General features: G+C 39.6%; 43 protein-coding genes. 42 read left to right on the forward strand and 1 reads right to left on the reverse strand.

Translation table 11 applies throughout. The features are described from left to right. Positions 1–93: 93 nt before the first annotated feature. Positions 94–741: a thiamine diphosphokinase gene (locus ACIFOT_RS28945; protein ID WP_430071423.1), complete on the forward strand. Its 648-nt coding sequence runs from the start codon at positions 94–96 to the stop codon at positions 739–741. 106 nt (positions 742–847) lie between these two features. After that, complete coding sequence (gene spoVM, locus ACIFOT_RS28950) at positions 848–931, forward strand: stage V sporulation protein SpoVM (RefSeq protein ID WP_007087787.1); 84 nt, start codon at positions 848–850, stop codon at positions 929–931. Positions 932–1,045: 114 nt separating this feature from the next. On the opposite strand, the gene rpmB is transcribed toward spoVM, so the two are convergent. Next, positions 1,046–1,234, reverse strand: coding sequence for a 50S ribosomal protein L28 (gene rpmB / locus ACIFOT_RS28955; protein ID WP_007087786.1), 189 nt, complete (start codon positions 1,232–1,234; stop codon positions 1,046–1,048). 224 nt (positions 1,235–1,458) lie between these two features. On the opposite strand from rpmB, the gene ACIFOT_RS28960 reads away from it, so the two are divergent. The 40 genes from ACIFOT_RS28960 (at position 1,459) to rseP (ending at position 41,989) form a co-directional block, all read left to right on the forward strand. Continuing rightward, complete coding sequence (locus tag ACIFOT_RS28960; protein WP_223588566.1) at positions 1,459–1,821, forward strand: Asp23/Gls24 family envelope stress response protein; 363 nt, start codon at positions 1,459–1,461, stop codon at positions 1,819–1,821. Between the two features lie 15 nt (positions 1,822–1,836). Further along, positions 1,837–3,510 (forward strand): DAK2 domain-containing protein, encoded by a 1,674-nt coding sequence (locus tag ACIFOT_RS28965; protein ID WP_430071426.1) that lies wholly within the window; start codon positions 1,837–1,839, stop codon positions 3,508–3,510. A 115-nt stretch (positions 3,511–3,625) separates the two neighbouring features. Then, positions 3,626–4,288 (forward strand): L-serine ammonia-lyase, iron-sulfur-dependent subunit beta, encoded by a 663-nt coding sequence (sdaAB, locus tag ACIFOT_RS28970; RefSeq protein ID WP_430071429.1) that lies wholly within the window; start codon positions 3,626–3,628, stop codon positions 4,286–4,288. A 13-nt stretch (positions 4,289–4,301) separates the two neighbouring features. Next, positions 4,302–5,198: an L-serine ammonia-lyase, iron-sulfur-dependent, subunit alpha gene (gene sdaAA / locus ACIFOT_RS28975; RefSeq protein WP_430071431.1), complete on the forward strand. Its 897-nt coding sequence runs from the start codon at positions 4,302–4,304 to the stop codon at positions 5,196–5,198. Next, the gene (gene recG / locus ACIFOT_RS28980; protein ID WP_430071434.1) at positions 5,182–7,230 is read left to right on the forward strand and encodes an ATP-dependent DNA helicase RecG; all 2,049 of its coding nucleotides are present in this window, start codon (positions 5,182–5,184) and stop codon (positions 7,228–7,230) included. The genes sdaAA and recG overlap by 17 nt, the downstream gene beginning before the upstream one ends. 141 nt (positions 7,231–7,371) lie before the next feature. Beyond that, positions 7,372–7,938, forward strand: coding sequence for a transcription factor FapR (gene fapR / locus ACIFOT_RS28985; protein WP_430071437.1), 567 nt, complete (start codon positions 7,372–7,374; stop codon positions 7,936–7,938). A 13-nt stretch (positions 7,939–7,951) separates the two neighbouring features. Next, a complete protein-coding gene (plsX, locus tag ACIFOT_RS28990; protein WP_430071440.1) occupies positions 7,952–8,956 on the forward strand; it encodes a phosphate acyltransferase PlsX in 1,005 nt (334 codons plus the stop codon). Between the two features lie 14 nt (positions 8,957–8,970). Beyond that, positions 8,971–9,918, forward strand: coding sequence for an ACP S-malonyltransferase (gene fabD / locus ACIFOT_RS28995; protein WP_430071442.1), 948 nt, complete (start codon positions 8,971–8,973; stop codon positions 9,916–9,918). Beyond that, entirely contained in the window at positions 9,915–10,658 is a 744-nt protein-coding gene (gene fabG / locus ACIFOT_RS29000; RefSeq protein ID WP_430071445.1) for a 3-oxoacyl-[acyl-carrier-protein] reductase, read from the forward strand. The genes fabD and fabG overlap by 4 nt, the downstream gene beginning before the upstream one ends. 214 nt (positions 10,659–10,872) lie before the next feature. Further along, on the forward strand, positions 10,873–11,106 hold the full coding sequence (locus ACIFOT_RS29005) for an acyl carrier protein (protein WP_223588553.1): 234 nt from the start codon (positions 10,873–10,875) through the stop codon (positions 11,104–11,106). 164 nt (positions 11,107–11,270) lie between these two features. After that, complete coding sequence (rnc, locus tag ACIFOT_RS29010; protein WP_430071448.1) at positions 11,271–12,011, forward strand: ribonuclease III; 741 nt, start codon at positions 11,271–11,273, stop codon at positions 12,009–12,011. Between the two features lie 55 nt (positions 12,012–12,066). Next, on the forward strand, positions 12,067–15,633 hold the full coding sequence (gene smc, locus ACIFOT_RS29015) for a chromosome segregation protein SMC (RefSeq protein WP_430071450.1): 3,567 nt from the start codon (positions 12,067–12,069) through the stop codon (positions 15,631–15,633). 212 nt (positions 15,634–15,845) lie between these two features. Further along, positions 15,846–16,835 carry a signal recognition particle-docking protein FtsY gene (gene ftsY, locus ACIFOT_RS29020; RefSeq protein WP_430071509.1) on the forward strand — a complete coding sequence of 330 codons (990 nt, stop codon included), beginning with the start codon at positions 15,846–15,848 and terminating at the stop codon, positions 16,833–16,835. A 91-nt stretch (positions 16,836–16,926) separates the two neighbouring features. Then, complete coding sequence (locus ACIFOT_RS29025) at positions 16,927–17,259, forward strand: putative DNA-binding protein (protein ID WP_430071511.1); 333 nt, start codon at positions 16,927–16,929, stop codon at positions 17,257–17,259. 12 nt (positions 17,260–17,271) lie between these two features. Next, entirely contained in the window at positions 17,272–18,624 is a 1,353-nt protein-coding gene (gene ffh / locus ACIFOT_RS29030) for a signal recognition particle protein (protein ID WP_430071453.1), read from the forward strand. Between the two features lie 110 nt (positions 18,625–18,734). Beyond that, positions 18,735–19,007, forward strand: a complete 273-nt coding sequence (gene rpsP / locus ACIFOT_RS29035; RefSeq protein WP_223588544.1) for a 30S ribosomal protein S16 — start codon at positions 18,735–18,737, stop codon at positions 19,005–19,007. A gap of 12 nt (positions 19,008–19,019) precedes the next feature. After that, complete coding sequence (locus tag ACIFOT_RS29040) at positions 19,020–19,250, forward strand: KH domain-containing protein (RefSeq protein ID WP_223588542.1); 231 nt, start codon at positions 19,020–19,022, stop codon at positions 19,248–19,250. A gap of 76 nt (positions 19,251–19,326) precedes the next feature. Continuing rightward, entirely contained in the window at positions 19,327–19,722 is a 396-nt protein-coding gene (locus tag ACIFOT_RS29045) for a YlqD family protein (protein WP_430071457.1), read from the forward strand. Positions 19,723–19,726: 4 nt separating this feature from the next. Next, positions 19,727–20,245 (forward strand): ribosome maturation factor RimM, encoded by a 519-nt coding sequence (rimM, locus tag ACIFOT_RS29050; RefSeq protein WP_430071460.1) that lies wholly within the window; start codon positions 19,727–19,729, stop codon positions 20,243–20,245. Further along, positions 20,242–20,985 carry a tRNA (guanosine(37)-N1)-methyltransferase TrmD gene (gene trmD, locus ACIFOT_RS29055; RefSeq protein ID WP_430071463.1) on the forward strand — a complete coding sequence of 248 codons (744 nt, stop codon included), beginning with the start codon at positions 20,242–20,244 and terminating at the stop codon, positions 20,983–20,985. Before rimM ends, trmD begins: the two co-directional genes overlap by 4 nt. A 144-nt stretch (positions 20,986–21,129) precedes the next feature. Next, on the forward strand, positions 21,130–21,474 hold the full coding sequence (gene rplS / locus ACIFOT_RS29060) for a 50S ribosomal protein L19 (protein WP_223588716.1): 345 nt from the start codon (positions 21,130–21,132) through the stop codon (positions 21,472–21,474). Between the two features lie 175 nt (positions 21,475–21,649). Next, a complete protein-coding gene (gene lepB, locus ACIFOT_RS29065; protein ID WP_430071466.1) occupies positions 21,650–22,210 on the forward strand; it encodes a signal peptidase I in 561 nt (186 codons plus the stop codon). Positions 22,211–22,355: 145 nt separating this feature from the next. Then, complete coding sequence (ylqF, locus tag ACIFOT_RS29070) at positions 22,356–23,237, forward strand: ribosome biogenesis GTPase YlqF (RefSeq protein WP_430071468.1); 882 nt, start codon at positions 22,356–22,358, stop codon at positions 23,235–23,237. 45 nt (positions 23,238–23,282) lie between these two features. Further along, the gene (locus tag ACIFOT_RS29075; RefSeq protein WP_430071471.1) at positions 23,283–24,086 is read left to right on the forward strand and encodes a ribonuclease HII; all 804 of its coding nucleotides are present in this window, start codon (positions 23,283–23,285) and stop codon (positions 24,084–24,086) included. A gap of 312 nt (positions 24,087–24,398) precedes the next feature. Next, positions 24,399–25,559 carry an ADP-forming succinate--CoA ligase subunit beta gene (sucC, locus tag ACIFOT_RS29080; protein ID WP_430071473.1) on the forward strand — a complete coding sequence of 387 codons (1,161 nt, stop codon included), beginning with the start codon at positions 24,399–24,401 and terminating at the stop codon, positions 25,557–25,559. Between the two features lie 23 nt (positions 25,560–25,582). Then, positions 25,583–26,485: a succinate--CoA ligase subunit alpha gene (sucD, locus tag ACIFOT_RS29085; RefSeq protein WP_223588529.1), complete on the forward strand. Its 903-nt coding sequence runs from the start codon at positions 25,583–25,585 to the stop codon at positions 26,483–26,485. 89 nt (positions 26,486–26,574) lie between these two features. Beyond that, a complete protein-coding gene (gene dprA / locus ACIFOT_RS29090; protein WP_430071476.1) occupies positions 26,575–27,471 on the forward strand; it encodes a DNA-processing protein DprA in 897 nt (298 codons plus the stop codon). Between the two features lie 320 nt (positions 27,472–27,791). Further along, the gene (gene topA / locus ACIFOT_RS29095; protein ID WP_430071479.1) at positions 27,792–29,870 is read left to right on the forward strand and encodes a type I DNA topoisomerase; all 2,079 of its coding nucleotides are present in this window, start codon (positions 27,792–27,794) and stop codon (positions 29,868–29,870) included. A 145-nt stretch (positions 29,871–30,015) separates the two neighbouring features. After that, positions 30,016–31,323 (forward strand): FADH(2)-oxidizing methylenetetrahydrofolate--tRNA-(uracil(54)-C(5))-methyltransferase TrmFO, encoded by a 1,308-nt coding sequence (gene trmFO, locus ACIFOT_RS29100; RefSeq protein ID WP_430071482.1) that lies wholly within the window; start codon positions 30,016–30,018, stop codon positions 31,321–31,323. 269 nt (positions 31,324–31,592) lie between these two features. Continuing rightward, positions 31,593–32,135, forward strand: coding sequence for an ATP-dependent protease subunit HslV (gene hslV, locus ACIFOT_RS29105; protein WP_430071485.1), 543 nt, complete (start codon positions 31,593–31,595; stop codon positions 32,133–32,135). Positions 32,136–32,155: 20 nt separating this feature from the next. Next, the gene (gene hslU, locus ACIFOT_RS29110; RefSeq protein ID WP_430071489.1) at positions 32,156–33,559 is read left to right on the forward strand and encodes an HslU--HslV peptidase ATPase subunit; all 1,404 of its coding nucleotides are present in this window, start codon (positions 32,156–32,158) and stop codon (positions 33,557–33,559) included. 82 nt (positions 33,560–33,641) lie between these two features. Then, a complete protein-coding gene (gene codY / locus ACIFOT_RS29115) occupies positions 33,642–34,421 on the forward strand; it encodes a GTP-sensing pleiotropic transcriptional regulator CodY (protein WP_335715244.1) in 780 nt (259 codons plus the stop codon). 200 nt (positions 34,422–34,621) lie between these two features. After that, a complete protein-coding gene (rpsB, locus tag ACIFOT_RS29120) occupies positions 34,622–35,326 on the forward strand; it encodes a 30S ribosomal protein S2 (protein WP_289982282.1) in 705 nt (234 codons plus the stop codon). A 133-nt stretch (positions 35,327–35,459) separates the two neighbouring features. After that, on the forward strand, positions 35,460–36,344 hold the full coding sequence (tsf, locus tag ACIFOT_RS29125) for a translation elongation factor Ts (RefSeq protein WP_430071493.1): 885 nt from the start codon (positions 35,460–35,462) through the stop codon (positions 36,342–36,344). A gap of 94 nt (positions 36,345–36,438) precedes the next feature. Then, complete coding sequence (gene pyrH, locus ACIFOT_RS29130; RefSeq protein ID WP_430071496.1) at positions 36,439–37,164, forward strand: UMP kinase; 726 nt, start codon at positions 36,439–36,441, stop codon at positions 37,162–37,164. After that, positions 37,164–37,721 carry a ribosome recycling factor gene (gene frr, locus ACIFOT_RS29135; protein ID WP_223588514.1) on the forward strand — a complete coding sequence of 186 codons (558 nt, stop codon included), beginning with the start codon at positions 37,164–37,166 and terminating at the stop codon, positions 37,719–37,721. The genes pyrH and frr overlap by 1 nt, the downstream gene beginning before the upstream one ends. Before the next feature lie 217 nt (positions 37,722–37,938). Continuing rightward, positions 37,939–38,718 (forward strand): isoprenyl transferase, encoded by a 780-nt coding sequence (locus tag ACIFOT_RS29140; RefSeq protein ID WP_430071499.1) that lies wholly within the window; start codon positions 37,939–37,941, stop codon positions 38,716–38,718. Between the two features lie 34 nt (positions 38,719–38,752). Then, positions 38,753–39,544 (forward strand): phosphatidate cytidylyltransferase, encoded by a 792-nt coding sequence (locus ACIFOT_RS29145; RefSeq protein WP_430071501.1) that lies wholly within the window; start codon positions 38,753–38,755, stop codon positions 39,542–39,544. A 22-nt stretch (positions 39,545–39,566) separates the two neighbouring features. Then, a complete protein-coding gene (gene dxr, locus ACIFOT_RS29150) occupies positions 39,567–40,709 on the forward strand; it encodes a 1-deoxy-D-xylulose-5-phosphate reductoisomerase (RefSeq protein ID WP_430071504.1) in 1,143 nt (380 codons plus the stop codon). Between the two features lie 17 nt (positions 40,710–40,726). After that, positions 40,727–41,989: an RIP metalloprotease RseP gene (gene rseP, locus ACIFOT_RS29155; RefSeq protein WP_430071506.1), complete on the forward strand. Its 1,263-nt coding sequence runs from the start codon at positions 40,727–40,729 to the stop codon at positions 41,987–41,989. Positions 41,990–42,104: the final 115 nt, after the last annotated feature.

A 42,104-nucleotide genomic window follows, 5' to 3' on the forward strand; every position in this document is an offset into this window, starting at 1 on the left:
GGAGACCCCGCAGGCGCCAAAGCGCCGAGGAGGCTCCCCGGAAGTGCCTGGAGCGCAAATCAACAACTTAGTTTTACAGAAGGGGTTTAATTTATGATTATCAATATTCTTGCAGGAGGTCCTGAAGACCTTCTACCTGATATGAACGAGTATGACGGGAAAACCACTATATGGGTCGGAGTCGATCGTGGTGTTTTTCACTTATTAAAGAGGAATATAAGCCCAGTCATTGCTTTTGGAGATTTTGACTCTGTATCTCCAGAGGAATTAAGGTTTATTGAAAGCAGGGTGGAAGAATTAAAACGCTTTAAACCTGAAAAGGATGAAACGGATATGGAACTTGCGCTGAATTGGGCATTAGAACAGGATCCAGCGATAATCCGTATTTTTGGTGCTACGGGCGGACGACTTGATCATTTATTTGCAAATGTCCAGCTTTTGTTAAATCCCCTTAGAGAAAAAAAAGCAGCAGATATCTGTTTAATTGATCGAAATAACCAGGTTTTCCTAAAAGAACCAGGGACTTATACAATAAAAAAAAGGAAAGCTGAAAAATATATTTCTTTTGTTCCTCTAACGCTTGAAGTCAGCGGTATCACACTCGAGGGCTTCAAATTCCCTTTGAAAAATCAGCATATTTCTCTCGGCTCTACACTATGTATTAGTAATGAACTTATTAGTGATTATGGTACTTTTTCATTTTCCGAAGGCATATTAATAGTGATAAGAAGCCATGATTAATAGGTCTTACAATTTGGTACTGTTTTCGTCCGTTTGAATAGTATGTAAGGGCGTACGAAAAAAGTTGAGATGAATAAGAAGCGGGAGATTGGTGAGGAGGGACAGTATGAAATTTTATACGATTAAACTGCCGAGATTTTTAGGCGGACTTGTCCGGGCGATGATTGGTGCATTTAAGAAAAACGAATAGAAAATGGTATGTTATGGCACCCGGTAAATTTGGGTGCTTTTTATTTTGTCCTGGGGAAATACTTAAAAAGAAAGAGCATCCGTTTAATGGATGCTCTGGCCTTTATAACTCTTATTAAACGCGTTCAACTTTACCTGATCTTAACGCTCTTGCAGAAACCCAAACACGCTTTGGCTTCCCATCAACAAGAATACGTACTTTTTGTAGGTTAGCACCCCATGTACGCTTATTAGCGTTCATAGCGTGAGAACGTGCGTTACCAGTTGTTGTTTTCTTTCCAGTTACTACACATTTACGTGGCATTATGATTTCCCTCCTTAACTACCAAAAGCTTTATACAGCAATATACTGATTTTCATCTGCTTGAGATACCTTAATAATTTAACATACAACGTTGGTGAATGCAATACTTGTATATAAACCTTTCAAGAAAAAAACCTTGACATGCAAGTATGACTTTCCATATTGGGCCGTCTATAGTAAAATGACTGTAGTCAAGGAGCAATTTTCCAAAGGGGGAACGATTCATGTCCATTGAATTAAAAACAAAGTACGGACAAATTGATATTTCAAATGAAGTAATCGCTACCATTGCCGGAGGAGCGGCAATCGAATGCTATGGAATCGTAGGTATGGCCTCTAAAAATCAAATTAAAGATGGAATTACAGAAATCTTACGTAAAGAAAACTTTACCCGCGGCGTTATTGTTCGCCAGGAAAATGAGGCATTACATATTGATATGTACATTATTGTCAGCTATGGAACGAAAATTTCCGAAATTGCCCACAACGTGCAATCAAAGGTTAAATACACCCTCGATAAGACAGTTGGACTTGCCGTTGACTCGGTCAATATTTACGTTCAAGGAGTTCGTGTGACGAATTCGTAGTGAGGAGGAAGTTTTGTGTCAATAACAGCATTAGATGGAAAACGTTTTGCCGAAATGGTGATTCAGGGTGCCAACCATTTGTCTGCAAATGCCAAAATGGTCGATGCCTTAAACGTTTTTCCAGTGCCCGACGGTGATACCGGAACGAACATGAATTTATCAATGACCTCCGGGGCAAAAGAAGTAAAAAACAATGTTCAAGAACATATAGGTAAGGTTGGCGCTGCTCTTTCCAAAGGCTTGCTAATGGGAGCACGCGGAAATTCAGGTGTTATTCTCTCCCAGCTATTCCGTGGTTTTTCAAAAGCCGTAGAAAGTAAAGCTTCCATCTCCGGGAAAGATTTTGCAACTGCACTTGAGGCAGGTGTAGAAACTGCCTATAAAGCAGTTATGAAGCCGGTAGAAGGGACCATCTTAACGGTTGCTAAGGATTCAGCCAAAAAGGGAGTTCAGGCTTCACAAACATCGAATGATATTATCGTGATTATGGAAGAGGTTTTAAAAGAAGCAAAAGCTTCTCTAAAACGTACTCCAGATTTACTTCCTGTCTTAAAGGAAGTCGGTGTGGTTGACAGCGGCGGACAAGGTCTTGTATTCGTTTATGAAGGATTTCTAGCTGAATTAAAGGGTGAAAAACTCCCAGATTCACCAAGTGCCATGCCAACCATGGATGAAATGGTCAGTGCAGAGCACCATAAAAGCGTTCAAAGCCATATCAATACAGTGGATATTGAATTTGGGTATTGTACGGAATTTATGGTTAGGTTTGAAACTGCTAAGACAGCTAAATATCCATTTAATGAAGGCGAATTCCGTAATGATTTAAGCAAGTATGGAGATTCATTATTAGTTATTGCTGACGAAGATGTTGTCAAAGTGCATATTCACTCTGAACAGCCTGGTGAGGTTTTAACATATGGACAGCGGTACGGCAATTTAATCAATATGAAGATTGAAAACATGCGCCAGCAGCATTCCAATATTGTTGGCGAAACACATACTCCTTTAGTGGCAGATCGTGTGCAAGAACAGAAAGAATATGGAATTGTAACGGTTTCTATGGGATCTGGAATTGCCGATTTGTTTAAAAGCATTGGAGCGCATGCTGTGATTGAAGGCGGACAGACTATGAATCCAAGTACGGAGGATATTGTTAAGGCTGTCAAACAAGTAAATGCCAAAAAGGTATTTATTTTACCGAATAACAAGAATATTATTATGGCGGCCGAGCAAGCTCGTGATGTATCCGAAGAAGAGATTTACGTGATACCTTCTAAAACGGTACCGCAAGGACTTTCTGCTCTTCTAGCGTTCAATCCTTCTGCTGATGCAGGGGCAAATGAAGCAACTATGAAGGAAGCGCTTCAGCATGTCAGGACAGGTCAAATTACCTATGCTGTACGCGATACCCAAATTGATGGCTTAGAAATTGAGAAAGATGATTTCATGGGTATTACCGAAGGGAAAATTGTTGTAAAAAACAAGGACAAAGGAAAAGCGGCTGAAAATCTGCTTTCTAAGATGTTAGATGAAGACTCCGAAATCTTAACTGTTATTTATGGTGAAGACGTCTCGGAAGATGAAGTAAATACCTTAACACAATTTGTAGAAGAAAATTATGGTGATATTGAAATAGAAATCCATAATGGCCAACAACCATTATATTCTTTTATCTTTTCAATTGAATAATGAACAGATAAAATAGAAGAAGGGGTTACCCCTTCTTTTTTTGTGCATATGAAACAAGAAAATATGTTTTGAATATAATTTATTAGAGAAAATTACGCTAAGGGAGAGAATTCTTATGAAATATAGAAGCGTATTCGATATTATTGGGCCAGTCATGATTGGTCCTTCTAGTTCCCATACTGCCGGAGCAGCGAGAATCGGCAGGGTAGCCAGAAGCCTTTTTGGCAGAGAGCCAAAATGGGCCAATATATCTTTATATGGCTCGTTTGCGAAAACGTATAAAGGCCATGGTACAGATGTTGCCATCGTTGGAGGTTTATTGGATTTTGAAACGGATGATGTAAGGATTATCAATGCCATTGATATAGCCGAAGAAAAAGGCATTAAACTCCGGTTTATTGAAGAAGATGCGGTTACCGATCACCCAAACACCGCGAGAATCATTATCGGCGATCATAATGGCGAGCTTGAATTAGTGGGTATTTCTATTGGCGGCGGCAAAATTGAAGTGACAGAACTAAACGGTTTTGAACTTAAACTTTCCGGAAATCATCCAGCCATTTTAGTTGTTCATAATGATCGCTTTGGCGCAATTGCAAGCGTAGCCAACATTTTGGCAAAATACGAAATCAATATTGGCCACATGGAAGTTTCCCGTAAAGAACAAGGAAAACTTGCGCTTATGACTATCGAAGTTGACCAAAATATTAATGATAATATTCTTATCGAACTTGAGGGCCTTCCTAATATATTAAAAGTTACTAAAATTGTCGACTAGAGGGGGAAAAGATGTGTTTCGCAATGTCGCTGAATTAGTAGAAATGGCTAACATTCAAAATAAAAAAATCTCAGAAATCATGATCGAGCAGGAAGTTACCGTTACTGGCCGGTCAAGAGAAGAAGTGCTTGCCCTGATGGATAGAAATCTTACCGTCATGGAAGAGGCTGTAGAAAGAGGGTTAAAAGGAGTAACCTCTCATTCTGGGTTAACGGGCGGAGATGCTGTACTACTGCAGAAATATATTGAAAAAGGCAACTTTTTAACGGGGGAAACAATACTTGATGCCGTTAGTAAAGCGGTTGCAACGAATGAAGTTAATGCCGCGATGGGAACCATTTGTGCCACGCCTACAGCTGGCTCAGCAGGGGTGGTTCCAGGCACATTGTTCGCTGTCAAGAAAAAGCTGAATCCAACAAGAGAGCAAATGATTTCATTTCTGTTTACATCCGGTGCCTTCGGCTTCGTGGTCGCCAATAATGCATCGATATCCGGTGCTGCTGGAGGCTGTCAAGCGGAAGTTGGTTCAGCGGCAGGGATGGCAGCAGCAGCAATTGTTGAAATGGCCGGCGGGACTCCACAGCAATGTGCAGAGGCAATGGCCATTACGTTAAAAAACATGCTGGGCTTAGTATGTGACCCGGTAGCCGGTCTTGTTGAGGTTCCATGTGTGAAGCGAAATGCGATGGGGGCAGCCAATGCTATGGTTGCAGCAGATATGGCGCTGGCAGGAATTACAAGTCGTATCCCGTGTGATGAAGTAATTGACGCCATGTTCAAAATTGGCCAATCGATGCCATCGGCACTAAGAGAAACAGCTCAGGGAGGGTTGGCGGCTACACCTACAGGTCGAGCTCTAGAAGCAAAAATCTTTGGTATTCCGCTAGTTAACAATGAATCCAAATCTTAACCAATCAATTACAGTCTTAAAGGGAATTGGTGAAGAAACGGCTGAAATTTTTTCGGAAATGAAAATCTTTTCTATTAATGACTTATTGGAATATTTTCCATATCGTTATGAAGATTATTCGCTAAAAGAACTGACAGAAGTACATCATGATGAGAAAGTCACAGTGGAAGGGAAGGTTCATAGCGAGCCTTCTCTTAACTATTATGGCAGGAAAAAGTCAAAGCTGACGATTCGGCTCTTCGTGGGTTCCTATCTCATTAAGGTAGTTTTTTTTAACCAGCCCTATTTAAAAAATAAAATTGTCATGAATGAAACGATTACGGTAACGGGAAAATGGGATGCTCACAGGCAAACCATTACAGCAAATGAAATGCAGGCGGGGCCAAATGCCAAACACAATGATTTTGAACCTGTTTATTCATTAAGAGGAAAATTAACAACTAAAGGGATTCGAAAATTTATTAGCCTAGCATTTCAACAATACGGAGGCATGGTGGAGGAAACACTGCCAGTTTCTTTTATCCAAAAATATCGGCTTTTAACGAGAAGGGATGCGATAAAAGCTATGCATTTTCCTTCTAATCCGGAAGAAGTCAAACAAGCCAGGCGCCGTTTTGTTTATGAGGAATTTCTCTTGTTTCAATTAAAAATGCAAGCGTTAAGAAAGTTTGAACGAGAGCATTCACCAGGTATTGTTCAAGACTATAATTTAAAAAAATTGAAGGAATTTATCAATCAGCTCCCTTTTCCGCTGACGAATGCCCAAAAACGAGTGGTAAATGATATCATCAAGGACCTTAAATCTCCTTATCGGATGAACCGTTTACTGCAAGGAGATGTTGGCTCAGGGAAAACGGTCGTTGCAGCCATAGGTCTTTATGCAAGTGTGACAGCGGGTTTCCAAGGGGCGTTAATGGTTCCAACTGAAATCTTGGCGGAGCAGCATGCCGAATCTTTAAAAACTCTGCTTGAGCCCTTTGAAGTTAGGTGCGAGCTTTTGACAAGCTCGGTAAAAGGTAAGCGAAGAAAAGAGATTCTTCAGGAATTAGCGGAAGGAAAAATCGATATTTTAATTGGTACACATGCCTTAATTCAGGACGAAGTAACCTTTCAAAGATTGGGCTTTGTGATAACCGATGAGCAGCATCGTTTCGGTGTTGAGCAGCGCCGTATATTAAGGGAAAAAGGCGAGAATCCCGACGTCTTATTTATGACAGCTACGCCAATTCCCCGAACATTGGCGATCACGGTATTTGGAGAAATGGATGTCAGCATAATCGACGAGATGCCAGCGGGCAGAAAAACAATTGAAACATACTGGGCAAAACCTGAGATGCTGGAACGAGTTCTTGGGTTTGTAGAAAAAGAATTAGTTAGTGGGCACCAGGCTTATGTGATTTGCCCGCTAATTGAAGAGTCGGAAAAGCTTGATGTACAAAATGCGATTGATGTGCATACCACTTTAAGCCACTATTTTCAAAATCGTTATAAAGTGGGTCTTATGCATGGTCGATTGGGTTCGGATGAAAAGGATTCAGTCATGAAAGCGTTCAGTGCCAATGAAGTCCAAATCCTAGTATCGACAACGGTTGTGGAAGTGGGAGTTAATGTACCGAATGCAACCATGATGGTTATTTATGATGCGGAAAGATTTGGCCTTTCACAGCTTCACCAGTTGCGCGGCCGTGTCGGCAGGGGAAGCGATCAATCCTATTGTATCCTGCTTGCAAGTCCTAAATCTGAAGTAGGCCAAGAGAGAATGCGGATCATGACAGAGACGAACGATGGATTTGTTCTAAGTGAGAAGGATTTAGAACTTAGAGGACCAGGAGATTTTTTTGGGAGAAAACAAAGCGGAGTGCCGGAATTCAAGGTGGCAGATATGGTTCATGATTACCGCGCACTTGAAACAGCAAGAAATGATGCGGCGATGCTGATTCAGTCGAAAAACTTTTGGACTTCTGATGATTACGCATACTTACGAAAACATCTTGAATTGTCAGGAGTTTTAGAAGGAGAAAAGTTAGATTAATAAATATTTTCATTTGAAAAATGCAATGTTAATGACAAAAGGCAGATAGCAAGGAAGAAAACTTATCCTTGCAATCTGCTTTTTTAAATTTTATACTACTCTTAGTACCTAGTCATAAGATTTCGGACGGTGTGGAAAATCATGCGAAGAACCAAAAAAGAGCGCCAACAATTGTTAATCTCAACCATTAATGATAATCCTTTTATTACAGACGAGGAACTGGCTGAAAAATTTCAGGTAAGTGTGCAAACAATTCGTCTGGACAGGTTGGAATTATCCATTCCGGAACTTCGTGAACGGATTAAGACAGTAGCTGAGAAAAGATTTGACGATGAAGTCCGCTCCTTGCCTATCGAAGAAGTCATTGGTGAAATTATCGATATTGAATTAGACCAAAGCGCGATTTCCATTTTTGATGTGAAAGAAGAACATGTTTTTCAGCGGAATAAAATTGCTCGAGGACATCATGTTTTTGCTCAGGCAAATTCATTAGCAGTAGCTGTAATAAATGATGAACTAGCCCTGACTGCAAAAGCTAACATTCAATTTAAGCGTTCGGTAAAATTGAATGAACGGGTGATTGCTAAAGCAAGAGTTACGAAAATCGATGAGGATGCTCTCAGAACATTTGTCGAGGTAACAAGTTTTGTGAATAATGAACTGGTATTTACCGGAGACTTTGAAATGTACCGTTCGAATAATCTTTAAAGGATTGAGACAAATGAAACTTTCAATTGATGCTATGGGCGGCGATCACGCTCCAAAAGAAATCGTTTTAGGGGCGATGAAAGCTGTCAGCACATACTCTGATATACATATAACCCTTGTTGGGGACGAAAATAAAATTAAAGAATCTTTAACACCCCATGACAGAATTTCCATTCTACATACAACCGAAGTTATTCTCGGAACTGATGAACCCGTTAGGGCGGTTCGACGCAAAAAAAATGCCTCCATGGTCCTTGCTGCCCAGCTAGTGACTGATGGTGAGGCTGACGCCTGTATCTCAGCAGGAAATACCGGTGCACTTATGGCTGCAGGTTTGTTCGTAGTTGGCAGAATTGAAGGAATTGATCGGCCAGCCTTAGCTCCAACGCTTCCAACTATCGGCGGCGAAGGATTCCTCCTGCTTGATGTTGGTGCAAATGCCGATGCTAAACCGGAACATTTATTGCACAATGCCATCATGGGTTCGATTTATAGTGAAAAGGTAAGGGGCATTTCAAACCCTAGGGTAGGGCTTTTGAATATTGGAACGGAAGAAAAAAAGGGGAATGAATTGACAAGGAATTCATTTGACCTTTTAAAAAATACAAATTTAAATTTTGTCGGCAATGTGGAGGCAAGAGATTTGCTTGATGGTGTTGCCGATGTCGTGGTGACCGACGGTTTTACTGGGAATATGGTGTTAAAAACCATTGAAGGTACAGCCCTATCGATGTTTAAAATGTTAAAAACAGCCTTAATGAGCAGTTTTACTAGTAAATTAGCTGCTGCTGTTTTAAAGCCAAACTTAATGACATTGAAAAATAAACTGGACTATTCGGAGTATGGGGGAGCGGCCCTATTTGGTTTAAAAGCTCCAGTTATTAAAGCACATGGTTCATCTAATGCCCAGTCCATATTCAGCGCCATTCGGCAAACAAGGGAAATGGTTGAAAAAGATGTCATCGCACAAATTCAAAAGATAGTAGAAGAAGCGAATACTTCCAAAATTGAACTCTAGTAAGGAGTGTTAAGATGAGTAAAATTGCATTTGTTTTTCCGGGACAGGGGTCACAAGTCGTTGGAATGGGACAAAAGCTTGCAAATGAGCACCCAGAAGTGATGGATTATTTTAAAAAAGCAGATGAAAGATTACAAAGCAGCCTAAGCAGCCTTATTTTTGAAGGCCCACAAGAGGAGCTGACGAAAACAACAAATGCTCAGCCTGCTTTACTAACAACGAGTATTGCACTGTTAAATTTCTTTCAAAAATCAGGAATTCAGGCAGATTTTGTTGCAGGTCACAGCTTAGGAGAATATACTGCCCTTGTTGCTGCGGGCGCCTTAACTTTTGAGGAAGGTGTTTATGCTGTCCGTAAACGAGGAGAGTATATGGAAAAGGCAGTTCCAAATGGTGAAGGAACAATGGCTGCTGTACTGGGGTTAGACCGAGATAAACTTGCTGAAGTGACAAAAGCAGTGGATGAATCAGGTTTTCCTGTTTCCCTTGCAAATCTTAACTGCCCAGGGCAAATCGTCATTTCCGGCTCGTCAAAAGGCGTAGAGCTTGCAGGTGAAAAAGCGAAAGAAGCTGGAGCAAAACGGGTCATTCCTCTAGAAGTAAGCGGTCCTTTCCATTCTTCGCTCATGAAGTCTGCTTCAAGCGAATTACGAGCTGTCTTGGATAGTCTTAATATGAAAAATGCGTTGATTCCAGTTGTGGCCAATGTTTCAGCAAACGTAATGAGCGACTCTGCTGAAATAAAGGAAAAATTAATTGAGCAGCTTTATTCTCCAGTATTATGGGAGGATTCAGTTGAAAAAATGATTGAGTTAGGTGTGGATACCTTTATAGAAATTGGACCAGGTAAAGTGCTGTCTGGCTTAATCAAAAAGATTAATCGCAGCGTTAAAACCTATTCTGTTTCTGATGAGGAAACCTGTCAGTCCGTTGTCGAAGCATTAAAGGAGGAAAAGCTATGAATTTAACAGGTAAAGCAGCCCTTGTAACTGGTGCATCAAGAGGAATTGGCAGGGAAATTGCGCTTGAACTAGCAAGGCAGGGAGCCAATGTCGCTGTTAATTTTGCTGGCAGTGAAGCAAAAGCAAATGAAGTAGTCGATGAGATTAAAGCACTAGGCAGAGATGCTTTTGCGATTAAATGCGATGTTTCTAATACAGAAGAAGTCGCTGAAATGGTGAAAGCAACAATTGATCAATTTGGCAAGCTTGATATTCTTGTTAATAATGCTGGAATTACAAAAGATAATTTATTAATGAGAATGAAAGAAGAAGAATGGGATGATGTCATTAATATCAACCTTAAAGGCGTCTTCTTAGTAACGAAAGCCGTAACTAGACAAATGATGAAACAAAGAGTGGGCCGGATTATCAATATTGCTTCCATTGTTGGTGTAAGCGGAAATCCAGGTCAGGCAAATTATGTAGCTGCCAAAGCTGGTGTAATCGGCTTAACAAAAACAACTGCAAAAGAGCTTGCGACACGAAATATTACGGTTAATGCTATTGCCCCAGGCTTTATTACCACCGATATGACAGACAAATTAACAGAAGAAGTAAAATCAGAAATGTTAAAACAGATTCCGTTAGCAAGATTAGGTGAGCCGAAAGATATCGCAAAAATCACGGCATTCCTTGCTTCTGATGATTCATCCTATATCACAGGACAGACATTCCACGTTGATGGCGGAATGGTAATGTAAACAGAAAAGCGGAAGCGCCTTGTCAAGGGGCGACAAGCATAAGACGAGCCGGCGGAAAGGTTGCTTTTTAACCTTTTCGACGGATTGGCTTATGACCTCGAGCCCCTAGGCGCTGGAGCTGGACATTTCTCAAAGTAAATGTGCATTTTTATTATTTCTTCATTTATTATTTGAAAGAAATACTCTATAATAGCTTGAGGGGAGGTGAGCAAGCATGGCAGAGGTATTAGAACGTGTAACAAAAATCATCGTTGACCGTTTAGGTGTTGATGAGTCTCAAGTTACCCTTGAAGCTTCATTTAAAGATGATCTTGGCGCTGATTCCCTTGACGTAGTTGAACTAGTAATGGAATTAGAGGATGAGTTCGATATGGAAATTTCTGACGATGATGCTGAAAAAATCAGCACTGTTGGTGATGCTGTTAATTACATAAATAGCACGAAGTAATCGTTGGAATTATTCACAAAGCTCCGTTTTCAAACGGGGCTTTATTCTGTAGAATAGAACTTGGCAGTTCCATCAGTGCTGCCAAGTTTCTTTGCGTTTTTATTGAAATTTTTTTAAACTCATTATTATAGTCATGTGTAAATTAGATGCAAGGTGGAGAACTTATGCGCAGAAATGGGAAAGAAAAAGAAATGAACAATCGCGCAAAAGAAAGTCAATTTAAAGAGTTTCAAGAGATAATTGAAATTCAATTTGAAAATGAAAAATTATTAAAGCAAGCTTTTACTCATTCATCCTATGTGAATGAGCATCGCAGAAAGCCCTTTGAAGATAATGAAAGGCTCGAATTTTTGGGAGATGCTGTTCTTGAACTGACAATATCACAATTCCTTTTTAAGAAATATTCCATGATGACAGAAGGAGAATTAACCAAACTAAGAGCGGCAATTGTTTGTGAGCCGTCACTCGTATCATTTGCGAATGAATTAGGATTTGGAAAATTAATTTTGCTTGGCAAGGGGGAAGAAATGACGGGTGGAAGAGAACGCCCGGCACTTCTCGCTGATGTTTTTGAAGCGTTCATTGGCGCACTTTATTTAGACCAAGGAATTGAAAAAGTCATTGATTTTCTAGAAAAAGTTGTTTTCCCAAAAATAAATGCTGGTGCTTTTTCTCATGTGATGGATTTTAAAAGTCAATTACAGGAACTCATTCAGAGAGATGCCTCAGGTGTAATTGAATATCGTGTTCTTCAAGAAAAAGGACCTGCACACAATAAAGAGTTTGTGTCAAAGGTTTCCTTAAATGGTGAAGAATTAGGGGTAGGGACGGGAAGGTCCAAGAAAGAGGCGGAACAACATGCCGCTCAAATGGCACTTGAAGTACTGAAAACGAAAACCACCTAGAAATGACGAAATGTTTTAGAGGAGTAATCCCGGGCATTTTAGGGAGGAAAAAGGAATGTTTTTAAAACGGTTGGACATTATTGGCTTTAAATCTTTTGCTGACCGCATTAGTGTGGATTTTGTCCCTGGGGTTACGGCCGTAGTAGGTCCTAATGGCAGCGGAAAAAGCAATATTACAGATGCAATCCGCTGGGTATTAGGGGAACAATCAGCAAAATCACTTCGTGGAAGTAAAATGGAAGATATTATATTTGCTGGAAGTGATACTAGAAAGGCTGTTAATTTTGCTGAAGTGACGCTGACCTTGGACAACCAAGATCAGGGATTAGCAGTTGATTATAATGAAGTAAGTGTTACAAGACGAGTCTCCCGTTCAGGAGATAGTGATTTTTACATTAATAAACAAGCGTGCCGTTTGAAAGATATAATTGATTTGTTTATGGATTCCGGGTTAGGACGGGAAGCCTTTTCCATTATAAGCCAAGGGAAAGTAGAAGAAATCTTAAATAGTAAAGCAGAGGACCGCCGAACCATTTTTGAAGAAGCAGCAGGTGTTTTAAAATACAAAAACCGAAAGAAAAAAGCCGAGGTTAAGCTTGCCGAAACACAAGACAATATTAACCGAGTTAATGATATTTTACATGAGCTCGAAAGCCAAGTAGAGCCATTAAAAATTCAAGCGTCGATGGCAAAGGATTTTTTAGAGAAAAAAGAGGAGCTTGAAAAGTTTGAAGTAGCTCTAACCGTTTATGAAATTGAAGACATGCATCAAAAATGGGGGAATCTTTCCAAACAGCTAGAAGAGCACCAACATGAGGAATTGAAGCTTTCTTCTGAATTGCAGATCAAAGAAGCAAAAATCGTTGAGACTAGAGACCAGATTACTGCCTTAGATGAATCGATTTCAGACTTGCAGAATGTCCTGCTTCATGCGAGTGAGGAGCTTGAAAAGCTCGAGGGACGAAAAGAAGTCCTAAAAGAGCGGAAAAAGAATGCTGCGCAAAATAAAGAGCAGTTAGAAATGAACATTCGTGAATTAACGGACCGAATCAGCCAGCTTCAAAAAAATAGGGACTCTATGGACGAATCGGTTAGGCTGCTTGGTGAACAGGTAAAAACCTTACAATCTCAGCTAAAAGAGAAACAAGAAAAGCTGCAATTATTTGCTGAAAATATTGATGAAAAAATCGAAAGCTTAAAAAGTGAATATATTGAGCTGCTAAATGACCAAGCTGGTGCAAAAAACGAATTAAAATACATTGACCAGCAGCTTGAGCAGCAAGATCGAAAAAATTTACGTCTTGATGCGGAAAATGAAAAGTATCTTCAAGAAAGAGAAATTGCCCAAAACAAAAAAAGGGAAATTCAAGCTTCATTAGATGAACTTCAAAAGAAGCTCGCTGAACAAGTTGTTTCCTTTCGTGAGCAGCAACGTAAGCAGGAGACGGTAAAAAACAATTATCAAAAACAGGAGAAAACCTTGTATCAAGCCTATCAGCTCCTGCAGCAGGCAAAGTCAAAAAAAGATATGCTTGAAGAAATGGAAGAGGATTTTTCCGGCTTTTTTCAAGGAGTAAAGGAAGTTCTCAAGGCCCGCGGAAAAAAACTCCATGGTATTGAAGGAGCCGTTGCCGAATTAATCTCTGTTCCAAAAGAATATGAAATTGCGATGGAAACCGCACTTGGTGGTGCCTTGCAGCATATCGTAGTTGATACTGAACAAAATGCCCGTGCTGCTATTCAATACTTAAAGCAGCATTCCTTTGGACGGGCAACCTTTTTACCACAAAGTGTTGTAAAGGGACGTCCCTTATCATCTGGTCAAATGGCTTCGATTCAAAATCATCCTTCTTTGGTGGGAACAGCCGTCAGCCTGGTTCAGTTTGACCAAAAGTATGCCGAGATTTTTCAAAATCTTTTAGGTAACGTGGTCATCACAAGGGATCTAAAGGGTGCCAATGAATTGGCGAAAATTCTCCAATATCGAGTTCGATTAGTTACCCTCGATGGGGATATCGTCAATCCCGGCGGTTCGATGACAGGTGGAGCCGTTAAACAAAAAACATCCTCGCTGTTAACAAGAAAAGGTGAGCTTGATGAATTAAAGGGTAAGCTTGTTATTATGGAAGAGAAAACAACGGATTTGGAGAAGCTGGTTAAATCATTAAAAGAAGAAGTCCAAACGGCGGAGTCAGATCTTGAGGCAATGCGTAAAAATGGTGAAGAACTTAGACTATCGGAACAGTCTGTAAAGGGTGACTTACGAGAAGCCGAGTTTGAAGAAAAGAATATCAATGACCGATTAGCCATTTACGATCTTGAAAAGGGGCAGTTTTCTACAGAACAATCCACATTGCTAACTAGAAAAACAGAGTTACAAACAGCAATGGAAAATTATAAGGTGTCAATTGTTGAACTTGACGGTAAAATCATAAGACTGACTGAGCAAAAGACCAATGATCTTACATCTAAGGAAGCCTTGATAACTGAAATAAATGAGTTAAAGGTTGAGTTTGCGGCTAAAAACGAGCAGTTCTTAAACACTAAGGAACGATTCGCTATTCTTGATGAAGATTTAGCGAAAAGCAGACAAAAGCATACGGTCTTCACTGAGGACCTCAACCTGTTAACATCAGAAATGACAAATAGCTCTTCGGGTGAAGAACAATTAGAGACTGCTGCAAAAAGAAAACAAGAGGACAAGGCCGCAACACTAAACCTAATTAGCACAAGAAGACAGGAAAGGGTCCAGCTTCAGGTTTCACTGGAAGATTTGGAGCTTGAAGCAAAGGAATTAAAGAGAATTCATAAAGGATTAATAACTGTACTAAAGGATGAAGAGGTAAAAATTAACCGATTGGACGTGGAGCTTGAAAACAGACTAGCCCATCTAAGAGAAGAATACCTATTATCCTTTGAAGGCGCTAAAGAACAATATCCCCTAACTGTTCCCGTTGAAGAAGCTCGCAAAAAGGTCAAGCTGATTAAACTGGCCATCGAAGAGCTTGGTAATATCAACATTGGAGCCATTGAAGAATACGAGCGTGTTTCCGAACGGTATGAATTTTTAAATGAACAAAAGACAGATCTTCAAGAAGCCAAGGATACACTTTTCCAAGTGATTGAAGAGATGGATACGGAAATGAAAAAACGCTTTGAGCAAACCTTCCAAGGAATTCGTGAACATTTCGAGCCCGTTTTCAGGGCACTATTCGGAGGAGGAAGAGCGGATCTTGTTTTAACGGCGCCGGAAGATTTATTAAATACGGGAGTGGAAATCGTTGCTCAGCCTCCAGGTAAAAAACTTCAGAATCTAGGGCTGCTATCGGGGGGAGAACGAGCATTAACGGCCATTGCCTTGCTTTTTTCGATTTTGAAAGTACGTCCTGTTCCTTTCTGTATTCTTGATGAAGTGGAAGCGGCACTTGATGAAGCAAACGTCCACCGTTTTAGTCAGTATTTAAAGAGATATAGCTCAGAGACTCAATTCATTGTTATTACACACCGTAAAGGGACAATGGAGGAAGCAGACGTCTTATACGGAGTCACCATGCAGGAATCGGGTGTATCAAAACTTGTATCTGTCCGTTTAGACGATACAAAAGAGCTTGTTAAATCTTAATTTAAGACTGTGTAAATGTCAGTAGTTTATTTTTGAAACCTTGTTGATTGGAGCGGAAGGCGCGAGACTCCTGCGGGAGGACGGGACAGGTGAGACCCCGCAGGCGCTTTAGCGCCGAGGAGGCTCACCGAACCGCCCGCGGAAAGCGAAGCGCCTGGAGCGGAAATCAACAAACACGTTTAACAAAGCTAAAATCAAAGGGAAGTGAAAGAATGAGCTTTTTTAAAAAATTAAAAGAAAAGATTACAAAATCAACTGATTCAGTGACAGAGAAGTTTAAGGAAGGTCTTACGAAAACTAGGGACAGTTTTTCCGGAAAAGTAAACGATCTTGTTGCACGGTACCGAAAAGTCGATGAAGACTTCTTTGAAGAATTAGAAGAAATACTAATTCAGGCCGATGTTGGTTTTGACACCGTTATGCAGTTAATTGATGAGCTGAAGATGGAAGTGAAACGCCGGAACATCCAAGACCCGCAAGAGGTTCAAAGTGTTATTTCTGAAAAGCTTGTCGATATTTATAATGCCGGAGAAGGACAATCTTCAAAATTAAACATCCAGGAGGATGGGTTAACCGTTATCCTCTTTGTCGGTGTTAATGGTGTCGGAAAAACAACAACAATAGGAAAACTAGGACATAAGTTTAAGAGTGAAGGTAAGAAGGTTTTGATGGCGGCAGGCGATACCTTCCGTGCTGGTGCCATTGAACAGCTTGAAGTGTGGGGGGACAGAGTCGGGGTCGAGGTCATTAAGCAGGCCGAGGGATCTGATCCTGCTGCCGTAATGTATGATGCGATTCAAGCAGCAAAATCCCGCAAAGCTGATATTTTATTGTGTGATACAGCAGGTCGTTTGCAAAATAAAGTGAACCTGATGAAAGAGCTGGAAAAGGTAAAGCGTGTCATTGAAAGAGAAATTCCCGGAGCACCTCACGAAGTCATCCTTGTCCTGGATGCGACAACAGGACAGAATGCGCTGATTCAGGCTAAGAATTTTAAAGAAGTAACTAACGTGAGTGGGATTGTTCTTTCAAAATTAGATGGGACTGCAAAGGGAGGCATCGTTCTCGCGATTCGCAACGAATTAAAGATTCCTGTTAAATTTGTTGGTTTAGGAGAAAAAATGGATGACCTGCAGGAATTCGATGCCGAGAAGTATGTGTATGGATTATTTGCGGATCAAGTAGAAAAGACCGAAGATTAGATGTAAAGGTATTATCTTGACAGATAATGTCTGACTGTGTAAACTTACTTTTGTAAAGGCATTTCACTTAACAAGGGGGCATTTAAGCATGATGCTTGAAAAGACAACACGAATGAACTATCTTTATGATTTTTACTATTCGTTGTTAACACCGAAGCAGCAAAGCTATATGTCTCTCTATTATTTAGATGATTACTCATTAGGTGAAATTGCTGAAGAGTATGATGTCAGCCGCCAAGCCGTATATGATAATATTAAGCGGACGGAAGCAATGCTTGAGGAATATGAGGAAAAGCTGTTATTATTTCATAAATTTCAAGAGCGTGCGAGGCTATTAAAGCAAGTAAAAGAGTTGCTTAAAGAGGAGACCCCTTCAAAACAGGCAATGCATGAGACAATTGCCGAGCTTGAAAAATTAGATTAGGAGGCGGCATGAATGGCATTTGAAGGATTGGCCGACCGACTGCAGAATACGATTCAAAAAATCCGTGGAAAAGGAAAGGTTAATGAAGCGGATGTAAAAGAAATGATGCGCGAAGTGCGTCTTGCACTACTCGAAGCAGACGTTAACTTTAAAGTTGTCAAAGATTTTGTGAAAAAAGTCAGCGAGCGTGCTGTCGGGCAAGAAGTCCTTAAAAGCTTAACACCCGGACAACAAATTATTAAAATTGTTAACGAGGAATTAACGGAGCTGATGGGTGGCGAGCAAAGCAAGATTGCGGCCTCAAACCGCCCGCCAACTGTCATCATGATGGTCGGTCTCCAGGGTGCTGGTAAAACCACTACCACTGGAAAGCTCTCGCTTTTGCTTCGCAAGAAGTATAATCGTAAACCGTTGCTCGTTGCCGCTGATATTTATCGTCCTGCCGCAATTAAACAGCTTCAAACGCTTGGCAAACAATTGGATATGCCTGTTTTTTCACTTGGCGATCAAGTCAGCCCGGTGGAAATCGCCCGGCAGGCAATTGCCAAAGCAAAGGAAGAACATCATGATTATGTCCTCATCGATACCGCTGGCCGGCTCCATGTCGATGAAGCGTTAATGAATGAGTTAAAGGACATTAAAGAACTAACAAAGCCTGATGAAATATTCCTTGTCGTCGATGCTATGACTGGTCAGGATGCCGTAAATGTTGCCCAAAGCTTTAATGAACAGCTTGGTTTAACGGGCGTTGTTCTGACGAAGCTGGATGGTGACACACGGGGTGGAGCAGCACTTTCCATACGTGCCGTTACCCAGACCCCAATTAAATTTGTTGGTCTTGGCGAGAAAATGGACGCTCTTGAGCCATTCCATCCAGAAAGAATGGCGTCCAGAATTTTAGGCATGGGCGATGTTTTGACGCTGATTGAAAAAGCTCAAGCCAATGTTGACGAGCAAAAGGCAAAAGAATTAGAACAAAAAATGCGGACAGCTTCGTTTACGCTGGAGGATTTTTTGGAACAGCTTGGTCAAGTTCGTAACTTAGGTCCGCTTGATGAGTTGTTAAAAATGATGCCTGGCGCAAACAAAATCAAAGGCTTGAATAATATTCAAATTGATGAAAAGCAAATTGCTCATGTAGAAGCGATTATCAGATCGATGACTAAGGAAGAAAAAAATAATCCTGAAATCCTGAATTCCAAACGGAAAAACCGAATTGCGAAGGGTAGTGGCCGTACTGTCACTGAAGTAAACCGTTTGCTGAAGCAGTTTGAAGACATGAAAAAGATGATGAAACAAATGTCAGGCATGCAAATGAAATCAAAGAAAAAAGGCGGATTTAAATTCCCATTTAAACCGTTTTAAGTTGTTAAGTTTTGGTAATACTACCTGTAAAGAAAAAACACTTTACAAATGATATATTAATTGATAATATACTATCTTGTGTGAAACAATTTCGGAGGTGCTTATTTAAAATGGCAGTTAAAATTCGTTTAAAGCGTATGGGAGCAAAGAAAACTCCTTTCTATCGTATCGTAGTAGCAGATTCTCGTTCACCACGTGATGGACGTTTCATCGAAACAGTTGGAACTTACAATCCAGTTGCAGAGCCAGCTATTGTTGAAATCAACGAAGAATTAGCTCTTAAGTGGTTACAAGACGGTGCAAAACCATCTGATACAGTTCGTAACCTTTTCTCAAACCAAGGCATCATGGAAAAATTCCATAATGCAAAATTAAGCAAGTAATCGTAGGCAACTATGAAAGAATTGATCGAAACGATTGTTAAGCCTCTAGTTGATTTTCCTGAAGACGTCCGCGTTGACGTCTCAGAGGACAACAACCGCGTTACTTATCAGCTCTCTGTTAACAAAACAGATATGGGAAAAGTAATCGGCAAGCAGGGGCGTGTTGCAAAGGCCATTAGAACTGTTGTTTATGCAGCAGGATCATCACAACAAAAGAAAATTTTTCTCGAAATTGGTGAATAGCTTTTTGCATCTAGATGAAAGGGGGGAATCAACATTCCTCCCTTTTTTGCTATAAGAAAAGAAAGGAGCCATCTTTATGCAAATTATCCAAACAGTTGTGGTAAAGCAAATTCTAACGGAAAAAAGCAAAGAAAAATTATTTGAACAATACAATCACCAAAAGCTTCAGCTCCAAAAAGAGTGCAGCCAGCTTCATTTTGAGCTAAAGCGATTGGAGAAAACCAAAACTTTTTCACCTGGAGAATTAAAAAGTCATTTTAAAAAAGAAATCAATAAACGATTAGAAAAAGAAAAGCTCCTAGAGTTTCAAATTGAACAATTACATATGCTACCTTTAGGCAGTGAATTAAAGGAAAAGGAAGTTCAAGCCCTAATTGAAATAAAAGTGGGCGATTCCTGGAATCAACCACTTGGACAACCTGTTGTTATTATTAAAGATGGGATCATTGAGGAAATAAGAGAAGGTGAATAATCGTATGGAAAAATGGTTTAATGTCGGAAAAATTGTTAATACACAAGGCATAAAAGGGGAAGTGCGTGTCATTTCAAAAACGGATTTCCCTGAAAAGCGTTATAAGGCAGGAAATGTATTGTATTTGTTTATGCCAAATTCAAAAACACCGATCGAGTTAACGGTAAAAAGCCATCGAACCCATAAAAACTTTGAATTACTGACATTTGAAGGTTTTCATAATATTAATGAAGTGGAAAAGTTTAAAGAAGGAATTCTCAAGGTGCCTGAATCACAATTGGATACCTTGGAAGATGATGAATTTTATTATCATGAAATTATTGGCTGCCTCGTGGCCACTACAAAAGGGGAAGAACTTGGAAAAGTAACTGAAATATTATCACCAGGTGCCAATGATGTTTGGGTGGTAAAGGGAAAGGGTAAAAAGGAAATCCTAATCCCTTATATCCACGATGTGGTGAAGAAAGTGGATGTAAAAGAAAAGGTCATCTTAATTGAGCCGATGGAAGGGCTGCTTTCATGATGCAGATTGACATCCTTACCCTTTTCCCCGAAATGTTTTCCGGGGTACTTAACCAGTCTATTTTACAAAAAGCGGCAGAGAAAAAGGCCGTCCAATATAATGTTGTCAATTTTCGTGAATTTGCTGATAACAAGCATTCCTCTGTTGATGATTACCCATACGGAGGAGGAGCTGGAATGGTTTTAATGCCACAGCCCATCTTTGATGGGGTAACTGCCCTAAAGGAAAAAGCCAATAGTAAGAATCCTAGGGTAATCCTCCTCTGTCCTCAAGGCCAGCGCTACGATCAGCGAAAAGCCGAGGAATTAGCTCAAGAAGAACATTTGATATTTATTTGCGGTCATTACGAAGGGTATGACGAACGAATCCGGCAGCATGTGGTTACGGATGAAATCTCGATTGGAGATTATGTCTTGACCGGTGGTGAGCTCGGAGCCATGGTCGTTGTTGACAGTGTCGTTCGTCTTTTGCCGGAGGTATTAGGAAATCAGGAATCACATATGAAAGATTCCTTCAGCACAGGTCTCTTAGAACATCCGCATTATACTAGACCCGCTGATTTCCGCGGTCATAAGGTGCCTGAAGTATTACTGTCAGGCAATCATAAGTTAATTGATGAATGGCGAAATAAAGAAGCACTAAGAAGAACGCTAGCGAGGCGTCCTGATTTACTAGACAAAATCGAACTTACTTCTGAGCAGGAAAAATGGTTAGAAGAAGTAAAAAAAGAATACAAGTAGTATTGCGATAGTCACCCAATTATGGTATGATACTTCTTGTGACTTGAGCTGAACTCATTCAGAATCCAGTCTTATAACGATGTTCCGCTGCAATGCAATTGTAAGTAGATGTGCATGAGCATCTGTTGGAAGGAGTTGAAAACGATGCATAAATTAATCGAAGAAATCACAAAAGAACAACTTCGTTCTGATCTTCCTGCGTTCCGTCCTGGTGACACTGTACGTGTACACGTTAAAGTTGTTGAGGGTACTCGCGAACGTATTCAGTTATTTGAAGGTGTAGTGATTAAGCGTCGTGGTGGTGGAATTAGCGAAACTTTTACAGTACGTAAAGTTTCTTACGGAGTAGGCGTTGAGCGTACTTTCCCAGTACACACACCAAAAATTGCGAAGCTTGAAGTAATTCGCCGCGGTAAAGTCCGCCGTGCTAAGCTTTACTACCTGCGTAACCTTCGCGGTAAAAAAGCAAGAATTAAAGAGATTCGATAACATGAAAAGAAAAGAGCTTGCTCATGAGCAGCTCTTTTTTTATACAGATTTTAATAAAGTATAATCAAATTATTAAAGTTTGATTAAAAAAATTTTCCCATCGTGTTAAAAAGGTTGAAGTTATGTAAAATAGGCTTTATACGATATTTTGTTACTAAGATTGGTGGGGACATAAATGGTAAAAAAGAAAAATGAACTCTGGGAATGGACAAAAGCGCTCTTAATAGCTGTTATATTAGCTGCATTAATTCGCTACTTTCTATTTGCTCCAATTGTCGTGGATGGTTTATCGATGATGCCGACATTAAAGGATCAGGATCGGATGATCGTGAGTAAGTTCAGCTATGATATTGGAAAACCAAAGAGATTCGATATTATCGTTTTTCATGCACCAGAGCATAAGGATTACATAAAACGTGTTATTGGTCTTCCAGGGGATACCATTGAATATAAAGATGATGTTTTATATGTTAATGGAAAAGCGTATAAAGAACCCTATTTGGATGAATATAAGAAACAAGTAAATGATGGTCCATTAACAAGCTCGTTTAAATTAGAAGAAACAGCGGTGGGACGTAAAACAGTTCCTCCAGGGGAATTATTCGTCATGGGAGATAATCGCCGTTTCAGCAAAGATTCTAGACATATTGGAACGATTCCAATGAGTAAAGTAATTGGCAAGACAAGCATTGTATACTGGCCATTAAACGATGCCCATATAGTATCAGTGAAATAGTACTATTATTTAGCTCCAGCGCCTAGCACCTCTATGGTCTTCAGCCAATCCGGCATGAAGGTTAAAAAGCAACCTTCATGCCGGATTGTCTTATGCTTGTCGGGGCTGATCAAGGCGCTTCCGCTTTTAAAGGAGGTGACTTGCTTTGACGATCCAATGGTTTCCTGGCCATATGGCCAAGGCTCGCAGAGAGGTCACGGAAAAATTAAAGTTAGTTGATATCATTTTTGAGTTGGTAGATGCGAGAATCCCGTTTTCGTCTCGAAATCCAATGATTGATCAAATTATTCAGCATAAGCCACGATTAGTTTTATTAAATAAAGCGGATATGGCCGATAAAGAGGCAACAAAGGAATGGATTGCCTTTTTCGCTGATAAGGGAATTAAAGCACTCGCCATCAATTCTCATGCCGGTGAGGGAATGAGAGACATTGCCCAGGCATCGCAAGAAATCCTGAAAGAAAAATTTGATCGCTTACGGGCAAAAGGAGTTAAGCCAAGAGCGATCCGTGCGATGATAGTTGGTATTCCTAATGCCGGAAAATCAACACTAATTAATCGTCTCGTGAAAAAGAACATCGCAAAAACAGGAAACACCCCAGGTGTGACAAAGTCACAGCAGTGGATTAAGGTTGGAAAAGAAATGGAACTGCTGGATACGCCGGGAATCTTATGGCCCAAGTTTGAGGATCAAGAAGTTGGAATGAAACTGGCGATAACAGGTGCGATTAAAGATGTACTTTTAAACCTGCAGGATCTTACTGTTTATTCGTTACGATTTTTAGAACGTGCTTACCCAGAACGGCTGCAGGAGCGGTATAAACTAACTGAACTTCCAGAAGACGTAGTAGCCCTATTTGACCATATTGGTAAGCTCAGAGGCTGTTTAATGGGCGGCGGCATGGTCGATTATGATAAAGTGGCAGAACTGGTCATCAGGGAAATTCGCTCTGAGAAATTCGGGCCAATTACATTTGAAAGACCAAAGGACTTTCAGCCATCTGAACAAGATGATAAAAATGATTGAGCTCTCCAAACGGGGAGCTTTATTAATGACTTCGGGTGAACATATATGAAAAAGCTATTGATTTCTGAAATAGAAGAAAAATTATCCTCCATTTTAACAGAAACGGACCCCTTATTGTTAGAACTCGAGAAAGATGAACGGAAAGGGGTTCAATCTTGTTTAGCCAAGTGGAAAAAACAGAGAGAACTAGAACGATCCCTGGAAGAAAAGTTTTTTGAAATGACCCAATATGAGCGGAATATGAAGGGACAGGGCTTCCATTTCATTGCCGGTGTGGATGAAGTCGGCAGGGGACCACTCGCAGGTCCTGTTGTGGCAGCAGCAGTAATCTTACCTGATAACTTTTTCTTAGCAGGATTAGATGATTCTAAAAAACTAACTGAGAAAAAACGTCTGGAATATGATGCCATTATAAGGAAAGAGGCTATTTCCTATAGTATTTCGATAATTCCGGCAGAGGAAATTGATGAAATCAATATTTATGAAGCGACCAAAAAGGCAATGTCTTCAAGCATCACCTCTTTAAAACCGGAACCGGATTTTTTACTGATTGATGCAATGAAGCTCGGAACACCCTATCCTTCTGAATCGATCATTAAAGGTGATGCAAAAAGTGTATCCATTGCCGCCGCTTCTATTATTGCTAAAACAGCCCGCGATGAGCTAATGAAAAACCTATCTAAGCAATATCCTGCCTATGGCTTTCAGAATAATATGGGATACGGAACGAAAGAACATATTGATGCGCTGCAACAGTATGGAATAACTCCGTATCATAGAAAAAGCTTTTCCCCTGTTAAGGAAATGCTAGACAAGAATATAAACGAACAATTAAGTATGAAAATATAAATAAACACAATAATAAAAAACAGGTCCTAGATCTGTTTTTTATTATTGTAAAAATTTACTATTTTTAAAATTGGGCTGTGTTAAATGTCATTTTTGATTATTTAACTCTGTTGATTGGAGTGGAAGGGACGAGGCTCCCCGGACCGCCCGCGAACCGCTCGCTCCCGGAGCGCAAATCAACAGCCACATTTAACACAGCCTATTATTTTAAGAGGAATTAATTTTTTTAGCATAATGGTGGACAAGGTATGTGTCATTATATAAAATGAAAACGGAGTCAATTTTTAGAAGAGTTTGATAGGAGGATGGGAAATGAATATCCATGAGTATCAAGGCAAAGAGATCCTCAGAAAGTACGGGGTAGCGGTTCCTAATGGAAAAGTGGCATTTACTGTTGAAGAGGCAGTGGAAGCGGCAAAAGAACTAGGAACACAAGTATGTGTAGTAAAGGCGCAAATCCATGCAGGCGGACGTGGGAAAGCCGGCGGTGTTAAAGTTGCGAAAAACCTTGATGAGGTTCGTACATATGCTAATGAAATCTTAGGAAAAACATTGGTAACACACCAGACAGGCCCTGAAGGTAAAGAAGTAAAACGCCTCCTAATTGAAGAAGGCTGCGACATCAAAAAAGAATACTATGTAGGTTTAGTATTAGACCGCGCCACTTCTCGAGTTACGTTAATGGCTTCTGAAGAAGGCGGAACGGAAATTGAAGAAGTTGCAGAAAAGACACCTGAGAAAATTTTCAAAGAAGAAATCGACCCGGTTATCGGCCTTCAGCCATTCCAAGCACGTCGTATTGCCTTCAATATAAACATTCCGAAGGAACTGGTCAATCAAGCTGTAAAGTTCATGATGGGCTTATACAGTGCTTATATTGAAAAAGATTGCTCAATTGCTGAAATTAACCCGCTTGTAGTGACAGGTGACGGAAAAGTTATGGCACTTGATGCAAAATTAAACTTTGACTCTAATGCTTTATTCCGTCAAAAAGACGTATTAGAGTATCGTGACCTTGAAGAAGAGGATCCAAAAGAGATCGAAGCTTCAAAATATGATTTAAGTTATATTGCTTTAGATGGAAATATCGGCTGTATGGTTAACGGTGCTGGACTTGCTATGGCAACAATGGATATCGTAAAACACTACGGCGGAGACCCGGCAAACTTCCTTGATGTTGGAGGCGGCGCCACAGCAGAAAAGGTTACAGAAGCATTTAAAATTATCCTTTCTGATCCAAACGTAAAAGGTATTTTTGTTAATATCTTCGGCGGAATCATGAAGTGTGATGTTATTGCTGAGGGTGTTGTTGAGGCTGCGAAGCAAGTTGGACTGAATATCCCTCTAGTTGTTCGTTTAGAAGGAACGAATGTTGACTTAGGTAAGAATATTTTGGCTGAGTCAGGACTTAACATCACGGCTGCTGAATCCATGGCTGACGGTGCACAAAAAATCGTTTCATTAGTGAAATAGGATCCGTAGAAAGGGGAATTAACGTGAGCGTTTTTATTAATAAAGATACGAAAGTTATTGTTCAAGGGATTACAGGTGCAACAGCCCTGTTCCATACAAAACAAATGCTTGAATATGGTACACAAATCGTTGGAGGTACAACTCCAGGCAAGGGCGGCATGGAAGTAGAAGGCGTGCCGGTTTTTAATACTGTTAAAGAAGCAGTGGAAGCTACAGGAGCAAATGCTTCAGTTATTTATGTTCCTGCACCTTTTGCGGCTGATGCAATTATCGAAGCGGTTGATGCAGGACTTGATCTTGCGATTTGTATCACTGAGCATATCCCAGTTTTAGATATGGTTAAGGTTAAACGTTATATGGAAGGTAAAAAGACTCGTTTAGTGGGTCCTAACTGCCCAGGTGTTATTACGGCAGATGAGTGTAAAATTGGTATTATGCCTGGTTACATTCATACAAAAGGCCATGTTGGTGTCGTATCACGTTCTGGAACATTGACATACGAAGCAGTTCACCAATTAACACAAGCTGGAATCGGCCAAACAACAGCTGTTGGTATTGGCGGAGACCCTGTTAACGGAACTAACTTCATCGATGTTTTAAAAGCATTCAATGAAGATCCAGAAACATATGCCGTTATCATGATTGGCGAAATCGGCGGAACAGCTGAAGAAGAAGCAGCAGAGTGGGTTAAAGCTAATATGACGAAACCAGTTGTAGGTTTCATTGGCGGACGTACTGCACCTCCAGGAAAACGCATGGGCCATGCTGGTGCGATTATTTCAGGCGGTAAAGGAACTGCAGACGAAAAAATCCGTGTTATGAACGCATGCGGCATTAAAGTAGCAGATACTCCGTCTGTAATGGGTGAAACATTAATTGAAGTTCTTAAAGAACAAGGTTTATACGAAAAGTGTAAAACACACTAATATTCCTACACCCTAGATAAACAGATAGTCCCTCATACAATGAGGGGCTATTTCTTTTTAAAAAAATTAATTGGAGGTTAGTTTCAAAAATGGATGACTTTAAAGAAAGACTAGTTGCATTACTTCATTATCCGGATATTTCATGGAATACTGTTTTTCGATTGTTAAAAAAAGATCCCACACTTCAAACTTTGGAGAATGCCCATTCACAATCATTTGAACAGTCTTTATTCCCACAATCATTCCCTGCTGAACCTTCTGCACATTCATCTGCTCTAGACCTTCATTCTGAAACTATTCACGAACAAATTCGTCAATATAAAATAAACGATATTTCGGTCATCACGATTTTTGAAAAAGAATATCCCCCGAATTTAAAAGAAATTTTTCAGCCACCTTGGGCACTATTTGCAAAAGGGGATTTATCGCTGCTAAAAAAAGAACCAAAGCTTGCAGTAGTAGGTTCTCGACAAGCAACTCAATATGGCAAAAATGCTATTAGACTCTTATTCCCTGAATTAATTGAAAATGATGTCCTAATTGTCAGCGGGCTAGCAAAGGGAATAGATGCACTTGCGCATGAATATGCAATAAAAAACGGAGGGAATACAATTGCCGTCATTGCAGGTGGTTTGTATCATGTATATCCAAAGGATAATATGAATTTGGCATTAGAAATGATGAAGACGCAGCTTGTCATTTCGGAATACCCTCCGGATACAAAGCCGCTAAGATGGCATTTTCCTGCACGGAATCGAATCATTAGTGGACTTTCAAACGGAACATTTATAATAGAAGCAAAGCGAAAAAGCGGGTCCTTAATTACAGCCAATTATGCTGTGAATGAAGGAAGAGAGGTTTTCTCCTTGCCGGGAAGTATTTTTAATCCATACTCAATTGGTGCGAATGAATTAATCCAACATGGGGCAAAACTTGTAACGAAGGCTGAGGATATTTTAGAAGAATTAAGATTAAACTTTAGATAAAATTAGAATAAAATTCTAGATAATTGCAGGTTTTTTATTGCTTAATGGAGAAATTAGCTAAAAAAGGTTGAAATTATTTCTAATATGTTATACATTTTCCATCAGACGTTCGAAAAAAAGAATATTTAAAATAAGTATAAATAAAATTCAAATTATATAGAATTGAAAATCATGGGATAGGGCAGTTTTATTAAGTATTTTATCCGGTTACAATGGTATAACTGGAATTTAGAAAAACTACTCAACTTGTAAGCCTCTTAGAAACTGGCTTTTGCCGTCTTCAAGGCGCTTTCATACTTCCCTCTAAGGAGGATATTTGAATGGCAGATTTTCTTGTAATCGTCGAATCGCCAGCAAAAGCGAAAACGATTGAACGATATTTAGGAAATAAATATAAAGTAAAAGCATCCATGGGCCATGTTCGGGATTTACCACGAAGTCAAATGGGTGTAAATACAGAAAACCATTTTGAACCAAAATATATAACCATACGCGGAAAAGGGCCCGTTTTAAAGGAATTAAAGACGGCAGCTAAAAAAGCGAAAAAAGTCTTTCTGGCAGCCGACCCTGATCGCGAAGGGGAAGCAATTGCCTGGCATTTGGCCCATAGTTTGGATGTCGATATTCACTCTGACTGTCGTGTAGTTTTCAATGAAATCACAAAGGATGCGATTAAGGATTCGTTTAAGCAGCCCCGGCCAATAAACATGGATTTAGTTGATGCCCAGCAGGCGAGAAGAATATTAGACCGTCTAGTCGGATATAATATCAGCCCTCTCTTGTGGAAAAAAGTCAAAAAGGGGCTAAGTGCTGGACGGGTTCAATCTGTTTCAGTCAGACTGATTATTGATCGGGAAAAAGAAATAAAAGCTTTTGTTCCTGAGGAATATTGGACAATTGAAGCAGAATTTCATAAGGGAAAAGATCATTTTAGTGGCGGTTTTCATTCTCTTGTTGGCGGGGAAAGAACGGAGCTTAAATCTGAGCAGGATGTTCAAACAATCCTAAAGGAAATCGATGGAAATAAGTTTAAGGTCATCTCGGTCACTAAGAAGGAGCGAAAACGCAATCCTGCACCTCCTTTTATCACTTCTTCACTGCAGCAGGAGGCCGCTAGAAAACTAAACTTTCGTGCTAAGAAAACGATGATGCTTGCGCAGCAGCTTTACGAAGGAATCGAGCTTGGCAAAGAAGGAACTGTTGGTCTCATAACCTACATGAGAACAGACTCCACTCGAATTTCTGAAGTGGCGCAAACTGAGGCCGCAAATTATATTAAAGCTGAATTTGGTGAGAATTATCTAAAAGATGAGCAAAAGAAAGAAAAAAATTCCGCCAAAGCCCAGGATGCACATGAAGCGATTCGACCAACAAGTACTTTTAGGAACCCAGATAGCTTAAAAGAGTTCCTCTCACGGGATCAATTTCGGTTATATAAGTTAATTTGGGATCGATTTTTAGCAAGTCAAATGGCTCAAGCAGTAATGGATACGATGAGTGTTGACCTGCAAAATGGCAATGTTATATTCCGGTCAACTGGCTCAAAGATAAAGTTTCCGGGCTTTATGAAGGTCTATGTCGAGGGAACCGATGATCAAGTGGATGGTCCGAATAAGATGCTTCCTGACCTAAAAGAAGGGGACGAAATATTCCAAAAGGATCTTGACCCTAAACAGCATTTTACGCAGCCGCCGCCAAGGTACACAGAAGCAAGGCTTGTTAAAACGTTAGAGGAGCTCGGAATTGGACGACCGTCCACCTATGCTCCAACATTAGATACGATTCAAAAACGCGGTTATGTTGCCCTTGATAATAAACGTTTTGTCCCAACTGAGCTTGGAGAAATTGTTGATGAAGTGATGATGGAATTTTTTCCAGAAATCATAGATGTGGAATTTACAGCCAGATTGGAAAAAGGATTAGACTATGTTGAAGATGGAGAAATGCAGTGGGTAAAACTGATTGATGCATTTTACGTTGATTTCGAGAAACATTTAAAAATAGCGGAACAGGAAATGGAAAAAATAGAAATCAAAGACGAACCGGCAGGCGAGGATTGTGAAAACTGTGGCAGTCCGATGGTGTTTAAGATGGGTCGGTACGGAAAGTTTATGGCCTGCAGCAATTTCCCTGATTGCCGCAACACAAAACCAATTGTCAAAGAAATCGGAGTTACTTGTCCTACATGTAAGGAAGGGCAAATTATCGAACGGAAAAGTAAGAAAAAAAGGCTGTTTTACGGATGCACGAAATATCCGGAATGTGAGTTTATTTCATGGGATAAACCACTGCCAAGAACTTGTCCGAAATGCGAAGGACTCCTCGTAGAAAAGAAATTAAAAAAGGGTGTCCAAGTTCAATGTGTAAGTTGTGATTACAAGGAAGAACCGCAAAGCTAAAGAGTGGGCAAAGCCCGCTCTTTTATTTTATTGGTATTTAAAACTTTTTTCTTTTTGATTCGTATAGTACAATGCAAGTTGGACTTAAATGAGGGAAGGTTATTGATATACATATTCCATTAGTAAGATTTCAGGAGGTTTATATATGAAAGATGTAATAGTTAACGTAGTTGGTGCGGGTCTTGCAGGCAGTGAAGCTGCATGGCAGATTGCAAAACGAGGAGTAAAGGTACGTTTATTCGAAATGCGTCCTGTTAGGCAGACCCCTGCACATCATACCGATAAATTCGCTGAATTAGTTTGCAGCAATTCATTAAGAGCGAATACATTAACAAATGCAGTTGGTGTGTTAAAAGAGGAAATGCGGAAGCTGGATTCGGTTATTATTGCGGCTGCTGATGCCTGCTCCGTCCCGGCGGGGGGCGCCTTGGCAGTGGACCGCCATGAATTTGCTGCTAAAGTGACGGAAATGGTGAAAAATCATGAAAACGTAACCGTTATGAATGAAGAAGTAACGGAGATTCCATCTGGCCCAACTGTCATTGCAACCGGGCCGCTAACTAGTCCAGACTTATCAGCTCAGTTAAAAAAGTTAACGGAAGAAGATTATCTTTATTTTTATGATGCAGCAGCACCTATCCTTGAAAAAGACAGCATTGATATGGAGAAAGTTTATTTGAAATCCCGTTATGATAAAGGAGAAGCTGCGTATTTAAATTGCCCGATGACCGAGGAAGAGTTTAATCGTTTTTATGAAGCATTAATCGCTGCAGAAACTGTCCCATTGAAGGAATTTGAAAAGGAAATCTTTTTTGAAGGCTGTATGCCTATTGAAGTAATGGCTTCTCGAGGTAAAAAAACAATGCTTTTTGGCCCGTTAAAACCGGTAGGATTAGAAGATCCAAAGACAGGGAAAAGACCATTTGCTGTCGTTCAGCTGCGGCAGGATGATGCTGCTGGAACCCTTTTCAATATTGTCGGTTTTCAGACACATTTAAAATGGGGAGCCCAAAAGGAAGTTATTAGATTAATACCAGGGCTTGAAAATGCAGAAATTATCCGCTATGGAGTTATGCACCGGAATACGTTTATAAATTCACCAAAGGTATTAAAGGCTACCTATCAATTCCGAAATCGCGAAGATTTATTTTTTGCTGGTCAAATGACGGGAGTAGAAGGTTATGTGGAGTCGGCTGCCAGCGGATTAATTGCTGGAATAAATGCTGCTCGTCTTGTAGAAGGAATGGAAACAATCGAGTTTCCTGTTGAAACCGCTATCGGCAGTATGGCTCGTTATATCACAACGGCAAACCCAAAAAGTTTCCAGCCGATGAATGCGAACTTTGGATTATTTCCGGAGTTACCTGTAAGGATAAAAGGTAAGCAGGAAAGAAATTTACAACATGCAAATCGAGCGTTAGAAACAATTCAGAACTTTGTGAAAGTTTTGTAAAATTTATTGCAAGGGCTATTGAAGTATGTTACTATTTAGTAGCCCTTGTGAAATTAGCCCTAAGGAAAAAAGGTAAGCAATTGTGAATCTTTTATTAAAGTTCTTGAATGAGTATTTACAATTGAAGAGGAATTACGCACAATATAAAATTGAACATTATCATCATGATATCAGTGATTTCCTATAGGTTATTTGCGTATGTATTAACAGTTACATAATTATATTATATTTTATGTATTTCTGAATACTCCTGAAGGAGGATGATTGGTATGAATCAATTTCATGCGACAACTATATTTGCTATCCATCATAATGGGGAATGTTCAATGTCCGGTGATGGTCAAGTGACATTTGGAAATGCTGTTGTGATGAAGCACACAGCAAAGAAAGTGCGAAAGATATTTAAGGGAAAAGTATTAGCTGGTTTTGCTGGTTCAGTTGCAGACGCTTTCACTCTTTTTGAACTATTTGAAGGGAAACTGGAGGAATATAACGGCAATCTTCAAAGGGCAGCTGTTGAGCTTGCTAAAGAGTGGAGAAGCGATAAGATTTTAAGAAAGCTTGAAGCTATGCTAATTGTCATGGACCGAGAAAATTTACTGCTTGTTTCAGGAACTGGAGAAGTAATCGAACCTGATGATGGGATTCTTGCCATAGGCTCGGGTGGAAATTACGCTTTATCTGCAGGACGTTCCTTAAAGAAATATGCTGGAGAGCATCTATCTGCAAAAGAAATTGCCAAAGCTTCTTTAGAAATAGCTGCTGAAATTTGTGTTTACACGAACCACAATATTATCGTGGAAGAGCTATAACGGAAAGGAGACTTGAAATAATGGGACGAACAACTAATTTAACTCCGAGACAAATTGTTGAAAAACTGGATCAATATATTATTGGGCAAAAGGATGCTAAGAAAGCAGTTGCAGTTGCACTAAGGAACCGATACAGAAGAGGCTTATTGAATGAAAAGCTACGCGAAGAGATTATTCCTAAAAACATATTGATGATTGGTCCTACTGGTGTTGGTAAAACCGAAATCGCAAGAAGAATCGCTAAATTGGTAGGTGCACCATTTATCAAAGTGGAAGCCACTAAATTTACTGAAGTAGGTTATGTCGGCCGAGATGTTGAATCAATGGTCCGAGATTTAGCTGAAACCTCTGTTCGTTTGGTAAAAGAAGATCGAATGAATAGTGTAAAAGAACGTGCCGAAGAAAATGCAAATGCAAGGCTTGTCGATTTACTTGTTCCTTCTGCTAAAAAGGCTAGTAACTATAAGAATCCCCTGGAAATGTTATTCGGAGGAGGAAATTCATCTTCAGAGCAGGAAAATCATCAAGAAGATTATTCTATTCAGGAAAAGCGGAAAATTGTGAAAGAAAAGCTGGCACTCGGACAGCTCGAGGATGAAATTGTTACGGTTGAAGTAGAAGAGCAAGCTCCATCAATGTTTGATATGCTTCAAGGCTCTGGGATCGAACAAATGGGGATGAATATGCAGGATGCCCTAAGCAGCTTTATGCCAAAGAAACTCAAAAAAAGAAAATTAACTGTTCGTGAGGCAAGAAAGGTCTTAACAAGTGAAGAGGCATCAAAGCTTATTGATATGGATGAAGTAACCTCTGAAGCTATTTATCGTGCTGAACAAACAGGAATTATTTTCATCGATGAAATCGACAAAATTGCAAGCAAGAATTCAGGGGGTTCTTCCGCTGACGTATCACGAGAAGGAGTTCAAAGGGATATTTTGCCTGTCGTTGAAGGATCCACTGTGGTAACAAAATATGGATCGATTAAAACCGATCATATTTTATTTATTGCTGCGGGCGCCTTCCATATGGCAAAACCTTCAGATTTAATTCCTGAGCTTCAAGGTCGTTTTCCAATCCGTGTTGAGTTGACAAAATTAACGGTTGAGGACTTTTTCCGGATTCTGCACGAGCCAGATAATGCTTTAATTAAGCAATATCAAGCATTATTGGAAACAGAAGGTATACAAATTGAATTTTCTGACGATGCTATACGTAGAATAGCCGAAGTAGCTTACGAAGTGAATCAAAATACAGATAATATTGGGGCAAGAAGACTTCATACGATTTTAGAGAAGCTTTTAGAAGACCTTTCGTTTGAAGCTCCTGAAATTTCGATGGAGAAAATAACCATCACACCGCAATATGTAGAAGAAAAACTTGGAGCTATTTCTAAAAATAAAGATTTAAGTCAATTTATTCTTTAGGGCGAATTGCCTAATATGTTGCAATAATCGTTTAACAAATAAAATTTAATAATGGTTGTAGTTAATTAGGAGGAAGAAACAGATGGATTTACTTACAAAAACAAGAAGGATTAATGTTTTATTGCAAAAAGCAGCAGGGAAGCCTGTAAACTTTAAGGAAATGTCGGAAATTTTAAGTGAAATTATTGAATCAAATGTTTACATCGTTAGTCGTCGCGGAAAGCTTCTGGGTTATTCGATCTATCAGCAAATTGAAAATGAAAGAATGAAAAAGATGTTTGAGGATCGTCAATTTCCTGAAGAATATACAAACAGCTTATTCAATCTTCAAGAAACATCTTCGAACCTTGATATTGAAAGCCAATATACTGCTTTCCCAGTTGAAAATAGAGATTTGTTCCGTGAAGGATTAACCACGATTGTACCGATTATTGGTGGAGGGGAGCGCCTAGGAACATTAATTTTGGCAAGATTACATGAGAAGTTTCATGATGATGATCTTATTCTTGCAGAATATGGTGCAACTGTTGTTGGTACAGAAATTTTACATGAAAAATCACAAGAGATTGAAGAAGAAGCAAGAAGTAAGGCTGTTGTTCAAATGGCGATCAGTTCATTATCATACAGTGAGCTTGAAGCAATTGAACATATTTTTGAAGAACTTAATGGCCATGAGGGCTTATTAGTTGCATCTAAGATAGCTGACCGTGTTGGGATTACTCGTTCAGTGATTGTTAACGCATTAAGAAAGCTTGAAAGTGCCGGAGTAATTGAATCACGTTCTCTTGGAATGAAAGGAACTTACATCAAAGTATTAAATGATAAGTTTCTTGTTGAGCTTGATAAATTAAAATCTAATTAATTTGATAAAAAATCCCCGGCCACTGCCGGGGATTTTTAATTTTTATAAACTTTCCCTTGATTGTAGCAGGAACATATGCTATATTATTTCATGGTGTTAATACACACGCCTGTTGATTTAAGCAGATGGTGCTGTAAATTACAGTTTCTGTTTAAAAGTGAGACAAGCGGAGGAAAACAAACCACTAGGAGGAAAATCAAATGTCAGTAATTTCAATGAAGCAATTGCTTGAAGCTGGTGTACATTTCGGACACCAAACTCGCCGTTGGAACCCAAAGATGAAGAAATATATCTTCACTGAGCGTAACGGTATCTACATCATCGACCTTCAAAAAACAGTTAAGAAAGTTGAAGAAGCTTATAACTGGGTGAAGGATCTTGCTGGTAACGGCGGAACAATTCTTTTCGTTGGTACTAAGAAACAAGCTCAAGATTCTGTTAAAGAAGAAGCTGGCCGTTCTGGTATGTACTATGTAAACCAACGCTGGTTAGGTGGTACATTAACAAACTTCGAAACAATCCAAAAGCGTATTGGCCGCTTAAAAGATATCGAAAGAATGTCTGAAGACGGTACTTTCGAAGTATTACCTAAAAAAGAAGTTGTTCAATTAAAGAAAGAACAAGAACGCCTTGAAAAATTCTTAGGCGGTATCAAAGATATGAAGCAGCTTCCAGATGCATTATTCATCATTGACCCTCGTAAAGAGCGCATCGCAGTTGCTGAAGCTAAGAAATTAAACATTCCTATCGTAGGTATTGTTGATACAAACTGTGATCCAGACGAAATCGACGTAGTTATCCCTGCGAATGACGACGCGATTCGTGCGGTTAAACTTTTAACTGGTAAAATGGCTGATGCCATCCTTGAAGCAAAACAAGGCGAAGAAGTAGCAGTTGAAGCATAATTAAATGAAGTGATTAAATTAAAAGGTGATAAGAGGGAGACCCTTTATCACCTTTTTTTAAAGAATGTTTATCTTTAGTTTGAATGGCTAAGATATGAGTATAGTACATAGTAATTAAAGGAGGAAATAAATTATGGCAGTTACTGCTCAAATGGTAAAAGAACTTCGTGAAAAAACGGGCGCAGGAATGATGGATTGTAAAAATGCGCTAACAGAAACTAATGGAGATATGGATCAAGCAATTGATTGGTTACGTGAAAAAGGGATTTCAAAAGCTGCTAAGAAGGCAGACCGTATTGCTGCTGAAGGATTAGCTGCTATTTCTGTAGAAGGTAACAACGCTGTTATCCTTGAAGTTAACTCTGAAACAGATTTCGTTGCGAAAAACGAAGGGTTCCAAACTCTTGTTCAGGAGCTTTCTGCACACCTTCTAAAAAACAAGCCTGCATCTGTTGAAGAAGCTACTGCTCAAACAATGGAAAACGGAGCAACTGTTGAAGAGCACATCAATACAGCTATTGCAAAAATTGGTGAAAAACTTTCACTTCGTCGTTTCACTGTAGTTTCAAAAACTGATAACGATGCATTTGGTGCATACCTTCACATGGGCGGCCGTATTGCTGTATTAACAGTTCTTGAGGGTACAACTGATGCAAGTGCAGCAAAAGACGTATCCATGCATATTGCTGCATTAAATCCAAAATATGTTTCTCGTGACCAAGTTTCACAGGACGAAATTGAGCGCGAGCGTCAAGTTCTTACACAACAAGCACTTAACGAAGGCAAGCCTGAAAATATTGTTGCTAAAATGGTTGAAGGCCGTCTTGGAAAGTACTTTGAAGATGTTTGTGTACTTGACCAAACTTTCGTTAAGAACCCTGATCAAAAGGTTCGTCAATTTGTTGAATCAAAAGGTGCTACTGTTCGTGAGTTCATTCGTTACGAAGTAGGAGAAGGCATCGAAAAGCGTGAAGATAACTTTGCTGAAGAAGTTATGAATCAAGTTAATAAACAATAGTCAAAGTTACTGAAATAGTTTTTAAATAGGGGACACGTTGTGTTCCCTATTTTTAAAGATTAGAAAGCTAATTTACATAATTACGGAGGTTTATATGAGCGGTCCTAAGTACAAACGCGTTGTTTTAAAATTAAGCGGAGAGGCACTTGCAGGTGAATCAAGCTTCGGGATTAAACCTTCTGTTATCAAATCGATCGCAGTACAAGTGAAAGAAATAGCAGAATTAGGTGTTGAAGTAGCAGTCGTAGTTGGCGGCGGCAATATTTGGCGTGGTAAAATTGGCAGTGAAATGGGGATGGACCGGGCAACTGCTGATTATATGGGAATGCTGGCTACTGTCATGAATTCATTAGCACTTCAAGACAGTTTAGAACACCTTGGTATTGAATCACGTGTGCAAACTTCAATCGAGATGCGCCAGGTTGCTGAGCCATATATTAGACGCCGGGCGATCAGACATTTAGAGAAAAATCGAGTTGTCATTTTTGCAGCAGGTACCGGAAATCCGTATTTCTCAACAGATACAACTGCAGCTCTCCGTGCAGCTGAAATTGATGCTGAAGTTATTTTAATGGCAAAGAATAATGTTGATGGAGTATATTCGGCAGACCCGCGTATTGATGCAAATGCTGTCAAATATGATGATTTATCATTCCTTGATGTTCTAAAGGAAGGTTTAGCAGTTATGGACTCAACCGCTTCTTCTTTATGTATGGATAATGATATTCCGCTTATCGTATTCTCGATTATGGAGCAAGGTAATATTAAAAAAGCCGTTATGGGTGAAAAAATTGGAACAATAGTTAGGGGGAAAAACTAATGCCAAAACAAGTCATCAGCCAGACGAAAGAAAGAATGACAAAAGGTATTCAATCCTATACTCGTGAACTTGCCAGCATCCGTGCGGGAAGAGCAAGTGCATCTCTATTAGACAGAATAACAGTTGACTATTATGGTGCGCCAACCCCTGTGAATCAGTTGGCAGGGATTACAACACCAGAAGCAAGATTACTTGTGATTCAGCCTTACGACAAATCCATTCTTGGTGAGATAGAAAAAGCCATTCTTAAATCTGATTTAGGCTTAAATCCGAGCAATGATGGATCGATTATTCGTATAGCCATCCCGCAATTAACTGAAGAGCGTCGTAAAGAGCTTGTGAAAGTGGTAAAAAAGGCATCTGAGGAAGCTAAAATTGCCATTCGAAACATTCGCCGGGATGCAAATGACGATTTGAAAAAGCTTGAGAAAAACGGAGAAATTACCGAAGATGCCCTCCGTGGATATTCTGATGATATTCAAAAGTTAACCGATGAACATATCAATAAAATTGATCAAATCACAAAAGACAAAGAAAAAGAAATTATGGAAGTGTAAGATTAAACATATATTGAACCCTCTGTATAGGGGGTTTTTTTCACTATTTATTAGGGATAACATTATTCTTATTTCCATTAACTTTACATAAGGTATTAAATAGAGATATATTCCTGCTTTTTTGGTATGATAATAGCAGACTACCTTAAAGCATACATACATATGAAGTTTCACTTTATATCGGAGGAACTGATTAATTAATTGGAGGAGCAATGTTATGTTTAATAAAATAAGGCTTTGGAAGAACCCAAATAACTCTTCCACACTCCGAGATAAAATAGAAGCAATAAAAAAATTACCTGTTCCTGAACATGTAGCGATTATTATGGATGGGAATGGGCGCTGGGCTAAAAAAAGGGCCCTTCCGCGGATTGCCGGTCATCATGAAGGCATGAAGGTTGTCCGAAAAACAACGATGCTGGCAACTGAACTAGGGATTAAAACGTTGACATTATACGCATTTTCAACAGAAAATTGGAAACGGCCAAAAAACGAAGTGGAATATATTATGAAATTACCTGAAGAATTTTTGGGTACCTTTCTTCCTGAATTAGTTGAAAATAATGTTCAAGTAAAAATGATGGGATATAAAGATCAGCTTCCTGTACATACACTTCATGCGATAGAAAAGGCTATGGAAGAAACCAAACATAATAATGGACTAGTTCTAAACTTTGCCTTGAATTATGGAAGCAGAGCTGAAATTATCGATGCAGTAAAACAGGTCTTAAATGATTGCAAAAGTGGTATATTAAAGGAGACAGAGTTGGACGAACAGGTATTTTCATCCTATTTAATGACATCAGATTTCGCCGACCCTGATCTTTTAATTCGAACTAGTGGTGAAATCCGCTTGAGCAATTTTATGCTTTGGCAGTTGGCATACTCTGAGTTTTGGTTTACGGAAGTGTTATGGCCTGATTTTAGTGAAGAACATTTATTAGAAGCCATCGAAGTATTCCAAAAACGCCAGCGCCGCTTTGGCGGAATATTGTAAACCACAGAAGATAATAAAGGTGTTGAACTATTAAATGAAGCAAAGAATTATTACAGGAGTTATAGCTGCGGCCCTTTTTCTGCCAATCGTCTTCTATGGTGGGCTTCCGGTTGTAATATTATCTTATTTTTTAGCTACAATTGGATTATATGAGCTGTTAAAAATGAGAAAGCTTAACATTTTTACCGTTCATGGATTACTATCTCTTTTGTTTCTCTGGGTCATTCTTTTCCCTGAGAAATATAATCACATAATCGATAGCTTCTATTTTTCGAAAACTGAGCTTTGTATTGTGTTTATCATGTTGTTACTAACGTATACTGTGATTACGAAAAATCGATTCACATTTGAAGATGCTGCTTTTTCAATACTTTCTTCCATATATGTGGGCATCGGCTTCTATTTCTTTTTTGAAACCCGCGATGAGGGCGGACTTGTATTCATTTTTTATTCATTATTTATTATCTGGGCAACAGATTCTGGGGCCTATTTTATCGGAAAAGCACTTGGGAAGAACAAGCTTTGGCCAGAAATAAGCCCAAATAAGACTGTTGAGGGTTCAATAGGCGGTGTCGTTTGTGCTGTTATTGTTGCTGTCCTGTTTGTATTCCTTTCAAATATAGATGTCGGCCTGCTTACATTGATAGGAATAACGGTGGTCCTTTCTGTTTTTGGACAAATTGGCGACCTTGTCCAATCGGCATTCAAACGTCATTTTAATGTAAAAGATTCTGGAAATATCTTGCCAGGCCATGGTGGGATTCTTGACCGATTTGACAGCCTGATTTTTGTTTGGCCGCTATTACACTTATTCCACATTTGGTAAAAAGCACGGGAGTGAATGATTTTTGAAAACAATTAGTTTATTGGGGGCTACAGGCTCTATCGGCACCCAAACATTAGAAATAATTAGGGAACATCCAACAGAGTTTAATTTAGCTGCCTTTTCTGTTGGTAAAAATATAGACTTGGCACGAAAAATAATTGTTGAATTCAAGCCTGAGCTAGTTTCTGTAAAAGACATAAATGATTGTAATACATTAAAAACAGAATTTCCGAGAGTGAAATTTACTTTTGGCGAAGAGGGACTAATCGAAGTGGCTATTTTTGAAAAGTCCGAAATTCTCGTCAATGCCGTTTTAGGAAGTGTTGGTTTAAATCCCACTTTACAGGCGATCGAATGTGGTAAAATCATTGCGATTGCCAATAAAGAAACACTTGTTACGGCTGGGCATTTAGTGATTGAGGCCGCTAAACGGAATAATGTTCCGCTTCTTCCAGTGGACAGTGAACATTCTGCTATTTTCCAAGCCTTACAAGGTGAAAGAGAGAAAAATATTGAAAGATTAATTTTAACTGCTTCAGGTGGCAGCTTTCGTGACCGAACAAGAGAGGAATTAGAAAATGTTACCGTTAAGGAAGCATTAAATCATCCAAACTGGTCCATGGGGGCTAAGATTACGATTGACTCGGCCACTATGATGAATAAAGGATTAGAAGTCATTGAAGCCCACTGGCTGTTCCAAATGCCTTATGAAAAAATTGATGTGCTGCTCCATAAAGAGAGTATTATCCATTCCATGGTTGAATTCCATGATAGCAGTGTTATCGCCCAACTAGGAACACCGGATATGAGAGTGCCCATCCAATTTGCTCTCACCTACCCTGACCGGCTGCCGCTTCCTTCCTCAAATCGGCTGAACTTGGCGCAGATTGGAAAATTACATTTTCAAGAAATGGATATAGAAAGATTCCGATGCTTGCATTTTGCCTACATAGCAGGCAAGGCAGGCGGAACGATGCCGACCGTATTAAATGCTGCGAACGAGGTAGCTGTAGCTGCATTTTTGGAAGGTAAAATTCATTTCTTACAAATTGAAGATTTGATCGAGAAAGCACTAAGCGCTCATCAAACGATCGAACATCCAAGCTTAACAACGATTCATCAGGTAGATAAAGAAACGAGAGAATATGTACGTTCACTTCTATAAAAAAGGTGGTTTTATTATTGAGTACTGTTATTGCCTTTATTGTGATTTTTGGCGCACTCGTCTTCTTTCATGAATTAGGTCATTTTATTTTTGCGAAAAGAGCAGGTGTCCTCTGTCGTGAATTTGCGATCGGTATGGGCCCAAAAGTGTTTACTCATAAAAAAGGTGAAACTACTTACACCATTCGTTTACTACCCATCGGCGGTTTTGTCAGGATGGCAGGCGAAGATCCAGAGATGGTAGAAATTAAGCCAGGCTACCGAATTGGGCTTTTATTTGATAAAGTAGATAAAGTAAGCAAAATAATTTTGAATAATAAAGAAAAATATCCAAATTGCCGGATTGTTGAGGTAGAATATGCGGATATTGAAAAAGATTTGATTATTAAAGGTTTTCCGGAAGATGACGATGAAAACATGCGGATCTTTACCATCCATCCACAGGCTGTAATCGTCGAAAACGGTGTGGAATCGCAAATTGCCCCTATTGACCGTCAATTTGGTTCGAAAACGTTAGGACAAAGATTTATGGCGATTTTTGCAGGACCGATGATGAACTTTGTTCTGGCATTTATCGTTTTTTCACTAATCGCATTATTGCAGGGTGTACCAACGAATGAACCGAAATTAGGGGAAATCACTCCTGATGGCGCTGCTAAAGCAGCCGGGCTTAAAAAAGGAGACATTGTTCAAAGTATCAACGGCTCTGAAATTTCAAGCTGGTCTGATGTCGTTGAAATCATTAGAAAAAACCCTAATGAGCAATTGGACTTTTCAATTATCCGTGACGGAAAAGAGAAGGAAATTCAAGTAACTCCTCTTGAAAAAACGGTTGAAGGCAAAAAAATGGGGCTAATTGGTGTTTATAGTCCTTTTGAGAAATCACCAGTAAAAGCTGTTACTGCCGGTGCAAAGGAAACGTATTTCTGGACAAAGCAAATTTTTGTGATGGTTGGAAAATTAGTTACAGGGCAGTTTTCCATTGATGCTCTTTCTGGTCCTGTGGGAATTTATAAGTCTACTGATGAAGTTGCTAAATCGGGGATTTATTATTTGATGAAATGGGCCGGGATTTTAAGTATTAACTTAGGAATTATGAATTTATTGCCTATTCCAGCCCTTGACGGCGGGCGATTAATGTTTTTTGCCGTCGAAGCGGTCAGAGGAAAGCCAATCGACAGACAAAAAGAAGGCATGGTCCATTTTATTGGATTTGCCCTCCTTATGCTCCTCATGCTCGTCGTTACTTGGAATGACATACAAAGATTTTTCTTAAAATAATCAATGGGACCGTAATTACGGTCCCTTATTTAATTTAGTAGCTTTGTTCAAAGAAAATGTTGATTGGAGCGGAAGGCGCGAGACTCCTGCGGGAGTACGGGGCAGGTGAGACCCC

It is taken from the genome of Neobacillus sp. NRS-1170 (genome assembly GCF_050468025.1).

What these genes read in the sequence shown, in the direction of transcription:
- ACIFOT_RS28945 (WP_430071423.1), top strand. Translation starts at nt 94, where the DNA reads ATGATTATCAATATTCTTGCAGGAGGTCCTGAAGACCTTCTACCTGAT.
- spoVM (WP_007087787.1), top strand. Translation starts at nt 848, where the DNA reads ATGAAATTTTATACGATTAAACTGCCGAGATTTTTAGGCGGACTTGTC.
- rpmB (WP_007087786.1), bottom strand. Translation starts at nt 1,234, where the DNA reads ATGCCACGTAAATGTGTAGTAACTGGAAAGAAAACAACAACTGGTAAC.
- ACIFOT_RS28960 (WP_223588566.1), top strand. Translation starts at nt 1,459, where the DNA reads ATGTCCATTGAATTAAAAACAAAGTACGGACAAATTGATATTTCAAAT.
- sdaAB (WP_430071429.1), top strand. Translation starts at nt 3,626, where the DNA reads ATGAAATATAGAAGCGTATTCGATATTATTGGGCCAGTCATGATTGGT.
- recG (WP_430071434.1), top strand. Translation starts at nt 5,182, where the DNA reads ATGAATCCAAATCTTAACCAATCAATTACAGTCTTAAAGGGAATTGGT.
- fapR (WP_430071437.1), top strand. Translation starts at nt 7,372, where the DNA reads ATGCGAAGAACCAAAAAAGAGCGCCAACAATTGTTAATCTCAACCATT.
- plsX (WP_430071440.1), top strand. Translation starts at nt 7,952, where the DNA reads ATGAAACTTTCAATTGATGCTATGGGCGGCGATCACGCTCCAAAAGAA.
- fabD (WP_430071442.1), top strand. Translation starts at nt 8,971, where the DNA reads ATGAGTAAAATTGCATTTGTTTTTCCGGGACAGGGGTCACAAGTCGTT.
- fabG (WP_430071445.1), top strand. Translation starts at nt 9,915, where the DNA reads ATGAATTTAACAGGTAAAGCAGCCCTTGTAACTGGTGCATCAAGAGGA.
- ACIFOT_RS29005 (WP_223588553.1), top strand. Translation starts at nt 10,873, where the DNA reads ATGGCAGAGGTATTAGAACGTGTAACAAAAATCATCGTTGACCGTTTA.
- rnc (WP_430071448.1), top strand. Translation starts at nt 11,271, where the DNA reads ATGCGCAGAAATGGGAAAGAAAAAGAAATGAACAATCGCGCAAAAGAA.
- smc (WP_430071450.1), top strand. Translation starts at nt 12,067, where the DNA reads ATGTTTTTAAAACGGTTGGACATTATTGGCTTTAAATCTTTTGCTGAC.
- ftsY (WP_430071509.1), top strand. Translation starts at nt 15,846, where the DNA reads ATGAGCTTTTTTAAAAAATTAAAAGAAAAGATTACAAAATCAACTGAT.
- ACIFOT_RS29025 (WP_430071511.1), top strand. Translation starts at nt 16,927, where the DNA reads ATGCTTGAAAAGACAACACGAATGAACTATCTTTATGATTTTTACTAT.
- ffh (WP_430071453.1), top strand. Translation starts at nt 17,272, where the DNA reads ATGGCATTTGAAGGATTGGCCGACCGACTGCAGAATACGATTCAAAAA.
- rpsP (WP_223588544.1), top strand. Translation starts at nt 18,735, where the DNA reads ATGGCAGTTAAAATTCGTTTAAAGCGTATGGGAGCAAAGAAAACTCCT.
- ACIFOT_RS29040 (WP_223588542.1), top strand. Translation starts at nt 19,020, where the DNA reads ATGAAAGAATTGATCGAAACGATTGTTAAGCCTCTAGTTGATTTTCCT.
- ACIFOT_RS29045 (WP_430071457.1), top strand. Translation starts at nt 19,327, where the DNA reads ATGCAAATTATCCAAACAGTTGTGGTAAAGCAAATTCTAACGGAAAAA.
- rimM (WP_430071460.1), top strand. Translation starts at nt 19,727, where the DNA reads ATGGAAAAATGGTTTAATGTCGGAAAAATTGTTAATACACAAGGCATA.
- trmD (WP_430071463.1), top strand. Translation starts at nt 20,242, where the DNA reads ATGATGCAGATTGACATCCTTACCCTTTTCCCCGAAATGTTTTCCGGG.
- rplS (WP_223588716.1), top strand. Translation starts at nt 21,130, where the DNA reads ATGCATAAATTAATCGAAGAAATCACAAAAGAACAACTTCGTTCTGAT.
- lepB (WP_430071466.1), top strand. Translation starts at nt 21,650, where the DNA reads ATGGTAAAAAAGAAAAATGAACTCTGGGAATGGACAAAAGCGCTCTTA.
- ACIFOT_RS29075 (WP_430071471.1), top strand. Translation starts at nt 23,283, where the DNA reads ATGAAAAAGCTATTGATTTCTGAAATAGAAGAAAAATTATCCTCCATT.
- sucC (WP_430071473.1), top strand. Translation starts at nt 24,399, where the DNA reads ATGAATATCCATGAGTATCAAGGCAAAGAGATCCTCAGAAAGTACGGG.
- dprA (WP_430071476.1), top strand. Translation starts at nt 26,575, where the DNA reads ATGGATGACTTTAAAGAAAGACTAGTTGCATTACTTCATTATCCGGAT.
- topA (WP_430071479.1), top strand. Translation starts at nt 27,792, where the DNA reads ATGGCAGATTTTCTTGTAATCGTCGAATCGCCAGCAAAAGCGAAAACG.
- trmFO (WP_430071482.1), top strand. Translation starts at nt 30,016, where the DNA reads ATGAAAGATGTAATAGTTAACGTAGTTGGTGCGGGTCTTGCAGGCAGT.
- hslV (WP_430071485.1), top strand. Translation starts at nt 31,593, where the DNA reads ATGAATCAATTTCATGCGACAACTATATTTGCTATCCATCATAATGGG.
- hslU (WP_430071489.1), top strand. Translation starts at nt 32,156, where the DNA reads ATGGGACGAACAACTAATTTAACTCCGAGACAAATTGTTGAAAAACTG.
- codY (WP_335715244.1), top strand. Translation starts at nt 33,642, where the DNA reads ATGGATTTACTTACAAAAACAAGAAGGATTAATGTTTTATTGCAAAAA.
- rpsB (WP_289982282.1), top strand. Translation starts at nt 34,622, where the DNA reads ATGTCAGTAATTTCAATGAAGCAATTGCTTGAAGCTGGTGTACATTTC.
- tsf (WP_430071493.1), top strand. Translation starts at nt 35,460, where the DNA reads ATGGCAGTTACTGCTCAAATGGTAAAAGAACTTCGTGAAAAAACGGGC.
- pyrH (WP_430071496.1), top strand. Translation starts at nt 36,439, where the DNA reads ATGAGCGGTCCTAAGTACAAACGCGTTGTTTTAAAATTAAGCGGAGAG.
- frr (WP_223588514.1), top strand. Translation starts at nt 37,164, where the DNA reads ATGCCAAAACAAGTCATCAGCCAGACGAAAGAAAGAATGACAAAAGGT.
- ACIFOT_RS29140 (WP_430071499.1), top strand. Translation starts at nt 37,939, where the DNA reads ATGTTTAATAAAATAAGGCTTTGGAAGAACCCAAATAACTCTTCCACA.
- ACIFOT_RS29145 (WP_430071501.1), top strand. Translation starts at nt 38,753, where the DNA reads ATGAAGCAAAGAATTATTACAGGAGTTATAGCTGCGGCCCTTTTTCTG.